At 74.9% G+C, this 57,671-nt stretch carries 44 protein-coding genes, 3 tRNA genes and 2 pseudogenes (2 of these 49 running past the window's edge); 23 read left to right on the forward strand and 26 right to left on the reverse strand.

Annotation, left to right across the window (positions count from 1 at the left end; all coding sequences use genetic code 11):
- The 10 genes from BJP59_RS05520 to BJP59_RS05565 form a co-directional block, all read right to left on the reverse strand.
- A protein-coding gene (locus BJP59_RS05520; RefSeq protein WP_194522427.1) for a PP2C family serine/threonine-protein phosphatase crosses the window boundary here: on the reverse strand, nucleotides 1-329 show its beginning. 970 nt of this gene lie to the left of the window's left edge; only the first 329 of its 1,299 coding nucleotides appear in the window; the start codon lies at nucleotides 327-329; the stop codon falls past the left edge of the window.
- Nucleotides 326-2,677, reverse strand: a complete 2,352-nt coding sequence (locus BJP59_RS05525) for a serine/threonine-protein kinase (RefSeq protein WP_194522428.1) — start codon at nucleotides 2,675-2,677, stop codon at nucleotides 326-328. The genes BJP59_RS05520 and BJP59_RS05525 overlap by 4 nt, the downstream gene beginning before the upstream one ends.
- The gene (locus BJP59_RS05530) at nucleotides 2,674-3,780 is read right to left on the reverse strand and encodes a hypothetical protein (RefSeq protein WP_076406680.1); all 1,107 of its coding nucleotides are present in this window, start codon (nucleotides 3,778-3,780) and stop codon (nucleotides 2,674-2,676) included. Before BJP59_RS05530 ends, BJP59_RS05525 begins: the two co-directional genes overlap by 4 nt.
- Nucleotides 3,777-4,817 carry a glutamate ABC transporter substrate-binding protein gene (locus tag BJP59_RS05535; protein WP_228485290.1) on the reverse strand — a complete coding sequence of 347 codons (1,041 nt, stop codon included), beginning with the start codon at nucleotides 4,815-4,817 and terminating at the stop codon, nucleotides 3,777-3,779. The genes BJP59_RS05530 and BJP59_RS05535 overlap by 4 nt, the downstream gene beginning before the upstream one ends.
- A complete protein-coding gene (locus tag BJP59_RS05540; RefSeq protein WP_194522429.1) occupies nucleotides 4,814-6,172 on the reverse strand; it encodes a hypothetical protein in 1,359 nt (452 codons plus the stop codon). Before BJP59_RS05540 ends, BJP59_RS05535 begins: the two co-directional genes overlap by 4 nt.
- Nucleotides 6,169-7,875 (reverse strand): AAA family ATPase, encoded by a 1,707-nt coding sequence (locus BJP59_RS05545; RefSeq protein ID WP_194522430.1) that lies wholly within the window; start codon nucleotides 7,873-7,875, stop codon nucleotides 6,169-6,171. The genes BJP59_RS05540 and BJP59_RS05545 overlap by 4 nt, the downstream gene beginning before the upstream one ends.
- Entirely contained in the window at nucleotides 7,872-8,438 is a 567-nt protein-coding gene (locus BJP59_RS05550; RefSeq protein ID WP_061268560.1) for a hypothetical protein, read from the reverse strand. Before BJP59_RS05550 ends, BJP59_RS05545 begins: the two co-directional genes overlap by 4 nt.
- A gap of 53 nt (nucleotides 8,439-8,491) precedes the next feature.
- Entirely contained in the window at nucleotides 8,492-9,709 is a 1,218-nt protein-coding gene (locus BJP59_RS05555) for a toxic anion resistance protein (protein WP_021482025.1), read from the reverse strand.
- A gap of 327 nt (nucleotides 9,710-10,036) precedes the next feature.
- On the reverse strand, nucleotides 10,037-10,762 hold the full coding sequence (locus BJP59_RS05560; RefSeq protein WP_194522431.1) for a hypothetical protein: 726 nt from the start codon (nucleotides 10,760-10,762) through the stop codon (nucleotides 10,037-10,039).
- Between the two features lie 145 nt (nucleotides 10,763-10,907).
- A tRNA-Arg gene (locus BJP59_RS05565) sits at nucleotides 10,908-10,983 on the reverse strand.
- A 132-nt stretch (nucleotides 10,984-11,115) separates the two neighbouring features.
- Here BJP59_RS05565 and BJP59_RS05570 point away from each other — a divergent pair.
- The 8 genes from BJP59_RS05570 to BJP59_RS05605 all read left to right on the forward strand — a co-directional run bounded on the left by BJP59_RS05570 (nucleotide 11,116) and on the right by BJP59_RS05605 (nucleotide 21,906).
- On the forward strand, nucleotides 11,116-12,798 hold the full coding sequence (locus BJP59_RS05570; protein WP_194522432.1) for a GTPase: 1,683 nt from the start codon (nucleotides 11,116-11,118) through the stop codon (nucleotides 12,796-12,798).
- Nucleotides 12,795-14,381, forward strand: coding sequence for an ABC transporter (locus tag BJP59_RS05575; RefSeq protein WP_194522433.1), 1,587 nt, complete (start codon nucleotides 12,795-12,797; stop codon nucleotides 14,379-14,381). Before BJP59_RS05570 ends, BJP59_RS05575 begins: the two co-directional genes overlap by 4 nt.
- 44 nt (nucleotides 14,382-14,425) lie before the next feature.
- Nucleotides 14,426-15,106 (forward strand): single-stranded DNA-binding protein, encoded by a 681-nt coding sequence (locus tag BJP59_RS05580; protein WP_194522434.1) that lies wholly within the window; start codon nucleotides 14,426-14,428, stop codon nucleotides 15,104-15,106.
- A gap of 135 nt (nucleotides 15,107-15,241) precedes the next feature.
- A complete protein-coding gene (gene ettA / locus BJP59_RS05585; protein WP_021483138.1) occupies nucleotides 15,242-16,924 on the forward strand; it encodes an energy-dependent translational throttle protein EttA in 1,683 nt (560 codons plus the stop codon).
- Between the two features lie 141 nt (nucleotides 16,925-17,065).
- Nucleotides 17,066-17,212 carry a hypothetical protein gene (locus BJP59_RS05590; RefSeq protein ID WP_157446645.1) on the forward strand — a complete coding sequence of 49 codons (147 nt, stop codon included), beginning with the start codon at nucleotides 17,066-17,068 and terminating at the stop codon, nucleotides 17,210-17,212.
- A 143-nt stretch (nucleotides 17,213-17,355) separates the two neighbouring features.
- The gene (locus BJP59_RS05595; RefSeq protein ID WP_194522435.1) at nucleotides 17,356-19,470 is read left to right on the forward strand and encodes a dynamin family protein; all 2,115 of its coding nucleotides are present in this window, start codon (nucleotides 17,356-17,358) and stop codon (nucleotides 19,468-19,470) included.
- Nucleotides 19,467-21,221, forward strand: coding sequence for a GTPase (locus BJP59_RS05600; RefSeq protein WP_194522436.1), 1,755 nt, complete (start codon nucleotides 19,467-19,469; stop codon nucleotides 21,219-21,221). The genes BJP59_RS05595 and BJP59_RS05600 overlap by 4 nt, the downstream gene beginning before the upstream one ends.
- 187 nt (nucleotides 21,222-21,408) lie before the next feature.
- Nucleotides 21,409-21,906 (forward strand): acyl-CoA thioesterase, encoded by a 498-nt coding sequence (locus BJP59_RS05605; RefSeq protein ID WP_194522437.1) that lies wholly within the window; start codon nucleotides 21,409-21,411, stop codon nucleotides 21,904-21,906.
- Between the two features lie 34 nt (nucleotides 21,907-21,940).
- Here the strand turns inward: BJP59_RS05605 and BJP59_RS05610 are convergent, their stop codons facing one another.
- From BJP59_RS05610 to ptsP, 5 genes and pseudogenes are all read right to left on the reverse strand, one after another.
- Entirely contained in the window at nucleotides 21,941-23,521 is a 1,581-nt protein-coding gene (locus BJP59_RS05610) for an SDR family oxidoreductase (protein ID WP_194522438.1), read from the reverse strand.
- Entirely contained in the window at nucleotides 23,518-24,507 is a 990-nt protein-coding gene (locus tag BJP59_RS05615) for a DNA topoisomerase IB (RefSeq protein ID WP_194522944.1), read from the reverse strand. The genes BJP59_RS05610 and BJP59_RS05615 overlap by 4 nt, the downstream gene beginning before the upstream one ends.
- 33 nt (nucleotides 24,508-24,540) lie before the next feature.
- Nucleotides 24,541-25,388: pseudogene (locus tag BJP59_RS05620) on the reverse strand (acyl-CoA thioesterase).
- A 142-nt stretch (nucleotides 25,389-25,530) separates the two neighbouring features.
- Nucleotides 25,531-25,962, reverse strand: a complete 432-nt coding sequence (locus BJP59_RS05625; RefSeq protein WP_194522945.1) for a globin — start codon at nucleotides 25,960-25,962, stop codon at nucleotides 25,531-25,533.
- Between the two features lie 117 nt (nucleotides 25,963-26,079).
- On the reverse strand, nucleotides 26,080-27,783 hold the full coding sequence (ptsP, locus tag BJP59_RS05630) for a phosphoenolpyruvate--protein phosphotransferase (protein WP_194522439.1): 1,704 nt from the start codon (nucleotides 27,781-27,783) through the stop codon (nucleotides 26,080-26,082).
- A 208-nt stretch (nucleotides 27,784-27,991) separates the two neighbouring features.
- Here ptsP and BJP59_RS05635 point away from each other — a divergent pair, with 208 nt between their 5' ends.
- Nucleotides 27,992-28,273 (forward strand): glucose PTS transporter subunit EIIB, encoded by a 282-nt coding sequence (locus BJP59_RS05635; protein WP_255181276.1) that lies wholly within the window; start codon nucleotides 27,992-27,994, stop codon nucleotides 28,271-28,273.
- A gap of 69 nt (nucleotides 28,274-28,342) precedes the next feature.
- On the opposite strand, the gene BJP59_RS05640 is transcribed toward BJP59_RS05635, so the two are convergent.
- A complete protein-coding gene (locus tag BJP59_RS05640; RefSeq protein WP_194522440.1) occupies nucleotides 28,343-29,485 on the reverse strand; it encodes a mechanosensitive ion channel family protein in 1,143 nt (380 codons plus the stop codon).
- A gap of 90 nt (nucleotides 29,486-29,575) precedes the next feature.
- Between BJP59_RS05640 and malQ the strand changes: the two genes are divergently transcribed.
- Nucleotides 29,576-31,753: a 4-alpha-glucanotransferase gene (gene malQ / locus BJP59_RS05645; RefSeq protein WP_076406704.1), complete on the forward strand. Its 2,178-nt coding sequence runs from the start codon at nucleotides 29,576-29,578 to the stop codon at nucleotides 31,751-31,753.
- Between the two features lie 169 nt (nucleotides 31,754-31,922).
- On the opposite strand, the gene pepN is transcribed toward malQ, so the two are convergent.
- The gene (pepN, locus tag BJP59_RS05650) at nucleotides 31,923-34,502 is read right to left on the reverse strand and encodes an aminopeptidase N (protein ID WP_194522441.1); all 2,580 of its coding nucleotides are present in this window, start codon (nucleotides 34,500-34,502) and stop codon (nucleotides 31,923-31,925) included.
- Nucleotides 34,503-34,709: 207 nt separating this feature from the next.
- On the opposite strand from pepN, the gene BJP59_RS05655 reads away from it, so the two are divergent.
- Nucleotides 34,710-35,354, forward strand: a complete 645-nt coding sequence (locus BJP59_RS05655; RefSeq protein ID WP_228485291.1) for a mycothiol-dependent nitroreductase Rv2466c family protein — start codon at nucleotides 34,710-34,712, stop codon at nucleotides 35,352-35,354.
- A gap of 108 nt (nucleotides 35,355-35,462) precedes the next feature.
- On the opposite strand, the gene BJP59_RS05660 is transcribed toward BJP59_RS05655, so the two are convergent.
- Nucleotides 35,463-35,807, reverse strand: a complete 345-nt coding sequence (locus BJP59_RS05660; RefSeq protein ID WP_076406707.1) for a hypothetical protein — start codon at nucleotides 35,805-35,807, stop codon at nucleotides 35,463-35,465.
- On the opposite strand from BJP59_RS05660, the gene BJP59_RS05665 reads away from it, so the two are divergent.
- The gene (locus tag BJP59_RS05665) at nucleotides 35,794-36,735 is read left to right on the forward strand and encodes a hypothetical protein (protein ID WP_194522442.1); all 942 of its coding nucleotides are present in this window, start codon (nucleotides 35,794-35,796) and stop codon (nucleotides 36,733-36,735) included. The two genes, BJP59_RS05660 and BJP59_RS05665, sit on opposite strands and share 14 nt — an antisense overlap.
- Before the next feature lie 69 nt (nucleotides 36,736-36,804).
- Here the strand turns inward: BJP59_RS05665 and BJP59_RS05670 are convergent, their stop codons facing one another.
- Entirely contained in the window at nucleotides 36,805-38,859 is a 2,055-nt protein-coding gene (locus BJP59_RS05670) for a M13 family metallopeptidase (protein ID WP_194522443.1), read from the reverse strand.
- 60 nt (nucleotides 38,860-38,919) lie between these two features.
- Between BJP59_RS05670 and BJP59_RS05675 the strand changes: the two genes are divergently transcribed.
- Both BJP59_RS05675 and BJP59_RS05680 read left to right on the forward strand, forming a co-directional pair.
- A complete protein-coding gene (locus BJP59_RS05675; protein ID WP_021482425.1) occupies nucleotides 38,920-39,381 on the forward strand; it encodes a ribose-5-phosphate isomerase in 462 nt (153 codons plus the stop codon).
- Nucleotide 39,382: 1 nt separating this feature from the next.
- Entirely contained in the window at nucleotides 39,383-40,393 is a 1,011-nt protein-coding gene (locus BJP59_RS05680; protein ID WP_194522444.1) for an Fpg/Nei family DNA glycosylase, read from the forward strand.
- A 37-nt stretch (nucleotides 40,394-40,430) separates the two neighbouring features.
- On the opposite strand, the gene BJP59_RS05685 is transcribed toward BJP59_RS05680, so the two are convergent.
- Nucleotides 40,431-41,771, reverse strand: coding sequence for a GNAT family N-acetyltransferase (locus tag BJP59_RS05685; protein WP_194522445.1), 1,341 nt, complete (start codon nucleotides 41,769-41,771; stop codon nucleotides 40,431-40,433).
- Nucleotides 41,772-41,838: 67 nt separating this feature from the next.
- Here BJP59_RS05685 and BJP59_RS05690 point away from each other — a divergent pair, with 67 nt between their 5' ends.
- Nucleotides 41,839-42,228: an MGMT family protein gene (locus tag BJP59_RS05690; protein WP_194522446.1), complete on the forward strand. Its 390-nt coding sequence runs from the start codon at nucleotides 41,839-41,841 to the stop codon at nucleotides 42,226-42,228.
- A gap of 22 nt (nucleotides 42,229-42,250) precedes the next feature.
- On the opposite strand, the gene BJP59_RS05695 is transcribed toward BJP59_RS05690, so the two are convergent.
- The 4 genes from BJP59_RS05695 to BJP59_RS05710 all read right to left on the reverse strand — a co-directional run bounded on the left by BJP59_RS05695 (nucleotide 42,251) and on the right by BJP59_RS05710 (nucleotide 45,567).
- Nucleotides 42,251-43,300 carry an LLM class F420-dependent oxidoreductase gene (locus tag BJP59_RS05695; protein WP_194522447.1) on the reverse strand — a complete coding sequence of 350 codons (1,050 nt, stop codon included), beginning with the start codon at nucleotides 43,298-43,300 and terminating at the stop codon, nucleotides 42,251-42,253.
- A gap of 178 nt (nucleotides 43,301-43,478) precedes the next feature.
- Nucleotides 43,479-44,108, reverse strand: a complete 630-nt coding sequence (gene epsC, locus BJP59_RS05700; protein WP_228485292.1) for a serine O-acetyltransferase EpsC — start codon at nucleotides 44,106-44,108, stop codon at nucleotides 43,479-43,481.
- Nucleotide 44,109: 1 nt separating this feature from the next.
- On the reverse strand, nucleotides 44,110-45,045 hold the full coding sequence (gene cysK, locus BJP59_RS05705) for a cysteine synthase A (RefSeq protein ID WP_194522448.1): 936 nt from the start codon (nucleotides 45,043-45,045) through the stop codon (nucleotides 44,110-44,112).
- A 451-nt stretch (nucleotides 45,046-45,496) separates the two neighbouring features.
- Nucleotides 45,497-45,567: transfer RNA gene (locus BJP59_RS05710), tRNA-Gly, on the reverse strand.
- Nucleotides 45,568-45,755: 188 nt separating this feature from the next.
- Here BJP59_RS05710 and BJP59_RS05715 point away from each other — a divergent pair.
- The 6 genes and pseudogenes from BJP59_RS05715 (at nucleotide 45,756) to clpX (ending at nucleotide 51,566) form a co-directional block, all read left to right on the forward strand.
- A tRNA-Pro gene (locus BJP59_RS05715) sits at nucleotides 45,756-45,829 on the forward strand.
- 83 nt (nucleotides 45,830-45,912) lie between these two features.
- A complete protein-coding gene (locus BJP59_RS05720) occupies nucleotides 45,913-46,929 on the forward strand; it encodes a DMT family transporter (RefSeq protein WP_194522449.1) in 1,017 nt (338 codons plus the stop codon).
- Between the two features lie 95 nt (nucleotides 46,930-47,024).
- Nucleotides 47,025-48,433 (forward strand): annotated as a pseudogene (gene tig / locus BJP59_RS05725) (trigger factor).
- 242 nt (nucleotides 48,434-48,675) lie between these two features.
- Nucleotides 48,676-49,323 (forward strand): ATP-dependent Clp protease proteolytic subunit, encoded by a 648-nt coding sequence (locus BJP59_RS05730; RefSeq protein WP_044144211.1) that lies wholly within the window; start codon nucleotides 48,676-48,678, stop codon nucleotides 49,321-49,323.
- Between the two features lie 37 nt (nucleotides 49,324-49,360).
- A complete protein-coding gene (locus BJP59_RS05735; protein WP_021482022.1) occupies nucleotides 49,361-50,077 on the forward strand; it encodes an ATP-dependent Clp protease proteolytic subunit in 717 nt (238 codons plus the stop codon).
- Between the two features lie 202 nt (nucleotides 50,078-50,279).
- Nucleotides 50,280-51,566, forward strand: coding sequence for an ATP-dependent Clp protease ATP-binding subunit ClpX (gene clpX / locus BJP59_RS05740; RefSeq protein WP_194522450.1), 1,287 nt, complete (start codon nucleotides 50,280-50,282; stop codon nucleotides 51,564-51,566).
- Between the two features lie 113 nt (nucleotides 51,567-51,679).
- Here the strand turns inward: clpX and BJP59_RS05745 are convergent, their stop codons facing one another.
- Nucleotides 51,680-53,497 carry an AMP-dependent synthetase/ligase gene (locus tag BJP59_RS05745; protein ID WP_144722792.1) on the reverse strand — a complete coding sequence of 606 codons (1,818 nt, stop codon included), beginning with the start codon at nucleotides 53,495-53,497 and terminating at the stop codon, nucleotides 51,680-51,682.
- A gap of 107 nt (nucleotides 53,498-53,604) precedes the next feature.
- Between BJP59_RS05745 and BJP59_RS05750 the strand changes: the two genes are divergently transcribed.
- Nucleotides 53,605-53,955, forward strand: a complete 351-nt coding sequence (locus BJP59_RS05750) for a chorismate mutase (protein WP_043654759.1) — start codon at nucleotides 53,605-53,607, stop codon at nucleotides 53,953-53,955.
- Between the two features lie 185 nt (nucleotides 53,956-54,140).
- Nucleotides 54,141-55,340, forward strand: coding sequence for a baeRF2 domain-containing protein (locus BJP59_RS05755; protein ID WP_021482740.1), 1,200 nt, complete (start codon nucleotides 54,141-54,143; stop codon nucleotides 55,338-55,340).
- A 75-nt stretch (nucleotides 55,341-55,415) separates the two neighbouring features.
- Here BJP59_RS05755 and valS read toward each other — a convergent pair whose 3' ends face one another.
- On the reverse strand, nucleotides 55,416-57,671 hold the 3' portion of the coding sequence (gene valS / locus BJP59_RS05760) for a valine--tRNA ligase (protein WP_194522451.1). Its footprint extends 552 nt past the window's final position; only the last 2,256 of its 2,808 coding nucleotides appear in the window; its start codon lies beyond the right edge, outside the window — the gene reads right to left on this strand; the stop codon is at nucleotides 55,416-55,418.

A 57,671-nucleotide genomic window follows, 5' to 3' on the forward strand; every position in this document is an offset into this window, starting at 1 on the left:
GTGCCGTCGCCGTCGGTCTCGGCGGAGGCCTCGCCCGACGGCTCGGTGGTCCCGGCGGCGGTCCCGTCGTCGGACCCGGGCCCGCCGTCCCCGGTCCCGGCTGCTGCGGGGTCCGTCGCGGCGTCGGTCGTGAGGTCCGCGGCAGCTCCGGTCCCGGCGTCCGAGCCCGTCGCGGTCGGGAGCGGGGCGAGCGGGGTGCCGCACGCCTCGCAGAACCGGGCGCCCTCGGGCGACGGTTCCCCGCACGCCGGGCAGGCGAGCACGCCGCTCGGCTCCGCGACCGTGCCGCCGGGCACCGGTGCGGGCGCGGGCGCGGGGGAGTCGCTCATCGGATCGTCCACCGGCGCACCTCGTTCGCGCGGTCCACGAGCGTGATGCGCTCGTCCCGCGAGTCGGTGAGCGACGCGAGCTCGCGGTATGCGCCCTCGAGCGCGTCGCGCAGCGCGGGCTCGTCGGCGGGCACGCCCGCGATGCGCGTGGTCGGCTCCGGGCCGGAGGTGGTCACGGTGTCGAGCGCGGAGCGTAGGACGCCCACCGCGAGCTCGGCCCGCTCGCGCGGCGCGATCGCGACGGTCGAGACGCTCGCCATGGCGTCGGCGAGCGCGGGCAGCCCGCGGCCCGAGGCGGCGAGCAGGTGCGCGCGGAGCGTGCGGGACTCGACGTACGACCCGCGCGTCGGGCCGACGAGGTCGAGCGCGTGCAGCGCGCCGTCGAGGTCGCCGCGCGCCTCGCGCACGCGCATGAGCCCGAACGCGGCCGGCGCGGTGTAGTTCGCGTCGGTGCGCGCGCAGATCACGTAGAGCGACTCGGCGATGTCGGGCTCGCCGCTCAGCTCGCAGGCCGCGGCGAGCGCGAGCTTGGGCGCGAGCTCGCCCGGCACCTGCCCGTACACGGCGTTGAACGACGCGCGCGCCGCGACCGGGTCGCCCTGCGCGAGCTCGCCGAGGCCCCCGATCCACGCGGCGCGCCACTCCCACGGGTCGTCCGCGAGGATGGTCGCGATCGTGTCGCGCAGCACGTCGAACCGCTCCGCCTCGATCGCGGCGCGCGCCCGGGCGAGGCGCACCTCGACCGTGTCCTCGGGCGCGTCGGCGAGCGCGGCGAGGCGCGCGTCCGGGTCCACGACGTTGACCCCGGCGAGCCAGCTCGCCATGGGGTCGTGGTCGTCGCGCCGCAGCGTCGGCAGCTCGTCCCAGGCGAGCGGGCGGGACGCGACGTCCGCGACCGGCGCCTCGAACAGGACCGAGGCCGCCGAGTGCAGCGCCGGGTTGCCCGGGCCGGCGTCCGCCGCCACGACCTCGCGCAGGACGCCGAGGAGCTGGGTGCGCATCTCGTCCGCGGTCGCGAACCGGTCGGCCGGGTCGAGCGCGCACGCCTTGGCGAGCAGGCGGTAGAACGAGTCGTACTGCTGGAACACCGGGGTGTCCGCGACGGGCGGGAGGGACGCGACGTACGTCGTCGTGTTCCCGCGGAAGTCGAGGACGAGCGTCGCGAGGGTGCGGCCGATCGTGTAGATGTCGGACGCGACCGACGGCCCGACCTCCGCGACCTCGGGCGCCTGGTAGCCGACGGTGCCGAAGATCGCGGAGGTGAGGTCGTCGGTGCGGCGCACGCCGCCGAGGTCGATGAGCTTCACGCCGTCGCCCTGCTGGATGACGTTCTCCGGCTTGAAGTCGCAGAACAGCAGGTTGTGGTCGTGCAGGTACGCGAACGCGGGCAGGATCGCCAGCACGTACGCGAGGGCCTGGTCCACGGGCATCGGGTCGATGACCCCGTTGTTGTCCTCGCGGCGCTGCTGGAGGATCTCCTTGAGCGACTCGCCGCCGACGTACTCCATGACGGTGTAGCCGGCGCCGTCGTGCATGGCGAAGTTGTAGATCTCGACGATGAGCGGGTGCTCGACCTCCGCGAGGAACTGGCGCTCCGAGATCGCCGCCGCGTAGGCGTCGGGGTCGCCGGAGTTGAGCAGGCCCTTGAGCACGACCCACCGGCCGGACACGTTCTGGTCGCGCGCGAGGTAGATCCAGCCGAGGCCGCCGTGCGCGAGGCAGCCCACGACCTCGTACTGGCCGCCCACGAGGTCGCCGGGCTTCAGCTGCGGGGTGAAGTCGAAGCGGTTGCCGCAGTGGGGGCAGAACCCGGAGGTGCGGCCGGGCTGGCCGTCGCGCCCGCGGCCGACCTTCTCGCCGCACGCGGGGCAGAAGCGCTTGCGCTCGGCGACCTCGGGCACGGCCATGACGGACTGCAGCGGGTCCCGGACGGGCACCGACGGGACCGTCGTGAGGCCCGCGCCGAGGCCACGCCCGCGCAGGCGCGTCGAGGAGGTCCCGACGCGACGGGTCGCCTTGGAGCCGGTCGCGGCGGTGCGCGCGGAGCCGAGGGCGGTCGACGCGAGGCGGCTCGAGCTCGTGCGGCCGGTGCGCGTGGAGCGCTCGGCGTCGGGGTCGCCCGCCCCGGCGGTGCCCGGGCGGCCCTCCACGAACCCGGTGCCGAGCATGGCGGACGGCGAGGCGGCGGCCGCGCTCCCGGGCGCGGGCACGCCGGTGGTGCCGCTCGCGGCGGGCGTCGGCGTGGTGCCGGAGCCGCCCGCGGGCGCGCCGCAGACGTTGCAGTAGCCGTCCTCGATGGTGCCCGGGCAGCCGGGCTCCGAGCACGGGACGGTCGCGGTGGTCGTCACGACGACGCTCCTTCCGGGGTGGGCAGGTCGCGGGTGAGGAACTGGTACTGCTCGACGAGGAACCGCGCGAGCGTCACGTCGCACGGCGTCGTCTCGACGGCCTCGCGCGCCTCGGCGAGGCCCGAGCGCACCGTGGGGGACGCCGAGCGGCCGTTGGCGTCGGCCCGCGCGGCGAGCCGCTCCAGGCTGTACCGCAGCTCGGCGCGGGCGCGCAGGGGACGGGTGTAGGCGTCCTCGACGGTCTCGACGGCGCGGGCCACGGTCGCGAGCCGGGCCGCGTAGGCGTCGAGCTCGAACCGCGAGTCGGGCACGGGGCCGAGGCGCGAGACGTCCGGGACGGCGAGCCGCGGCGGGTGCGCGATCTCGCGGCGGCAGCGCGCGACGAGCTCGCGCAGGGCGGGCTCGCGCGCCTCGAGCGCGGCGCGCTGCTCCTCGGTGCGGGCGCGGTCGCGGCGCAGCTCGCGACGCTGCGCGGACGCGACGATGAGGTCGCGCTCGGCGCGCGCGACCTCGGTCTCGAGCTCCGCGAGCGGGCCCGACACGTCGGCGCCGCGCGCGGCCTGCGCGACGAGGTGGTCGAGGCGCCCGCGGAGGGTCTCGACGCGCCCGCGCGCGTCGGCGTCCGAGCCCGCGAGGTCCTCGCAGCGCACGAGCTCGGCGCGCACGCCGCGCAGCCGCGCGACCTGGTCGGCCGTGTGCGGGTCGAAGGACAGGCGCGTGCGCAGCTGCACGACGAGCGCGTCGCACAGCTTGACCGCCTCGACGAGCGAGACGAGCGCGGCGCCCGAGCCCGAGTCGAGCCGGCCCCACAGGAGCTGGGAGATCTTCTCTCGCGCGACGGCGTCGGCCCGGCCCGAGTCCCACACGGGCCGGATCTCGTCGGCGCGCGAGCGGATCGCCTGCCACAGCGACAGGGCGAGCACGAGGTCGGCGGTGTAGGCGTCGGGCGTCGCGGCGGCCTGCGCGGCGGCGTCGAGCCGGTCGAGCTCGGTGCGGCGCTCGTCGAGCCAGGTCTCGAGCGCGCCGAGGTACGCCAGGAGGTCGGCGGCGGGGATCGCCTCGCCGAGCCGTCCCGGCGCCTCGGGTGCGGGGGAGCGCGTCACGGCGTGCGGCCGTACACCGCGGTCGGCGGGGTCGGGGCCGGGCCGAGGCCGCCGAGCCACTCGCCGTAGATCGCGGCCCAGCGCCCGTCGGCCTTCATCTGCTCCAGCACGCCGTTGACGAACCGCACCATGTCGACGTTCTGCGCCGGGACGCCGATGCCGTAGGGCTCGTCGCTGATCGCCTCGCCGACGACCTTCGCGTACGGGTCCTGGGCCGCGAAGCCCGCGAGGATCGTGTCGTCACCGGTGATCGCGTCGACCTTGCCCTGCTGGAACAGCACGAGGCACTGCGTGTGCGTGGTCGCGGGGACGGGCTCGATGCCGGAGAACTGCTCGAGGCGCGTGAGCGTCGTCGTGCCCTCGGGCGCGCACACGCGCTGACCCTCGAGGTCCGCGATCCCGTTCGCGGTCGAGTCGCGCGTGACGAGCACCTTCTGCCCCGCGTGGTAGTACTCCGCGGAGAACGCGATGGACTCCCAGCGCTCGCAGTTGATGGTGAACGCGCGCGCGACGAGGTCGACCTCGCCGTTCTCGAGCACCTCGAGCCGCTGCCCCGAGGTGATGACGCGGAACTGCAGCCGGTCGGGGTCGCCGAAGATCGCGCGCGACACCTCGTGCAGCACGTCGATGTCGAAGCCCTCGATCTGGCCGGACAGCGGGTTGCGCGCGCCCATGAGCAGCGTGTCCGCCGAGACGCCGACGACGAGCGTGCCGCGGTCGCGGATCGCGGCCATGGTGCTGCCGCCGGGCAGGGCGTCCGGGCCGGGCAGCGCGCCCTCGGGCGCGTACGAGGCGAGCGGGTCGGCGCACTCGGCCGGTGCGGCGGGCGCCGCGGGGGACTCCGTGGCCGACTCGTCCTGCGGGGTGGTCGTCAGGCGCAGGTCCTCCGCGCCGGACGGCCCGGAGCACGCGCCGAGCGTCAGCAGCGCGACGAGCGCCGAGGCCAGCCCGGTCGTGACGACGCCGGCGCGGCGCGCGCGCGTGCCGGTGCGGCGGGTCCCGGCGGGCCGGGCGTGGGGGGCGGGCGTCGTGGTCACCGGTACTCCTCCAGTCGTGCCGTCACGCCGCGCCACGCGAGCAGCGCCGCGACGAGCCCTGCCGCGAGCAGCAGCCAGCCCGCGACGGTGGCCGTGGTCGCCGCGCTGTCGAGGCGGTCGCTCGTCGCGGCGGCGTGGGTCTCGATGTCGTCGCGCGCCGCGGCCGAGAACGCGTCGAACGCGGCGTTGGGGCTCTCGGGGTCGGTCGCGGTCGCGAGGGCGACCGCGTCGTCCCACTGGCCCGCGTCGTCGAGCGCGCGGATCTCGGCGTGCCGCGCGACCCAGGCGTCGAGCGCCTGCGCCGTCGTCCCGTCGAGGTTGCCCTCGGCCGCCGCGGTGTCGAGGCGTGCCGCCGCGTCGTCCGTGGCCGCGACGAACGATTCCTCGTACGTCTGGCCCGACCCGCGCTTGATGAGCGTGAACGCCTCCATGGACTTCGCGTCGTTCGCGAGCGAGTACGCCTGCGACGCGGCGAGCGTCGCGGCGTACGGGCCGGTCCGCACGTCGTGCGCGCGGGCGCTCGCCTGGGACAGCAGGACCGTCGAGACGACGCCGACGACGAGCAGCACGGCCGTGGCGACGGTGAGCCCCACGTTGAGCACGCGGTGCGTGCGCCGCGCGAGCCAGACCTGGCTCGCGAGGAGCACGGCGAGGCCCAGCAGGCCGGCCGCGAGCACCCACAGCGCGTTGCGCACGCCCGAGAAGTCCGCGGCGACGCGGTCGGCGTCGTCGAGCACGACCTCGTCGAGCGCGGGGAGCATCTGCTCGCGCAGGATCGTCGAGGCCTGGTCGAGGTACGCGGACCCGACGGGGAAGCCCTGCCGGTTGGTGGCGCGCGCCTGCTCGACGAGGCCCGTGTAGACCGTGAGGTCGGCGGCCACCTGGCCCAGCAGCGCGGCGTCCGCCTCGTTGCTGCCCGAGAGCGTGGCGAGGCGGTTCGCGGCCTGGTCGACGAGCTCGTCGTACCGCGCGCGCTGGTCGGCGGGCTCGAGGCCCCCGACGAGGAACGCCCCGGTCGCGGTCGCGTCCGCGGCGACGAGTGCGTTGCGGACCTCCTGGACCCCCACGAGCTGGGCCGCGTCCTCGCTCGCCGCGGCGAGCGCGCGCGACTGGAGGCTGCCGGCCTGGAACCCGAGGACGCCGAGCGCGAGCGCGGCGAGCACGCACAGCGCCATGACGAGGCGCAGCTTGCCGGGCGTCCGTCGCAGCGCGCCGCGCGCGCGGGACACGGCGGCGCCCTGCGACCCCTGCGGGACGACGGCGCCCCCGCCCGGGGCGGTCAGGGCACCGCCCGGCGCGGGTCCGCCGGCCGGGACGATCTGCTGGCCCGCCGGGCGGACCGGGGTGGTCGTCATGCGTTCTCCTCGGCGCTGGAGCGTGCGGTGTCGGGTGCGTCGTCCGTGTCGTCGGTGCCGTCGGTGCCGTCGGTGGTCTCGGTGCTCTCGGGGGCAGGGGACTCGGCCGGCGCGTCCTCGGGTGCGGGCGGCTCGAGCGTCGCGAGGAGCGCGGGCGCGCCCTCGCCGTCCACGAGGTCGACGGGCAGGAGCAGGCGCAGCTCGTCGATCGTCGGGGCGTCGACGTCCTTGAGCCGCCACGCGTGGCGCGCGATCGCGGCGTCGAGCACGTTGCGGGCCCAGCGCGCGTTGCCGAACCCCTCGGTGCGCGGCTGCGCCGCGGCGAGCCGGGCGAAGACGTCGAGCGCCTCGGGGGTCGGCTCGAAGTCCGCCCGGGAGGCCATGCTCGCGAAGATGTCGCGCAGCTCGGCGTCGGCGTAGTCCTCGAACGTGATGGTCGTGGAGAACCGCGACTCGAGGCCGGGGTTCGTCGCGAGGAAGTCGGCCATCGGGCCGGGGTAGCCCGCGACGATGACCACGAGCTCGTCGCGGTGGTCCTCCATGTCCTTGACGAGGGTGTTGATCGCCTCGGCGCCGTACTGGTCCTCCGCGAGCCCGTAGGCCTCGTCGACGAACAGGACGCCGCCGAGCGCGGTCGCGACGACCTCCGACGTCTTCACGGCCGTCTGCCCGAGGTAGCCCGCGACGAGCTCCGAGCGGTCGACCTCGACGAGGTGGCCCTTCTCGAGCAGCCCGAGCGCGCGGTAGATGCCCGCGACGAGCCGCGCGACCGTCGTCTTGCCCGTGCCCGGGTTGCCGAGGAACACGAGGTGCCGTGTGAGCGTGGGGCGGGTCAGGCCCGCCTCGGTGCGCAGCTTCTCGACGCGCAGCAGCTCGGTCTGGCGGTGGATCTCGTCCTTGACGCGCGTGAGGCCCGTGAGCGCGTCGAGCTCGGCGAGCAGCTCCTCGATCGAGCGCGCGGGCTCCTCCTCGACCGCCGCCTCCGGGGCGGTCTCCATGGCCGTCTCCGCGCTCCCGGCGGTCGCGTCCGCCGTCGTGCCCGACGCCGGGGCGTGCGTCGTGCCGGACGGCGCGGCTCCGCCCCCGGTCCCGCGCGCGCCGAGCGCGTCGAGGATCGACGCGACGGACGGGATCTCGGGGGCCGGGCGGCGCAGCGCGTCGAGCGAGCCCTGCGCGGCGAGCAGGTCGCCGAGGTCGAACGGGTCCGCGCCGCCCGTCGTACGGGGCGCGGTGAGCGGGCCGCCCGCGGCGGGCGTCGGGCCTGCTGGCGCGTGGGTCGCAGCAGGGGCGGACACCGGGCCGGCTCCGGCCTGCTGGACCGCGGCGGTCGAGGCGGCGGCCCCGGCGACGTGCGGGCCGGGGGAGCCGAGGCGCGCAGCCGCGCGGGCGACGTCGGCGAGCGCCTGCCCGTACGCGGTCGCGTGCTTCGAGCGCGCTGCCCCGAGGGCGGCGAGGACGTCGGTCGGGGACGTGCGCCAGCGCCGGGCGCTCGACGCCGCGGTGAAGAACGCGCCCGTGGCCGCCGGGTCGTGGCCTAGCGCGGCGAGCCAGGCCGCCGGGGCGCCGGGGGAGGACTCGGCGACGGCCGCGGCGAGGCGCGCGCCCTCGTCGCGGGCGGCCTCCTCGTCGACGCCCGCGGCACGCGCGGCGGCGTCCAGCGCGTCGAGCGCCGCCGCGAGGGTCGGGGTGTCCGGGGTGGTCACGGTGCCTCCAGTCGTCCGGGCTCCGACGGCGGGCCCGGCTGCGGCGTGCCCCGGCCCGCGCCGGGGTCGAGCGCGATCGACGAGTCGCGGAACTTCTCCGCGAGGAACGCGCCGTGCGCGACGAGGGCCGCGGCGTCGGCCCGGGAGACGGCGTCGGAGATCTTGTCGAGCGTCACGCCGAGCAGGTCGAGCTGGTCGCACAGCAGCATGAGCGACGTCTTGCCCTGCGCGACGACCCGCCGGTCGGCGAAGTCGCGCGGCAGGCGCAGGTACGCGCCGACGGCCTCGGGCAGGTAGCTCGTCGCCGTCGCGACGACCGTGTGCGCCTGCTGCGACCCGCCGCCGAGGCGGTCGAGGCGCGGGACCATCTCCTCGACCGTGCCGGTGATGCGGTGCACGCGCGCCGTCACGGCGGGCGGCACGCGCCCCTCGATCTGCTGCTCGACCCGCTCGACCGACGCCAGGATGTCGGTCGACGTGGGCGGGGCCGGCAGCTCGTGCTCGGGCTCGGGCGCGGAGGACCGGCCGCCGAGGCGGCCGATCACGTCGGAGAACCAGCCCATCTAGCTCGGGGTCCGATCTGTGGTGCGGGGAGGGGTGGTCGGGGGACGGCGCGTCACAGCCGGCCGATGTCGAGCGAGCCGCTGCCCGCCTGCGACTGGTCGGAGCGGCGCGCGCGGTCCAGGTACTCGTTCGCCTTCGTCGTCTCGGTCTCCAGGACGCCGATCGTCTGCGCCATGGAGTCGAGCGCCTGCGTCTTGAACGTCGAGATCGAGTCGAGCGTCGCGTAGATGTTCGCGAACGCCTGCTGGAGCTGCGGGAGGCCGACGGTCGCGCTCGCGGCCTGCTGCTGGATGCTGGCCGACTGGTCCGCCAGCATCTTCGAGGTCGACGCGATCATGTTCGACGTCGTCGTGTTGAGCGCCGTGATCTGGTCGAGCACGAGCTTCTGGTTCGCGAGCGCCTGCGCCACGATGACGGCGGTGCGCAGCGCCGAGATCGTCGTCGTCGTCGCGCGGTCGACGCCCTTGATGAGCTCGAGGTTGTTCTTCATGATGATGTCCATCGCGAGGTAGCCCTGGATGGACACCGCGAGCTGCGTGAGCAGGTCCTGGTGCTTCTGGCGCACGTAGAACAGCACGTCCTCGCGCAGCGCCTGGGCCCGCTCCGGGTCGCTCGCCTCGATCTCCGCGATCTTCGTGGACAGCTCGGTGTCGAGGCGCTCGGCGATGAAGATGTACTGGTTGAGCCGCGCCATCGTGTCCCAGAGGTTCTGCTTCTCCAGGTTGAGCGCCGCGTTGTCCTTGCGGAGCTCGTCCTGACCGTTGTAGAGCGACTGGACGATCGCGTTGAGCTGCTTCTGCGAGCTCTCGTAGCGGCGGAAGTAGTCCTGGAGCTTCCCGCCGAACGGGATGAGGCCCAGGAACTTCTTGCCGACGCTCGCCTCGCTCGGGTCGAGGTCCTCCACGGTGCGGCGCAGCTCGAGCAGCGACTTGCTCACCTTCGAGCTGTCGGACACGCCGCCCTCGCGCAGCTCCTTGACCGGCATCTCCAGCATGCGATTGGAGACGTCGGCCGCGGCGCGGATGTCCTTGTCGCCCATCTTGCGGACGTCGTCCGCCTTCGCGCCGAACTCGGGGGAGCGGGTGTCCGTGGTCAGGAGCTGGTCGAGGTAGGACGACACCTTCGACTCGAGACCCGGGATGGCCGCCTCGTCGATGCGCGGCGCGAGCGCCGGTGCCTGGGTCGCCGCGACGGGCTTGACGGGCTCCGGGGCGCTGAGCGTGAGCGTCTCCGTCGGGGCGGGGGGCTGGAGCGGTGCTGCCTCGGTCATGTCGGTCCTTCGCTCGTGCGTGCCGTCGGACGCCGTCGGTGGCGGGTGGAGGACGCCCTCGCGGGCTCCCCCTCGACCCGGGCGAACCGGGTGGAACCGGCCTGCGCCGGTCGGGCGAGTATATCTACGACCGGTGGCCGGATCTTTACCCTTTCCGGGGATCGGGAGGGTGAGAACTCCCCATGTCAGACCAACGTCCGGGCCGCCGGCGAGTTCCGCCGTCGGCTCGCGCGGGCACGGTCCGGGGACGCCCGGCTGTGCCGGACGTGAGCGGGACTCGGACGGCTGACGAGGCCTGGTCGCGGCCTACCTGCGCCCGTCGGTCGCTCAGGGCCGGCGATCTGGTCCTTGCGCTCCGTCGACGGCACGAGGCTCCCGCTCCTGCCGGTCGGACGTGAAGGCCTCGATCACGAGCTCCGCCCCGCGCACGTTCTCCTCGGGCACGTGCTCGTCGTAGAACCAGGTGCGGCCCTCACCGTCGGGGGTGAGCGCGACGGTCACCGCCTCCGCGAACGCCTCCCGCGCTGGACGGAGGGTCGGCCGCTCGCGGTCGAGCTCGACGACGACGAGGTCCCGGAGGTCGTCCTCCGAGAGGCCCAGCAGCGCGTCGAGCACGTGCCCGAGCTCGTGCCGCACCGTGGTGCGGACGTGCTGCTCGAGGAGCTCCCCATCGACGGCGTCGCCGTCGTCACCGTAGGCGGCGACGTCCTCGACGAGCCAGACCCGCGGCGCCTCCCCGGGCCGCACGATCGCGTCGGCGAAGCCCCACCACCCGACGCCGCCCGGGACGAACCGCCACCGCACGTCGCACACCGGCAGCCCGCGCGCCCCGAGCCGCTCGATCTCCTCCCACGCGATCGCGTTGACGACTCCCGGGACGTCGTCGGGCACGCACGACGTCCCGGGCGTCACGGGGGAGTAGGCGGCGAAGCGCGGGGACGGGGCGGTCGCGGGCAGGTCGGCGCTCGCGGTCGAGCCGACGAGCGTGGCCGGGACGGCCAGGAGGAGGGCAGCGCAGAGCGCGCGACGGCGAGCGTGCCCCCAGCGACTCACGTACCGGAGAGAGGGACGTGCGCCGGTCCTGATACCCGGGTGAGGAAGAGAGCTGCCTCGGGCGGTACGAGCGTGTGGGGACCGTCGCGCCGCAGGCGCTTCCAGGCTCGCCCGGGCGTGACGCGCGTCGCGCGGGGGTCGCGCGTGGTGCCCCGAGCAGGACTCGAACCTGCAACCTACGGATTAGAAGGCCGTTGCTCTATCCATTGAGCTATCGAGGCGCGCGCCCATCGTAGTGGGAGCCGGGCGTGCTCGGGAGGTGGGGCCGCGGTGGTGGAGCCGCAGGTCGGGTGGTCGTGCGTCGTCCGGCGCGTGCGTTTGGCGGGGCCCTCGACAGCGGTCACTATGAACCAGTGAGAACCCCAGACGCCGCCACGAGCGACGCGAGCGCCACCTCGGCCGGCCGGTCGCCGGGCTCGTGGCGCCCCGCTCAGGCGACCGAGGAGCTCGGTGTCACGGTCTTCGACGTCGCGCGCGACCTGCGCCGCGACGTGGCGGACGTGCGCCTCCCGCTCGCGATCGACGGCGCGACCGAGGCCGACGCCTCGCGCCGCCGTCTGCTGACCCAGCTCGACGAGCACCTGCTGCCGCGGCTGCGGGAGCTGTCGTCGCCCGCGATCGTGGTCATCGCGGGGTCGACGGGGGCGGGCAAGTCGACGCTGTACAACTCGCTGCTCGGCGAGGAGGTGTCGCAGGCCGGGGTGCTTCGGCCCACGACGCGCGAGCCGGTGCTCGCGTTCAACCCGCTCGACGCGGACGTCATCGTCGAGGGCCCGGTGACCCGCGTGGCGCGTGTGATCGACCACGACGGCGTGCCGCGCGGCACGGGCCTGCTCGACGCCCCGGACCTCGACTCGCTGCTGTCGGAGAACCGCGACACGGCCAGCCTGCTCCTCGAGGCGGCGGACCTGTGGCTGTTCGTCACGACGGCGTCGCGCTACGGCGACGCGCTGCCGTGGCAGGCGCTGTCGCGCGCGAAGGAGCGCGGCGCGAGCGTCGCGATGGTCCTCAACCGCGTTCCGCGCGAGACGCTCACGACGATCCGCGGCGACCTGCTCCAGCGGCTGCGCGACCACGGCATGGACGGCGTGCCGCTGTTCGTCGTGCCCGACGTCGGCCCGCACGAGGGTCTGCTCGACCGCTCGGTCGTCGCGCCGGTCGCGCGCTGGCTGACGATGCTCGCGGGCCCGGACCGCTCCCGCGCGGTGATCGTGCGCACGCTCAAGGGGTCGCTCGCGGCCCTGCCCGACTGGGTCACCGGCGTCTCGGACGCGGTGGAGGAGCAGGTCGAGGCCGCGGCGGACCTGCGCTCCGCCGTCGAGCGGGCGCTGCCGCCGGTGCAGGACGCCGTGCGCCGCACCGCGCTGGACGGCGCCGTCGCGCACGGGTCGCTCGAGGCGCGCTGGGCCCAGGTGACGGGTGCCGGGCGCGTCGACCGCGTCAAGGTGCGGGGCGGCGTCGTGCGGTCGTCGCGCCGCCGGGGCCGCGCGCGCGACCTGGTGCTCGCCCCGCTGCTCGACGAGACGCGCGACGCGGCGCGCCGCACGCTCGCCGCAGACGGGGTGCTCGCGTACGAGGCGCTGCGGGCGGCGCTCGACGGCGACCGCCCGCTGCCCGGCGGGGCCGACGTCCTGCCCGCCGAGGACGCCGCCGCCGCGCGCCGGGAGGCGTCGGCGACGACCCAGGTGCAGCAGTGGGCGACGCGCGCCGAGCACGTGGTGGCCGCGCTCGGGGCGCCGTCGGCGTCGGAGGCGGGCCGTGCCGCGGTGAAGGCGTTCGGGGAGACGGGCGTCGCGGCGCTGCTCCTCGCCGGCGCGGCAGGGAACGACGACGCCGCCCGGCTCGTGCGGACCGTGCTCGCCGACGAGGGCGACGAGGCGGTCGCCGCGCTGCGCGACGACCTCGCCGACCGGGCCGCGACCATGGTCGAGCGGGAGGCGGAGCCCGTCCTCACGACGCTCGCCGACCCCGCGCTCGCCGCGGACGCCGCCGTCGGCCTGCGCCTACGACTCGCCGAGCTGAGGAGGCTCATGTGACGTCCCACGACGCCCAGCTGCGCGCCCGGGTCGACGACCTCGCGCGCGCGGTGGACCTCGCGGGCGACCGCCTCGACCCCGCCGTCGCGGCACAGGTGCGCGACGCGATCGGCGGCGTGCGCGAACGTCTCGCGCTCGGCGTCGACCACACCGTCGTCGCGCTCGCGGGCGGCACCGGGTCGGGCAAGTCGAGCCTCTTCAACCGGGTGTCGCGCCTCGACTTCGCGGACGTCGGGGTCAAGCGGCCCACGACGGCCCGGGTCACGGCGTGCTCGTGGAGCGACGCCGCGACGGCGCTGCTCGACTGGCTCGACGTCGACCCCGAGCGTCGTATCACGCGCGACGGCGAGCTCGACGCCGAGGACGAGTCGGCGCTCGGCGGCCTCGTCCTGCTCGACCTCCCGGACCACGACTCGATCGAGCCCGCCCACCGCGCCGTCGTGGACCGGGTGCTGCCGCTCGTCGACCTGCTCGTGTGGGTCGTCGATCCGCAGAAGTACGCCGACGACGCGCTGCACTCGGGCTACCTGCAGAAGTCGACGGGGCTCGAGGGCTCCATGGTCGTCGCGCTCAACCAGATCGACACCGTCCCCGAGGCGCGCCGCGCGTCGCTCGTCGAGGACATGGACCGCCTCCTGCAGGAGGACGGGCTCGACGGCGTCTACGTCACCACCGTCTCCGCGCGCACCGGCGAGGGCCTGGACGAGCTGCGGTCGCTGCTCGAGCAGGCGGTCGCGCGACGCAGCGTCGCCGCGAGCCGCGTCGCGGGCGAGCTCGACCGCGCCGGGGCGCTCCTCCTGGAGCAGCTCCCGGGCGACGTCCCGTGGACGATGAGCACGGCCGTCGAGGAGGAGGTCGACGCGCTCGCCGACGCGACGGGCCTCGCCGCGGTCGCGGGCCAGGTCGGCGCGGCCGTGCGCAACGGGTACGGGCGGCCCGAGTTCTCGCCGCCGCAGCCCGACGCCGTCGCCCTGTCGCGCTCGCGCTGGCTCGCGCGCGCCGGGCGCTCGCTGCGGTCCGGCTGGCAGAAGGCCCTCGACGAGGCCGTCGCGCCGTCTCCGCGCGTCGCCGAGGCGACGCGGTCCGCGCTCGCGAAGATCCCCCTCGACACGCGCGGGCCGTCGTCCTCGCGCCCCACGCGGCGCGCGGCCTGGTCGGCGCTCGCGGTCGGGGTCGTGGCGGGGGTCCTGGCGGTGCTCGGGTCGCTGCGCGTGCTCGACCTCGGGCGCACGCTCGTCACGGTGTGCGCGGTCGTGGCGGCGGTCGCCGTCCTGGGCGCCGTGGTCGCGTTCCTCGTCGCGCTCCAGGTGCGGCGCACGCTCGCCCGACGCCGGGAGCAGCAGGTCCTCGCCTCCGGGCGGGGCGCGATCGAGCGCGTCGTGCAGGACGCGATGGGCCGGCCCACCCAGGAGCTCCTCGACCTGCACCGGCAGGTGCGCGAGCTGGCGCAGTCCGCGCGGGACAAGACCCCCGCCGCACCGCTCACCGGGGCGCTACGGCTACCCCCAGGCATGGACGGCGCAGGCTCGTCCACAGGCGAGGGCCCGACGCCGGACGCCCCCGCCGCTCCCACCGCACCCTGAGGCGGTGGCCGGGACCAGCCCGGCCGTCGACCTCAGGAGGAACCATGCCCGGTGACGTCACGGTCACGCTGTCCGGCTTCGTCGCGACCACGCCCACGCTGTTCCGCTCGCAGTCGGGCAACGACTTCACGAGCTTCCGGATCGCCCAGACCCGGCGCTACCTCGACCGCGAGCGTGGCGAGTGGGTCGACGGGCGCACGCTGTGGTTCACGGTCAAGGCGTGGAAGAACACCGCGCGCAACGTCGCGCTCTCGCTCCACAAGGGCGACCCGGTCGTCGTCACGGGCCGGCTCTCGCTCGACGAGTGGGACGGCCCGGACGGCCCGCGCACGAGCCTCGTCGTCGAGGCGACGGCGCTCGGCCCGGACCTCACGCTCGGCGAGGCGCGGTTCACGCGCACGGTGCACCGCCGCGACGACGACGCCACGCGCCGCACCGAGGGTGGCCCCGCCGACGTGGCCGACGGCGACCCGCCCGCCCCGGCCGGCACGCTCGACCCGACCGGCGGGCCTGACGCCGCAGGCGGGGGCGACGCGGGCGCGGGCTCGGGCGCCGGCGGCGGTGAGCTCGATCCGGGTGATCCCGTGCGCGAGGAGCCCCCGGCCGACGACCCCTGGGCGACGGCGGACGTCGCGGCGGCGCTGGGCGGGGAGCCCGACGCGTCGGGCGCCCGTGCGCCGCGTGCTCGCACCGCCCGGAAGGGGAGCGCGACGGCGGCCGCCTGAGCCGTGGGACGGGGCGGCGTCGTGACCTTCGACCGGTCGCGGCGCCGTCGGGCGCGTCCCGGCGGCCCGACCGCGTAGGCTGAGTGGTCGACGAATCCCGTACCTCTCCCGACCGAAACGGTGGAACGACAGGCTGTGGCTGAGTTCATCTACTCCATGTACAAGGCGCGCAAGGCGCACGGAGACAAGGTCATCCTCGACGACGTCTCCCTGAACTTCCTGCCCGGCGCCAAGATCGGCGTCGTGGGCCCCAACGGCGCCGGGAAGTCCACGATCCTCAAGATCATGGCCGGCCTGGACACGCCGTCGAACGGTGAGGCGCGGCTCTCCCCGGGGTACAGCGTCGGCATCCTGCTCCAGGAGCCGCCGCTCAACGAGGAGAAGACGGTGCTCGGCAACGTCCAGGAGGCCGTGGCCGACATCCTCGCCAAGAAGCAGCGCTTCGACGAGATCTCCGCGCTCATGGCGGAGCCCGACGCGGACTTCGACGCGCTCCTCGCCGAGATGGGCACGCTCCAGGAGGCGATCGACGCCGCCGACGCGTGGGATCTCGACTCGCAGCTCGAGCAGGCGATGGACGCGCTGCGCTGCCCGCCGCCGGACGCCGACGTGTCGGTGCTCTCCGGTGGTGAGCGACGCCGCGTCGCGCTGTGCAAGCTCCTGCTCGAGAAGCCGGACCTGCTGCTGCTCGACGAGCCCACGAACCACCTGGACGCCGAGTCCGTGCTCTGGCTCGAGCAGCACCTCGCGACGTACCCGGGCGCGATCCTCGCCGTCACGCACGACCGCTACTTCCTCGACCACGTCGCGGAGTGGATCTGCGAGGTCGACCGCGGGCGCCTCTACCCGTACGAGGGCAACTACTCGACGTACCTGGAGAAGAAGCAGGAGCGTCTGCAGGTCCAGGGCAAGAAGGACGCCAAGCTCGCCAAGCGCCTGAAGGACGAGCTCGAGTGGGTCCGCTCGAACGCGAAGGGCCGCCAGACCAAGTCGAAGGCGCGTCTCGCCCGCTACGAGGAGATGGCTGCTGAGGCCGAGCGCACGAGGAAGCTCGACTTCGAGGAGATCCAGATCCCGCCGGGCCCGCGCCTGGGCAACCTGGTCCTCGAGGCGTCGAACCTCCAGAAGGGCTTCGACGGCCGCCAGCTCATCGACGGCCTCAGCTTCACGCTGCCGCGCAACGGCATCGTCGGCGTCATCGGCCCGAACGGCGTCGGCAAGACGACGCTGTTCAAGACGATCGTCGGGCTCGAGCCGCTGGACGGCGGCGAGCTCAAGGTCGGCGAGACCGTGTCGATCTCCTACGTCGACCAGTCGCGCGGCGGCATCGACCCGAAGAAGACGCTGTGGGAGGTCGTGTCCGACGGCCTCGACTTCATCAAGGTCGGCAACGTCGAGATCCCGTCGCGCGCGTACGTCGCGTCGTTCGGGTTCAAGGGCCCGGACCAGCAGAAGCCCGCGGGCGTCCTGTCCGGTGGTGAGCGCAACCGCCTCAACCTCGCGCTGACGCTCAAGCAGGGCGGCAACCTCCTGCTGCTCGACGAGCCGACGAACGACCTCGACGTCGAGACCCTGGGCTCGCTCGAGAACGCGCTGCTCGAGTTCCCCGGCTGCGCCGTCGTGGTGTCCCACGACCGGTGGTTCCTCGACCGCGTGGCGACCCACATCCTCGCGTACGAGGGCACCGAGGAGAACCCGGCGAGCTGGTACTGGTTCGAGGGCAACTTCGCCTCCTACGAGGAGAACAAGGTGGAGCGTCTCGGCGCGGAGGCGGCCCGTCCGCACCGCGTGACGTACCGCAAGCTCACGCGCGACTGACCACCGTCGTCGCACGGCTCGGCCACGACGCCGGGCGGGACCCGTTCCCGCCCGGCGTCGGCGCGTCCGGGCCCGTCCTGGCCGCCGCCCGAGGAGGTGCTGGGGCGTCACCCTCTGCCGCGCGACGTCGAGCCCGACGCCGTGACCTCCTACCTCGCCGCGCTGACCGGCTACTTCCTCAAGTCCTCGCTCGACCCGGCGCCGCCGGGCATCCCGCACCTGCGCGCGTTCCAGCGGGCGCAGGCCGAGGTCGGGGTCGCGTGGCTCCGGCACCGCCTGGGGGAGTGACCCTCCGCGAGACCGGCTCGTGCGGTCGCGGTCGACCCTCGCAGGGGCGGTCTCGACCCTTGCGCGTCGATGTCGGGGGGTGCGGGGACGGTCCTCTCGTGTCCCATCGGGCCTGGCCAGCGGCATTCCGGCAGACTGACGGGATGACGGCCAGCGGTGACTCCGGAGACGACGCGGTCCGTCCGGACGCGCCGACCCCCGACGGCACGCGCCCCGACGGCACGCGCCCCGACGGCACGCGCCCCGACGGACCGCGCGCCGGCGGGGTCGCGGCGAGCGCCTCGGCGACCACGGGGCTCGTCGAAGCGCTGGAGATCCTGCGGGGGCGGCTCGCCGCCACGCGGCTCCCGCTCGACCTGCCCGGCGCGGCGCTCGCGCGCGAGGACCTCGGCCTCGCGGTCCACCAGCTCGACGACTACCTGCTGCCCCGGCTGCGCTCGCACGCGGCGCCGCTGCTCGTCGTCGTCGGCGGGTCGACCGGAGCGGGGAAGTCGACGCTCGTGAACTCGCTCCTCGGCGAGCACGTCTCGGCACCCGGCGTGCTGCGCCCGACGACACGGGCTCCCGTCCTCGTCCACCACCCGCTCGACGAGCGCTGGTTCTCGACCGACCGCGTGCTGCCCGGGCTCGCGCGCGTGAGCGAGCACGGCACCCGGTCCGCCGCCCCCGGCACCCCGACCGGCACCCAGACCGGTCCCGGTACCGGGACCAGGCCCGGCGAGCCCGCCACGCCGCCCGACCCGACGCGCACGCTGCGCCTCGTGGCGAGCGACGCGCTGCCGCAGGGCCTCGCGCTCGTGGACGCGCCCGACGTCGACTCCGTGGAGACGGCGAACCGCGAGCTCGCCGCGCAGCTCCTCGCCGCGGCCGACCTGTGGCTGTTCGTCACGACGGCCGCCCGCTACGCCGACGCCGTCCCGTGGGACCTCCTGCACCGTGCCGCCGAGCGCCGCGCGCAGGTGGCGATGGTCCTCGACCGGGTCGACCCGGGCACCGAGGCCGTGGCGGACGACCTGCGCCGGATGATGGACGAGAACGGCCTCGACGCCGCGACGCTCTTCGTCGTGGGGGAGTCCGAGCTCGTCGACGGCTTCCTCCCCGAGCGGGCGGTCGCCGCGGTGGCGTCGTGGCTGTCCGCGCTCGGGGCGGACGGCGACGAGCGGGACCGCGTCGCGACCGCGACGCGCGACGGGGTCGTGGACGACCTCGTGCGCCGGTCGGTCCTCGTGGCGGGTGCGGCCGACGCGCAGGCGGCGTCGGACGCGCGCCTGCGCGGCGTCGTCGAGCGCGCGTACGACGAGGCGGCGACGACCGTGGACGCGGCGACGAGCGACGGGGCGCTGCTGCGCGGCGAGGTGCTCGCGCGCTGGCAGGACTTCGTGGGCACGAGCGAGCTGTTCCGCTCCGTCGAGCAGGGCGTCGGCCGGGTCCGCGACGCGCTCGCGGCGTTCTTCCGCGGGCGTCCGGCGCAGGCGCCGCAGGTCGAGCAGGCGATCGCGCACGGCCTGGAGGCGGTGGTCCTGGACGCGACGGACGTCGCGGCCGAGCGCGCCTACGGCGGGTGGCGCGCGGACCCCGCGGGGTCGGCCCTGCTCGACGGCCTCGACCTCGCGCGGTCGTCCGCGGGCGTGCGGGCGCGCGTCGCGGAGGAGATCCGGGGCTGGCAGTCCGACGTGCTCGACCTCGTGCGCGAGCAGGGCGCGGGCAAGCGCGGCGCCGCGCGGGCGTTGTCCTTCGGCATCAACGGGCTGGGGCTGAGCCTCATGGTCGTCGTGTTCGCCTCGACCGGCGGTCTGACGGGCGCCGAGGTCGGGATCGCGGGCGGGACGGCGATCCTCGCGCAGAAGCTCCTGGAGGCCGTGTTCGGCGACGACGCCGTACGGCGTCTGACGCGGACCGCGCGCGAGCGGCTCGCGGAGCGGGTGCGCGTGGTGCTCGACGACGAGGCCCTGCGCTACACCGCGCAGCTCGACGCGCTCGGGACGGCCGACGCCGACGAGACCGCCCGCTCGGTCCTCGAGGCGGCGCGCGCGGTCGAGGCCGCGGCGCGGGTCGAGCGGTCCGCACGCCCTGCCGTCGCGGCCGGTGCGGACGGCGGCCGGACCGCCGTGGGCCGGCACGCCGCGCGCCTCCTGCGCGGCGCGGGGTGGACCCCGCCGCCTCCGGACGAGCCCGCGGTCGCGCCGGGGGACGAGGCGGCCGAGCCGGCCCGGCGACCCGGGTTCTGGCGCCGCCTGCTGGGGGGTGAGCAGGCATGACGATCGACCTCGCGGCGCGCACGACCGCGCTGGAGACCGCCGTGCGCGCGGGGGAGGGGCGCGTCGACGCCGACCTGCTCGCCGACGCGCGGACCGTCGTCGCCCGCGCGCGCGAGCGGGCCGGGCTCTCGGCCGACCACACCGTCGTCGCGCTCGCGGGCGCGACCGGCTCCGGCAAGTCGTCGGTGTTCAACGCGCTCGCGGGCACCGAGCTCGCGACGGTCGGGGTGCAGCGGCCCACGACGTCCCACCCGCTCGCCGCGGTGTGGGGCGCGTCGGGACCCGCCGCGGGCCCGGCGGGACCGGCCGCCCTCCTCGACTGGCTCGAGGTGCGGCGGCGGCACGAGATGGGCACCCCGCTCACGTCCGGCGACCCGGGCGACGCGCGCGCGGGCGGCGGCCTGCGCGCGCTCCTGCGCGGGCGCCGCGCGGGTGAGCTGACGAGCGGCCTCGTGCTGCTCGACCTGCCCGACCACGACTCGGTCGTCGTCGAGCACCGCGTGCGCGCGGAACGCCTCGTCGAGCGGGCAGACCTGCTCGTGTGGGTCGTCGACCCGCAGAAGTACGCGGACGCCGCGCTGCACGAGCGCTACCTGCGTCCGCTCGCGGGGCACGGGTCGGTCGTCGTCCTCGTGCTCAACCAGGTGGACCGGCTCACGCCCGCCGACGCCGACGCCTGCCTCGCCGACCTGCGCCGGCTCGCGGCCGAGGACGGGCTCGCCGACGCGCGCGTGCTCGGTGTCTCGGCCCGCACCGGCCAGGGCCTGGACGAGCTGCGGGGGCTGCTCGCGGACGCCGCGGCCCGGCGTCGCGCGTCGAACGACCGGCTCGCGGCCGACGTGCGCGCGGTCGCGCGCCGCGTCGCCGCGGCGTGCGGGGAGCCCGTCCCGGAGCGCGCGGCGCGCCGCGCACGCGACGGCCTCGTCGACGCCCTGGAGGCCGCGGCGGGCGTCCCGACGGTCGTCGCCGCCGTGCGCGGCTCGGCCGTGCGGGACGCGCGCGCCGCGACGGGCTGGCCCGTGACGCGCTGGGTCGGCCGGTTCCGGCCCGACCCGCTGCGCCGCATCGGGCTGCGCACCGGCCCTGCGCCGGGCTCGGCGCGCGCGCGGGCGGCGAAGGAGCTGGGCACGGCCGAGACCGCGAGCCGGCCCGAGCTCGCACGGACCTCGCTCCCGGCGGTCGGCGCCGCGCTGCGGGCCGGCGCCCAGACGGCGGTGCGCGACTACGCGGCCGAGGCCACCGCGGGCGTGCCGGACGACTGGGCGCTCGCCGTGCGCCGTCGGGCGGCCGAGGGTGCGGCGGACCTCGCCGACGCGCTCGACCAGGCCGTCGCGGGGACCGAGCTCGAGGCGGCCCGCCGTCCGGTGTGGTGGCGCGTCGTCGGCGCGTTCCAGTGGCTCGTGCTCGCGGCGCTCGTCGTGGGCCTGCTGTGGCTCGCCGCGCTGTGGGGGTTCACGTACCTGCGCCTGCCCGAGCCGCCGACGCCGGTCCTCACGCTCGGCGGCCCGGGCGCCCCGGAGCTGCCGTGGCCGACGCTGCTCGCGCTCGGCGGGATCGTCGTGGGTGTGCTCGTCGCGCTCGTGTCCCGCGCCGCGGCCGCGGTGGGCGGACGACGGCGGGCGGCGCGCGCCCGACGGCGGCTGCGCGACGCCGTCGGCCAGGTGGCCGACCGACTCGTGCGGCTCCCCGTGGGCGAGGAGCTCTCCGCGCTCGCGAGCTGCCGCGCCGCGGCCCTCGTCGCCGCGTCCTGACCGTCCGACCTCCAGTCGCCGAGCACGAGGTTGCTGTCGTCCTGGGCGCCAGGACGACGGCAACCTCGTGCTCGGCGCGGAGGAGCCTCGTGGTCGGCGGGCCGGTGGAGAATGGACCCGGTCCGGTGACCGGGGCACCTGTCCCGCCGGTCGCGCCGGGCCGCACCGTCGAGCGAGAGGACCCTCCATGACCCGTCTGCACGTCCCCGTCTCCCTGCGGTGGTCGGACCTCGACGCGTACGCGCACGTCAACAACGTCGAGATGTTCCGCCTGCTGGAGGACGCCCGCATCACCGCGTTCTGGACCCACCCGGACGCGGGCGAGGACGCCTGGCCGACGGCCGTCCTGGAGACCGGCCCGCACGCGACGAGCCACACGCTCGTCGCCCGGCAGGAGATCGAGTACCTGCGCCCGCTCGGCTTCACGCGCACGCCCGTCCGCGTCGAGCTGTGGATCGGGCACCTCGGCGGGGCCAGCCTCGAGGTCTGCTACGAGGTGCACGACGGCGCCGCGCGCTTCGAGCGCACCGGCCCCACCTCGGGCGGCGCCCCGTACGCGAAGGCCGCGACGACGATCGTCGTGGTCGACGCCGCGACGGGCTCGCCCCGACGCATCAGCGACGCCGAGCGCGCGGCGTGGGAGCCGTTCGTCGAGGAGCCGGTGACGTTCCGCCGGCGCCGCTGAGCCCTCGGAGCGGCGGCGTGCGTCGCCGCTCCGGTCAGCCCGCCTCTCGGTCGTCCCGCGGCCGGTCCGCGGAGGGGCGACCGCTGCGCGCGGCGCGCTCGGCGGCCTCGGCGACGTTGCGCTGCATCCCGCCGAACACCACGCCGTGGAACGGCTTGACGGCCCACCAGTAGAGCTGGCCCGCGAGCCCGTGCGGGTGGAACAGCGCGCGCTGCGCGAAGTAGGTCCGGCCCGGCCCGCTGGCGTCCTCCGGCGAGGGCCCCGGGGCATCGGGGTCCGTCGCGTCGGGGAGCTCGGCCGCCGCCTCGTCGACGCGCAGCTCGAGCCACGCGAGGCCCGGGAGCCGCATCTCGGCGCGCAGCAGGAGCCGACGCCCGGGCTCGATCGCCTCGACGCGCCACCAGTCGAGCTCGTCGTCGACGCGGAGGTAGCGCTCGTCGCGCCGGCCGCGGCGCAGGCCCGGCCCGCCGACGACCCGGTCCATGAGGCCGCGCACGCGCCACGCGAGCGACCACGAGTACCAGCCGCCCTGCCCGCCGATCTCCTCGATCACGCGCCAGAGCACCTCGCGCGGCGCGTCCACGACGGTGCGGCGCTCGTCCACGTAGAGCGAGCCGCCCGCCCAGTCGGGGTCGCTCGGCAGCGGGTCCGACGGCGCCCCGGGCACCGACGCGGACGACCAGCGCGTCGTGACCTCGCCGTCGTGGATGCGCTCGAGCGCGAGCTCGACGGCCCGGTCGAACCCGATGAGCCCTTCGGGCGGGTCGGGCACGTACTGCGCGATGTCGTGCTCGTGGCACACGACCTCGTGCTGGAGCGACTCGACGAGGGGTCGGGCGATGCCGCTCGGCACGGGCGTGACGAGCCCGACCCAGTGCGACGACAGCCGGGGCGTGAGCACCGGCACGCTGACGATGCGCCGCCGGGGGAGGTTCGCCACGCGCGCGTACCGCTGCATCATGTCGCGGTAGGTGAGCACGTCGGGGCCGCCGATGTCGAAGCCGCGCGACACGTCGTCGGGCATCGAGGCCGAGCCGACGAGGTAGCGCAGCACGTCGCGAACCGCGATCGGCTGGATGCGGTTGTCGACCCACTTCGGGGTCGTCATGGCCGGGAGCCGCTCGGTGAGGTAGCGCATCATCTCGAACGACGCGGAGCCCGAGCCGAGGATGACCGCGGCGCGCAGGACGGTCGTCGGGACGCCCGACGCGAGCAGGATCTCCCCGACCTCCTTGCGCGACGCGAGGTGCGGCGACAGCTCGCCCTCCGGCACGTCGGGGAACAGCCCGCCGAGGTAGACGATGCGCCCCACGCCGGCCTCGCGCGCCGCGCGCGCGAACGTCAGCGCGGTGCGCCGGTCGCGGACCTCGAACGTGCGCCCGGTGCCGAGCGAGTGCACGAGGTAGTACGCCACGTCGGCGCCCTCGAGCGCCGCCCGGATCTGGTCCAGGTCGCTCGCGTCCGCCTCGACGAGCTCGACGTCGTCCGCCCACTCGCGGCCCGCGAGCCGCTCGGGGTGGCGGGCGAGCGCACGGACCTCGAAGCCGGCGCGGAGCAGCTCGGGCACGAGCCGCCCGCCGACGTACCCGGTGACCCCGGTGACCGCGGCCCTCATCCGAGGAGCTCCAGGACCTCGCGCTCGGCGCGCGTCTGCGAGCGCGTCGACCCGATGGTCTCGCCCCGCTCCCACAGGTCGAACAGCCGCGGGTCGATGTACGACGAGCGCGCCACGGCGGGCGTGTTCCCGAGCTCCTCCGCGACGTCCTTGACGATCCCCGTGACGACCCGGCGCCGGGCGCGCTCGGACGCGGGCGCCGTGCCGGCGTCGGCCAGGGCGCGCGCCGCGAGCACCGTCGCGTGCCACGTGCGGAAGTCCTTGGGCGTCGCGTCGTCGCCCAGGCGCTCCTTGATGCCGGCCTGGACGTCGGCGCTCGTGACGTCGTGCCACACCGCGCTGCCGGTCGCGTCCACGTCGCGCCACGCGAGCAGCTCGACGCCGCCCCGGCGCCGCTTGAGCGTCGTCACGAGCTCGGCGACCACCGGGTCGTCGACGATCACGTCACGCACCTGGCCCGACTTCGCCGGGTAGTGGAAGTGCACGCTCCCGTCGCGGCGGACGCGCGCGTGCTCCTTGCGGATCGTGGCGAGGCCGTAGCTGTTGTTCTGCTTCGCGTAGATCTCGCCGCCCGCCCGGAAGTACGCGAGGTCGAGCAGCCGGAACGCGAGCGCCAGCACCTTGTCGCGCGGCATGCCGGGGAGCTCGAGCTCGCGCGCGACCCGGCGCCGGGCGGCGGGCAGGCGACGGCCGACGTCGAGCACGTGGTCGTGCTTGCGGCGGGCCCGCCGCACCTGCCACTGCTCGTGGTAGAGGTACTGGCCGCGCCCGGCGACGTCCCGGCCGAACGCCTGGATGTGCCCGTCGGGGTACCGGCAGATCCAGACGTCGGACCACGCGGGCGGGACGGCGAGGCGCTCGCACCGCGCGACCTCCTCCTCGTCGGCCAGGGGCAGGCCCTCGACGTCGAGGAACACCCACGCGTCGCCCTTCGGGCGGCGGGTGTACCCCGGCGAGGTCACGGTCACGCGGCGCAGTCGCACCAGGACAGTGTCGGGCCGACGCGCGTCCGTCGCCCGTCAGAGCGCGGGGAGGCGGACCATGCCCTCCTGGGCGATCGACGCGACGAGGGTGCCGTCCTGCGCGAACACCCGCGCGGCGCCGAGCCCGCGTCCGCCCTGGGCGCTCGGGGCGGACTGCACGTAGAGCAGCCACTCGTCCACGCGCACGTCGCGGTGCCACCACATCGCGTGGTCGAGGCTCGCGATCGACATGTCGGGCGTGACCCAGCTCGTGCCCGCCTGGCGCAGGATCGGCTCGAGCATGACCTGGTCGCACGCGTACGCCATGAGCGCACGGTGCAGCAGCTGGTCTTCGCCGACGTCGCCGCGCGCCCGCGTCCACACCATCTGGTGGTCCTTGGGCTCGTGGTCCGGGTGCAGGTAGAGCGACCCGCCCACGTGCCGCAGCTCGAACGCCGAGTGGTGCGACCAGAACCGCGCGATGGGGTGGTCGATGCCGCCGAGCACGTCGAGCGCGGACGGCACCTCCTCGGGGGCGGGGCGGCGGGCATCTCGGACGCGTGCTCGATGCCGCCCTGCTCCTCCTGGAACGAGGAGATCATCGACAGGATCGGCTTGCCGTGCTGGATCGCGTGCGTCCGGCGGGCGCTGAACGAGCGCCCGTCGCGCAGCCGCTCGACCGCGAAGTCGATGGGCACGTCGAGGCCGCCGGGTCGCAGGAAGTACCCGTGCAGGGAGTGGGGGAGCCGGCCCTCGGGGACCGTGCGGCCCGCGGCGAGGACCGCCTGCGCGAGCACCTGCCCGCCGTAGACGCGGCCCGTCGGCTGGTGCACGGAGACCCCGCGGAAGTGCTCCGGGTCGGCGGCCGACCCGTCGCCGTCGCCGACCCGCTCGAGGCGCAGCACGTCGAGGAGGTGGTGCAGCGGGTTCGGGACCTGCTCGCGCGGGGCGGCGTCCGACGTCGGGCCGGGGGAGGCCGAGGAGGTCGACGGCGGGGTGGGCTCGGGGGTCACGGGTGGGGGCTCCTTCGCTCGGGCGGCGGGTCGGTCAGTCCTCGAAGGTGTTGAGGAGGGAGTGCGCCGCGCGCTCCAGATAGTCCCACAGCGTCGCCTCCTGGATCGGCGGCAGGTCCAGGGTGTCGACGGCGGCGCGCATGTGCGCGAGCCAGCGGTCGCGCGCGTCGGGGTTGACCTTGAAGGGCGCGTGCCGCATGCGCAGGCGCGGGTGGCCGCGCTGCTCGCTGTACGTCGTCGGGCCGCCCCAGTACTGCTCGAGGAACGCGGTGAGCCGCCAGCGTGCCGGACCGAGGTCCTCCTCGGGGTACATGGGCCGCATGACCGGGTCGTCCGCGACGCCCTCGTAGAACGCGTCGACGAGACGCACGAACGTCTCGTGCCCGCCGACCTCGTCGTAGAACGTGCGGCTCGGGCGGACCGGCGCGGTCGCGCCCGGGGGGCCGGCCGGCGCGCCGTTCGACAGTCCGGCGACGGGCAGCGTCGGGCGGGGGGTGGGCTCGGTCGTCACCGGCCCATCATCGCACCGGCGGCGCCGCGCTCCCGAGCCCGGAGCCGCCGCCCGGGGCGGTCCGGGCGCACGTCACAGCCCGAGCTCGGCGAGCACCGGCAGGTTCTCGCGCACGACGGCGCGCGCCTCGGCCGCGCTCTCCGCCTCGACCGCGAGGCGCGCGAGCCGTCGGCACTCGTCGACGTCGACCTCGCGCAGGAGCGCCGCGACGTCGGGGATGGCGCGCGCCGTCATGGACAGCGACGACACCCCGAGCCCGACGAGCACGACGGCGAGCACCGGCTGGGACGCCGCCTCGCCGCACACGCCCACGGGCCGGCCCTGCTGGGCCCCGCCCGCGCACGTCGCCTCGACGAGCCGGAGCACGGCGGGCTGCCACGGGTCGCTCAGCTCCGCGAGCGACCCGAGGAGCCGGTCCGCGGCCATCGTGTACTGCGTGAGGTCGTTGGTGCCGATCGACGCGAACGCCGCGCGCGCGAGGATCGGCCCGGAGAGCAGGGCGGCGCTCGGGACCTCGACCATGACGCCCGCCACGTCGAGGCCGTGCGCGCGGCAGCGCTCGACGAACCACTCGGTCTCCCCGACGGTCGAGACCATGGGCGCCATGACCCACACCTCGGCCTCCTCGGCCGCGGCGGCCTGCGCGATCGCGTCGAGCTGTTGCTCGAGCAGCTCCGGCCAGCGCGCGGCGGTGCGCAGCCCGCGCACGCCGAGCGCCGGGTTCTCCTCGTCGTCGACGGTGAGGAAGTGCAGCGGCTTGTCCGCGCCGGAGTCGAGGGTGCGGATCACGACCTTGCGCCCGCCGAACTCGTGGAAGACGGTGCGGTAGGCGGCGACCTGCTCCGCGACGGTCGGCGGCTGCTCGCGGTCGAGGAAGCAGAACTCGGAGCGGAACAGCCCGACGCCCTCCGCGCCGGACGCGGCCGCCGCCGCGGCGCCCGCCGGGTCGCCGACGTTCGCGAGGAGCTGCACGCGGTGCCCGTCGCGCGTGCGGCCCGTGCCGTCGAACGTGCGCACCTGCTGCGAGCGGGCCCGCGCCGCGGCCACCTGCTCGGGCGACGGGTGCACGACGACCGTCCCGGCCGCGCCGTCGACCAGGACGACGTCCTCCGGGGCGAGCGCGGCGCTCGCCCCCGTGGCCGCGACGACCGCGGGGATGCCCTTGGCGTTCGCGACGATCGCGGTGTGCGACGTCGGCCCGGCGCCGTCGGTGACGATCGCCAGCACGCGCGCGGGGTCGAGCGCGGCCGTGGCCGACGGCGCGAGGTCGTACGCGACGAGGACGAACGGCTCGGTGTGCTCGGGCACGCCGGGCGCGGGGCGGTCGGTGAGGGCCGCGACGAGCCGGTCGCGGACGTCCGCGACGTCGCGGGCGCGCTCGGCGAAGTACCCGCCGAGCTCGGTGAACTGCCGCACGACCTCCTCCGCGGCCTCCCACACCGCGCGCTCGGGCACGAGGTGCTCGTCGAGCACGCGGCGCCGCGCGTCGGCCGCGAGCGTGGGGTCGGCCGCCATCGCCGCCGTCGCCTCGAGGACGTCGCGCGCGTCGCCGTCGGCGGCGTCCGCGGCGCGCTGGAGGTCGCCCGCGACCTGCTCCGCCGCGGCGTCGACGCGCCGCGCCTGTGCCTCGTGGTCCTCGCGCGGGCCCATGCGCAGCCCGGGCGCCGGCTCGTCGATGGCCTCCGGCATGAGCACCACCGGCCCGACGACCGTGCCGGGGCACACGCCGATGCCCGTGATGACCTGCCGTGCCTCGTCCTCGGTTCCGCCCGTCACGACCCTCGCTCCTCGTCCGCCTCGGGCGTGCGACCCGGGTGCCCGGGCCGGTGCGCACGCGTGCCCGTCACGGTCCGACCGCCAGGCCGCCGTGCACGTCCCTGTTGCGGGGGCGTTGCGGGGCCGCGTCGATCCGGTGACAACCTCGCCAGGAGACTAGGCTGTTCCCAGGTGCTCGGCACCCCGACACCCCGGATCCCCCGCGCGGATCCCCACCCGCGACTCGCCTCAGGAGACACTTTCGATGAGCACCCCCTCGGACCAGAAGGCACAGAACATCCTCGACGCCCTCGGGGGTCAGGGCAACGTGGTCGACCTCGAGCCGTGCATCACGCGCCTGCGCGTCGAGGTCACGGACCCGCAGCTCGTCGACGAGGCGCGCCTCAAGGCGACGGGCGCGTTCGGCGTCGTGCGCTCGGGCCGCGTCGTCCAGGTCATCGTCGGCCCGGAGGCCGACAACCTCGCCGCGGAGCTCGACGGCCTGCGCTGAGTCCCCACCGGGTCCCTCCGCACGGAGGGACCGGCGCCGTCGTGGTCGTGCCCGACGGCGCCGCGCGGCTCAGGACGCCGGGCCGCCCGCCGCGTCCTGCACCACGGTCGCCGCGGCGGCGCCGCGCCTGTCGCGGGCCGCCTGCGCGGACCGGTCGCCCGTGTCGTCGGGCCGGTCGTCGGGCCCTGCGCCGGACCGCGCGTCGGTTCGGTCGTCGGGCAGCGACGGGGAGTGGTCGAGGACGACCACCTGCTGCGCTCCGGCGAGCGGGATGCGCGCGTCGGACAGCGCCTGCCGGACGCGCGACCGCAGCGCCCGCGCCACCTCCCACTGCATCGCGGCCTGGGTCTTCACCTGCACCTTGAGCTGCAGCGCCTCGGCCGTCATGGCCTCGATGCCCGTGACCTCGGGCGGCTCGAGGAAGTACGTGCCGAGCACCGGGTCGCTCCCGACGTCCTCCGCGGCCGCGAGCAGCGCCGCGCGCACGGCCTCGACGTCGGCCCAGTACGCGACGCGCACGTCCACCACCGCGCGACCCCACTCCTGGGTCTTGTTGCCCGTCCGCAGGATCTCGCCGTTGCGGACGAACCACAGCGTGCCGTTGCCGTCGCGGACCTTCGTCACGCGCAGCGCGACCTCCTCGACGGTGCCCGTGACCTCGCCGAAGTCGACCGTGTCCCCGACGCCGTACTGGTCCTCGAGGAGCATGAACGTGCCCGAGAGGAAGTCCTTCACGAGGCTCTGCGCGCCGAAGCCCAGCGCGACGCCCGCGATGCCGGCCGACGCGAGGAACGGCGCGATGTTCACGCCGAGCTCGGTGAGCACCATGAGCACGATCGTCGCGCCGATGACGATGTTCGCGGTCGAGCGCAGCACCGAGCCCACGGTCCGCGCCCGCTGGGCCCGGCGGGCGCTCGCGAGCGGGTTCGCGCGCAGCAGCACGCTGCCGACCTCGGAGCCGCCGAGGCCCTTGAGCCGCTTGCCGCGGAGCGTGGGCGTGCCCTCGGCGATGTGCTCGGAGACGCGGCGGATGAGCCGGCGCACGACCGCGAGGACGAGCGCCCCGATCACGACGATGAGCAGCACGCGCAGCGGGAGGCCGACGAACCACTCGAACCAGTCGTCGGGATTGCTCGGGTCGAAGCCGTTGCTCAGCTCTTCCGGGACCTCCGCGGGCACGCGCACGGCAGGAGCGAGAAGGGGGAGGGACATGCGGGCAGGGTACCCGGGGCACATGAGAGCGCCCCGGGCACGCCGGGCGATCGTCCTGCTCGCAAGGCCCTGGTCTGGCAGGATGCAGGCGTGAGCGAACCCCCGCAGACGGACCTGCCCGAGCCGTTGGTGCAGCTGGCCGACGCCCACGGCGTCGCGTCCGACTTCTGGGACTTCGACGGGACGCGCCGCCAGGTCCGGGCCTCGACCCTCGTCGCCGTGCTGGAGGCCCTCGGCGTCCCCGCGTCGTCCCCGGAGAAGGTCGCCGTCAGCCTCGAGCACTCGCGCGACGACGCGTGGCGGCAGATGCTGCCCCCGACCGTCGTCGTGCGGCAGGGTGACGCCGTGCCGGTCCCCGTGCACGTGCAGGACGGCGCTGCCGTCGACGTGTGGGTCGAGCTCGAGGCGGAGCAGGGCCGCTCCGGCGTCGCCGGGCACCACGCCGCGCGCGCCCCCCGGGAGCGCCGCGACCTCGGCCAGCTCGACGTGTTCGTCGAGCCGCGCACCGTCGACGGCCGGCGCGTCGGCCGCGCGACGTTCGAGATCCCGGCCGACCTGCCCCTCGGGTGGCACGACCTGCACGCCGAGAGCGACGGCGCCCACGCGCGCGCGACGCTCGTCGTGACGCCGCAGCGGCTCGAGCTGCCCGTCGCCGTCGCGGAGCGGCGCGCGTGGGGCTTCATGGCCCAGCTGTACTCGGTGCGCTCGCGCGCGTCGTGGGGCGTCGGCGACCTGGCCGACCTCGCCGACCTCGCCTGGCTCGCCGCGCACGAGGCCGGCGCGGACTTCGTCCTCGTCAACCCGCTGCACGCCGCCGAGCCGCGCACGCCGATGACGCCCTCGCCTTACCTCCCGACGAGCCGCCGCTTCGTCAACCCGCTGTACATCAGGGTCGAGGACATCCGCGAGACGGGGTACCTGTCCGCGGCCGACCGCTCGCTCGTCGAGTGGGCGTTCGACCCGGTGCGCGACCTCGACACCGACCCCGGTCCCATCGACCGCGACGCCGCGTGGGAGGCCAAGAAGGCGGCGCTGGAGGTCGTGTTCACCGCGCCCCGGTCCACCGCCCGCCAGGCGTCGCTCGACGCGTTCCGCGCCGAGCAGGGCAAGGGGCTCGAGGACTTCGCCACGTGGTGCGCGCTCGCCGACCACTACGGCGACCGGGACTGGCCGCCCGGCGCGTCCGACCCGAACGGCCCGACCGTCGCGGCGCTGCGCGAGCAGCTCGCCGACCGCGTCGAGTTCTACTGCTGGCTCCAGTGGGTCGCCGACGAGCAGCTCCGCGTCGCGCAGCGCACCGCGCGCGAGGCGGGGATGTCGGTGGGGATCATGCACGACCTCGCGGTCGGGGTGCACCCCGAGGGCGCCGACGTCTGGTCGCACCGTGGCGTGCTCGCCACCGGGGTGTCCGTCGGCGCGCCGCCGGACATGTACAACCAGCAGGGGCAGAACTGGTCCCAGCCCCCGTGGCACCCGCGCGCGCTCGCGCGGGCCGGGTACGCTCCGTACCGCGACATGCTGCGCACCGTCCTGCGGCACGCGGGCGCGATCCGGATCGACCACGTCATCGGCCTGTTCCGGCTGTGGTGGATCCCGGGCGGCGCGCGCGCCGACGCGGGCGCGTACGTCCGCTACGACCACGAGGCCCTCGTCGGCATCCTGTGCCTCGAAGCGCACCGCGCGGGCGCGATGGTCATCGGCGAGGACCTCGGCGTGTTCGAGCCCTGGGTGCGTGACTACCTCGCGGACCGCGGCGTCCTCGGCACGTCCGTCCTGTGGTTCGAGAAGACCGACGACGGCCGTCCGCTGCCCCCGGAGGACTACCGGCGCCTCGCGCTCGCGACCGTCACGACGCACGACCTGCCGCCCACGGCCGGGTACCTCGCGGGCGAGCACGTCGAGCTGCGGGACCGTCTGGGCGTGCTCACGGAGGACGTCGCCGACGTGCGGCGGGCCGCGCGCGCCGAGCGGGACGCGATGATCGCGTTCCTGCGCGAGCGCTCGCTCGTGGGCGAGGACCCGTCCGAGCGCGAGCTCGTCGAGGCCCTGCACCGCCTCGTCCGCAGCACCCCGGCCGTGCTGCTCGGCGTCTCGCTGGCCGACGCCGTGGGGGAGCGCCGCTCGCAGAACCAGCCGGGCACGGACCAGGAGTACCCGAACTGGAAGGTGCCGCTCGGCGACTCGTCGGGCAACCTCGTCCTGCTCGAGGACCTGTTCGACTCCGCACGCCTGCGCTCGCTCGCGAAGGCGATGAACGACTCCCTCTGACCGCTGAGCAGGCCGTTCTGGTCCGTCCTGCTCGCCGCACGCGCCGGGATCGCCTGCTCGCCGCGCCGGTACCGCCTGGTCGCGGACCCGCGCGGGACGACGAGCGCCGGGCCGCCCCGTCGTGCGGAGCGACCCGGCGCGCGGTCGTGAGGGGTGCTGACCCGAGGGGTCAGGCGTCGGCGGCCTGGGCCGCGAGGGCGCGCTCGACGCCGGCGAGGTTCTCCACCACGAGCCGGCGCAGCGCCGGGGCGGCGTCGGCGTTGGCGTCGAGCCACTCCTGCGTCGCGTCGCGCAGCACCGTGCTCGCGAGCGGGGCCGGGTAGAGGCCCGTGACGAGCGCCTCGGCGATGTGGTACGACCGCTGGTCCCACAGGGGGAGCAGCGCGTCGAAGTACGCGCCGACGAGCGGGGCGAGCGACTCGGGGTCGTTGACGTGCTGGAACCCGAGCGTGGTGGCGCGGACGATCGCGTTGGGGGCGTCGTCCGAGCCGACGAGGCGGTCGAACGCGGCGCGCTTCGCCGCGGCGGTGGGCACCGTCGCGCGGGCCCGCGCGGCGGACTGCTGACCCGTCGCGGTCGAGTCGGCGTCGAGCGTCGCCTCGATCTCGGCGTCGTCCGCGAGGTCGAGCAGGACGAGCCCCTCGAGGATCTCCCAGCGCAGGTCGGTGTCGATCTCGAGCCCGTCGAGGGCAGCGGAGCCGTCGAGCAGCGACCGCAGAGCCTCCCCGTGCGCGGGCGTCGACGCGAGGTGCGCGAAGAACTTCACGAGCTGGAACTGCAGGTCGGAGCCGGGGGCCGCGTCCTGCGCGAGCGACCACAGCACGTCGCCGACGTGCGCGAGCGTCTCCTCGCGGCGCTCCGGGGCCACGTACGTCTTCGCGGCGAGCGCGAGCTGGTTGAGCGTCGTGCGGATCGTCGTCGACTCGGTCTCGTGGGCGATGTTGCCCAGCACGAGGCGCACGTAGTCGCTCGCCGGCGTCTCGCCGTCGCGCGTCGCGTCCCACGCGGAGCCCCAGACGAGCGAGCGGGCCAGCGGGTCGGCGAGGTCCGCGAGGTGCTCGGTCGCGACCTGGAGCGACGCGGGGTCGAGGCGGATCTTCGCGTACGCGAGGTCGTCGTCGTTGAGCAGGACGAGCTGCGGGCGGTCGAGGCCGAGCAGCTCGGGGATCTCGGTCCGCGGGCCGGCGACGTCGACCTCCGTGCGGTGCACGCGGGTCAGCACGCCGTCGACGAGATCGTAGAAGCCGATCCCGAGCCGGTGCGGGCGCAGCGTCGGGTGGTCGGCCGCCGCCGTCTGCACCACGGAGAACGTGGTGAAGCGGCCGTGGGCGTCGAGGTCGAACTCGGGCCGCAGGGTGTTCACGCCCGCGGTCTCGAGCCACAGCGCGGACCACTCGGTGAGGTCGCGGCCGCTCGTGGCCTCGAGCTCGACGAGCAGGTCGCGAAGCTCGGTGTTGCCCCACGCGTGCTTGCGGAAGTACGCCGCGACGCCGGCGAGGAACTGCTCCTTGCCGACCCACGCGACGAGCTGCTTGAGCACCGACGCGCCCTTGGCGTAGGTGATGCCGTCGAAGTTGACGAACACGTCCTCGAGGTCGTTGATCGTCGCGACGATGGGGTGCGTGGAGGGCAGCTGGTCCTGGCGGTAGGCCCAGGACTTCTCCATCGCGGCGAACGTCGTCCACGCCTCGCGCCACTCGGTCGCCTCGGCGGTCGCGAGCGTCGACGCGTACTCCGCGAACGACTCGTTGAGCCACAGGTCGTTCCACCACTTCATGGTCACGAGGTCGCCGAACCACATGTGCGCGAGCTCGTGGAGGATCGTCACGACGCGACGCTCCTTGACCGCGTCGGTGACCTTGGACCGGAAGACGTACGTCTCGGTGAACGTCACGCACCCGGCGTTCTCCATCGCGCCCATGTTGTACTCGGGCACGAAGAGCTGGTCGTACTTGTCGAACGGGTACGGGTGCTCGAACGCGGACTCGAAGAACGCGAAGCCCTCGCGCGTCTTGTCGAACACGTAGTCGGCGTCCATGTGGTCGGCGAGCGACGCGCGGCAGAAGACCCCGAGCGGGATCGTGCGGCCGTCGGACGACGTGAGCTCGCTGCGCTCCACGACGTACGGCCCTGCGACGAGCGCGGTGATGTAGGACGAGATGCGCGGCGTCGGCTCGAACGTCCAGCGTGCGACCTCGACGTCGCCGGCGCCCGTGCCGGTCGGGTCGGCCTTCGTGCCGAGCGCCTCGGGCGCGGGCGTCGGCTGGTTGCTCACGACCTCCCACGCCGCGGGCGCGGTGACCGTGAACGCGAACGTCGCCTTGAGGTCGGGCTGCTCGAAGACGGCGAACACGCGCCGCGAGTCCGGGACCTCGAACTGCGTGTAGAGGTAGACCTCGCCGTCGACCGGGTCGACGAACCGGTGCAGGCCCTCGCCCGTGTTGGTGTACGCGCAGTCGGCGACGACGCGCAGCTCGTTGTCCGCTGCGAGGCCGTCGAGCGCGATGCGCGAGTCGGCGAACACCTGCGCCGGGTCGAGCGCACGGCCGTTGAGCACGACCTCGCGCACGGTCGGCGCGACGAGGTCGACGAACGTGCTCGCGCCCTGGGTCGCGGTGAACCGCACCACGGTCGTCGACGCGAACGTCGTCGCCCCCGTCGTGAGGTCGAGGTCGACCTCGTAGGACTGGACGTCGACGATCGCCGCGCGCTCGCTCGCCTCGGCGCGGGTGAGGTTCTCTCCGGGCACTGCATCTCCTCGGTCTCGTGGTCGGGCCGGTCGGCCTCGACGGCGGCCTGTGGGCCACGGACGATCATCCCACGCGTGCCCGCGCCCGCTCCCGGGAATACGCTGCGGTCGCGCGGTGTCGGAACGGGGTGGGGACGCCGTCGGCCCGGCCGCCGCGCCCCGGCGACCCGGACCCCGGGCGCGCCCGACGACGAAGGAGACCGCCCCGTGACGCTCACCGCGACGACCGACCCCACCGCGACCGAGGACGACCTGCGCGTCGCCGACTTCTGGTTCGACCCCGTGTGCCCGTGGGCGTGGATGACGAGCCGCTGGATCGGCGAGGTCGAGCAGGTGCGCGACGTCACCGTCCGCTGGCACGTGATGAGCCTCGCGGTGCTCAACGAGGGCCGGGACCTGCCGGAGGAGTACCGCGAGCTCATGGCCAAGGCGTGGGGCCCGGTGCGCGTGGTCACCGCCGCGCGCGTCGAGCACGGCGAGGACGTCGTCAAGCCCCTCTACGACGCGATCGGGACGCGCCTGCACCCGGGCGGCCGCACGGACTACGACGCGGTGCTGCTCGAGGCGCTCGCGGAGGTGGGCCTGCCCGCGTCGCTCGCCGACGCCGCGGGCTCCGACGCCTACGACGAGCAGCTGCGCGCGTCGCACGCCGAGGGCATCGGCCGCGTCGGTGAGGACGTCGGGACGCCCGTCGTCGCGTTCGGCGGGACGGCGTTCTTCGGCCCCGTGGTGACGCCCGCGCCGAAGGGCGAGGCCGCCGGGCGGCTGTGGGACGGGTGCGTCCTGGTCGCGAGCACGCCGGGCTTCTTCGAGCTCAAGCGCACGCGCACCCAGGGTCCGGTCTTCGACTGAGGTCGGGCGCGGCGCCGCCGTCGTGCGGACGTCGTGCAGACCCCGGGGGCGAGGGCGTCGCGGGGCTCCCGGGGTTCGACCGGTGCGGGTGGCTCGTGCCATGCTTCGTCAGTTCGCGGGCGGTTCCAGGAGCGCCCGCCGCCCGGTCGCGCCGGGCGAGACCGCCGAGGAAGCCCGCGAGGAGCCGAGCATGTCCCCGAACGCACCCGTGCCACCGCCGCCGCCGCCCCCCGGCGGCGTCCCGGGGGCCGCGGTCGGTCGTGACGACGCCCAGCCGACCACGGCGTTCGCCCCCGTGCCCGCGCACGCGACCTCGGGGCCGCCCTCGTTCGCCCCGACGAGCGGCCCGACGGCCCAGGCGCCGCGCGCGACGCCCGCGGACGGCCAGCCGACCGTCGTCGCGTCGGCGGCGTCCTTCCAGGCGACGACGGTCCAGCACGTGACGCCGATCACCCAGCTCCCGACGGCCGCGCAGCCCGCGGTCCCGGCGCCCTCGCCGTCACCGGTGCCGCCGCAGCGCGTGCGCTACGCGACCGAGCAGAACGGGTTCGGCGTCGCGGCCCCGGTGGGGACGGCCGCGGGCCGCCCCGGCTACGCGCCGGGCGACATGGCGGCCGGTCACGCCGCGGCCGGTCCGTACGCGGGCGGGACCGCGGCGTACGAGCCGACCGCCCAGCCCGCCTACGCGGCCGCCACGCCGCCCGCGCAGCAGCCCGCCTACCACCCGCCGGCCTCGGCGGCCCCGGCCGCCGCCCCGCGCGCCTCGTCGGGAGGGACGGGCGCCCCGTCCGGCCCGTCGACCGGCCGGCGCGACGGGCGCAGCGGGGACGGCGGCGGTCGCGGCTCGAACCGGCTGGGCGCGGGGTGGATCGCGTTCATCGTCGTCGACGCGCTGCTCGTCCTCGGGGCGATCGTCTTCGCGATCTCGCTGCTCGGCGGGGGCGACGAGGAACCGCTCGGCGGGGCGTCGACGTCCCCGGCGGCGACCGCCACGGACGGCGCCGAGGAGCCGGCGCCGGCCGAGCCCACGGTGTCCGAGACGTTCGCGTCGGAGTCGCGGAACATCACGTGCGAGGTGACCGACGTCAGCGCGACGTGCGTGATCGCCCAGCTCGGCACGCAGCCCGCCCCGGTCGACGGGTGCGACGGCACGGTCGGCTACAAGGTCGTCCTGGACGCCGACGGCAGCGTCGACCAGCCGTGCGTGCCCGCGGCCGAGCAGCCGCAGCCCGCGCCGGGGGACACCGCGATCCTCGACTACGGCACCTCCAAGACGGTCGGCCCATTCACGTGCGACAGCGCCGAGACCGGCATGACGTGCCGCGACGACGCCACGGGCAAGGGCTTCACGATCGCGCGCGCGGGCATCCGGACGCTCTGACCGGCCCGACCACCACGCAGGAGGGCCCGCGGCGGGACGACCCGCCGCGGGCCCTTCGTGCGTCCGGGGTCACCAGATGCGCACGCGCTCCTCGGGAGCGAGGTAGAGCGCGTCGCCCGGCTGCACGTCGTAGGCGCCGTAGAACTCGTCCACGTTGCGCACGACCCCGTTGCAGCGGAACTCGTTGGGCGAGTGCGGGTCCGTCGCGATGCGGCGCACGACCTCCGCGTCCCGGCCCTTCGACTGCCACACCTGGGCCCAGCCGAGGAACACGCGCTCGATGCCCGTGAGCCCGTCGACGACGGGCGCCTCCTCCAGCGGACGGCCGAGCGCGAGGCGGTAGGCCTTGAGCGCGATCGACAGGCCACCCAGGTCGCCGATGTTCTCGCCGATGGTCAGCGCGCCGTTGACGTGCGGGCCGTCCTCGCCGAGCTGGGCGGGGCGGTACGCGTCGTACTGGGCGACGAGCGCCGTCGTGCGCTTCTCGAACTCCTCGCGGTCGCGCGCCGTCCACCAGTCCTCGAGGCGGCCCGCGCCGTCGTACTTGGAGCCCTGGTCGTCGAAGCCGTGACCGATCTCGTGGCCGATGACCGCGCCGATGCCGCCGTAGTTCACGGCGTCGTCGGCCTCGGGGTCGAAGAACGGGGGCTGCAGGATCGCGGCGGGGAAGACGATCTCGTTCATGCCCGGGTTGTAGTAGGCGTTGACCGTCTGCGGCGTCATGAACCACTCGTCGCGGTCGAGCGGGCGCCCGATCTTGCCGAGCTCGCGGTCCTGCTCGAACGCGTGGGCGCGGCGCACGTTGCCCACGAGGTCGTGCGCGTCGACGACGAGCGCCGAGTAGTCGCGCCACCGCACGGGGTAGCCGATCTTCGGCGTGAAGGCGTCGAGCTTGGCGAGCGCCTTCTCCTTCGTCTCGTCCGTCATCCAGTCGAGCGTCGTGATCGACTCGCGGTAGGCGGCCACGAGGGTGGCGACGAGCTCCTCCATGCGCGCCTTGTGCGCGGGCGGGAAGTGCCGCGCGACGTACTGCGCGCCGACGGCCTCGCCGAGCGCGCCCTCGACGACGGAGACGGCGCGCTTCCAGCGCTCGCGCACCTCCTGCGCGCCCGACAGGGTGCGCCCGTAGAAGTCGAAGTTCGCCTCGACGAGGTCGTCGGAGAGGTACGGCGCCCGGGCGGTGACGAGGTGGTACACCATCCACAGCTTCCAGTCCTCGAGCGGCTCGCTCGCCCAGAGCTCGGCGAACCCGGCCGCGAAGTCCGGCTCGCGGACCACGACGTCGTCGAGCGAGCCCTGCGGCGCGCCGAGCGCGAGGACCCACGCGCGCCAGTCGAACCCGGGCGCCTCCTCGACGAGCGCGGCGAGCGTCCGCGGGTTGTACGTGAGGTCGGCGTCGCGGTCGCGCACGACGTCCCAGTGCTTCGCGGCGAGCCTCGTCTCGAGCGCCACGATCCGCTCGGCGGCGTCCTCGGGCGACGCGCCCCACGTCTCGGACGTGACGCCCGCGAGCGCGAGCATGCGCGCGACGTGCGGCACGTACTTCTCGCGCACGGGCGCGTACTGGTCCTCGCGGTAGTACGCCTCGTCCGGCAGGCCGAGCCCGGACTGGTAGAGGTAGGCGACGTAGCGCTCGGGGTCCTTCGCGTCGTTGTCGACCCAGAAGCCGACGGCGCCCGCGCCGCCCGTGCGCTGGAGGGCGCCGAGCGCCCCGGTGAGCTCGGCCTGCGTCGTGGCGGACGCGATGAGCGCGAGGTCGGGCTGCAGCGGCGTGGTGCCGAGCGCCTCGATCCGCTCGGTGTCCATGAAGCTCGCGTAGAGGGCCCCGACCTTCGCCGCGTCCGGCCCGACGTCCGCGCCGCCCGCCGCGACCTGCTCCCCGAGGTCCGTGATGATCTCGCGGACGTGCACCTCGGCCTGGTCGTAGAGCGCCCGGAACGCGCCGTCCATCGCGCGGTCGGCGGGGATCTCGTGCGTCGCGAGCCAGCGGCCGTTGACGTGGCGGTACAGGTCGTCCTGCGGGCGGACCGCGGGGTCCAGCGCGTCGAGGTCGATGCCGGAGCGCGCCGCGTCGGCCGGGCCGGACGAGGACGGAGGCGTGGACGTCGGGGAGGTCTGTGTCATGCGTCTCAGGCTACGGCCTCACCCCGGCGGCGAGGGGGCCCGCTGGGGCATGATGAGCCCATGCGCGTTCACATCGCCGCGGACCACGCCGGCTACGAGCTCAAGACCCATCTCGTCGAGCACCTGGGGGCGGCGGGTCACGACGTCGTCGACCACGGTGCCCACACCTACGACGCGCAGGACGACTACCCGTCGTTCTGCTTCGCGGCGGGCGAGGCGGTGGCGGCGGAGCCCGGCTCGCTGGGCGTCGTCATCGGCGGCTCGGGCAACGGCGAGCAGATCGCGGCGAACAAGGTCGTCGGCGTGCGCGCGGCGCTCGCCTGGAACCTGGAGACCGCGCGCCTCGGGCGCCAGCACAACGACGCGAACGTGGTCGCGGTGGGCGCGCGCCAGCACTCGGTGGACGAGGCGGTCGCGCTCGTCGACGCGTTCCTCGCGGAGCCGTTCAGCGGCGACCCGCGCCACCAGCGCCGCATCGACCAGCTCGCGGCGTACGAGGCGGCGCGCGGCACCTCGGCCTGACGTGCCCGAGGGCCACACCGTCCACCGCCTGGCGCGCGCCTTCGGCGAGCTGTTCACGGGCGAGCCGCTCGCGGTGAGCAGCCCGCAGGGTCGGTTCGCCGCGGGAGCCGCCCTGCTCGACGGCCGCGTGCTCGTCGCGAGCGAGGCGTGGGGCAAGCAGATGTTCCTCGGCTTCGCCGGGCCGGGCGGCGCGTCCGACGACGTCCGCTGGCTCCGCGTGCACCTCGGCCTCTACGGGGCGTGGACGTTCGCGGGCGACGGCAGCACCGCCGTCGTGCACGCGATCGGCGCGCCCCGACGCCGGATCGGCGAGCGCGAGACCGTCCCGGCGGCCCCGGGTGGTACGCCGTCGCAGGGGCCCGACGACGCATGGTCGCCCCCGCCGCCGCGCGGCGCCGTGCGCGTCCGGCTCGTCGGCGCGCACGCGGTCGCGGACCTCACGGGCCCGACGGCGTGCGAGGTCGTCACGGACGACGAGAAGCGTGCGGTCGAGGACCGGCTCGGGCCGGACCCGATCCGCGACCCGGGCCCGGGCGAGCCCGACCCGCGCGACGCGTTCGTCGCCGCGGTGCGGCGCTCGCGCAGCCCCGTCGGGCTGCTCCTCATGAACCAGGACGTCGTCGCGGGCGTGGGGAACATCTACCGCGCGGAGGCCCTGTTCCGGGCCGGGCTCGATCCGATGCGCCCCGGTCGCGACGTGCCCGCGGAGGACCTGCGGACGTTGTGGGACGACCTCGTCGTGCTCATGCGCGACGGCGCGCGCACGGGCGCGATCGTCACGACGCGCCCCGAGCACCGCGACGACGGCGCGGGCGAGGCCCCCGACGAGGCGGGGACGGGACGACGGCGCGTGCGGCAGAACACGGACGCCGCGCCGGGCGCCGTGCCCGCGGACGAGGCGTTCTACGTGTACCACCGCGACGGGATGCCGTGCCGAGTGTGCGGCACGCCGGTGCTCCTCAAGGAGCTCGCGGGGCGCAACCTCTTCTGGTGCGGCGTCTGCCAGACGTGACGGCGGGCGCACCCGGGACCCGGGTGCGCCCGACCGGTCAGAACACCCAGCTGCACACCGGGGCGACGGGCCAGCCGAGGGCCGCGCTCGTGCGCGCCAGCGCGCCGGGGGAGTGCTCGGTGACGAGACCTGCCGCGCCGAGGGCCGCGAGCGACGTCCCGCCCAGGTAGGCCGCGCCGAGCTCGCGCACGTCGAGGGAGACGTCCGCCGCGTCGTCGGTCCGCTCGGCCGTCGCCGGGCCGAAGGCCTCCGCCCGCAGCCGCCAGCGCCCCGCGTTGTCGGGCAGGCGCTCGTCGGTCACGTGCAGCACGACGTCGACGTCCGCCGCGTACCGGCGCGCGGCGAGCGCGCCGGGCACGTCCACGACCCGCACCCAGAGGTTGTCCGCGAGGCGAGGCGACGCGGAGCGCGGGTCCACGAGCAGGCTCGTGACGACGTCGTCCACCGGCAGCATGAAGGGCGTCACCTCGTGCGTGAGGTCGAGGTCGGTGAGCACGCCCCACAGCGCGCGGGCGGCCGCGGCGTCGAGCGCGACGACCTCGCCCGTGCTCACCGGGCCGCGCGGGCCCGTCGCCTCCCAGGAGAGCTTGCGGTGGAAGCGCGCGTACCCGCGCGGCTCGCCGTCGAGCTCGACGATCGCGATGCGCGTGGGCTCGCGGTCCTTGCGCCAGACCTTGGCGTCGTCCCAGAACGTCGCCTGGAGCTCGGGGGTCTCGCGCGTCGCCCACCCCGGACGGTTGATGCCCGCGCCCTGGCCCGTCGGGTCGGCGCCCGCGCGCTCGTGGATCGTCGCGACGAGCTCGCCGTGCCGCGCGCGGTCCGCGCGCTCGATCCGGACGGTGTGCCGCTCCGCGCCCGGGACGTCGCGCAGCGCGACGCCGCGCGGGACGGTGAGGCGCACGTCGTCGGCCGCCTTGCCGTACCCGAACCGGCCGTAGATCGCGGCCTCCGCCGCGAAGAGCGCCGAGACCGGCTCGCCCCGCTCGCGGCACCGGGCGAGGTGCGTGTCGATCATCGCGCTGAGGATGCCGCGCCGCCGGTGCGCGGGGTGGACGCCCACCCAGGTGAGGCCCGCGACCGGCGCGGTCGCGCCGGGGACCGGGAAGCGCGCGAACGGGTACGACGCGTGCATCCCCACGAGCTCGCGCCGCACGGGGCGCGCGCCGTCGACGGGCGGCGTGTCCGCGTCCTCGCGCTCGACCGTGACGCCGAGCGCGCGCTCCCACGTGAGCGGGAACGGGAGGTCGACGAGCTCGTCGACCTCGACCGGAGAGGGGAACGTGGTGGTGTCGAGGTCGAGCACGTCGCGCAGGTCGGCGGACGTGAGGGGGACGAGCTCGTAGCCGTCGGGGAGGCGTGCGGGTCGGTGGTCGCTCATGCCCCCGATCCTCCTGTCCCGGGCCGTGCTCGCGCCAGGACATTCGCGACGGCTAGGGTCGGGCGCCATGGCACGACGCACCCCCGGACGCGGCGACGACGACCGCGCCGATCCTCGCGCCCTCGCGCAGGAGTACGCGACCGCGGTGCTCGACCTCGTGCGGCGCGTCCCGCCCGGGCGGGCCATGACCTACGGGCTCGTCGCGGAGATCGTCGCGGAGTCGCTGGGGCGGGGCGGCCCGCGCCAGGTCGGGCAGGTGCTCGCCGGGTCGTCCGGGGTGGACGACGACGGCGCCCCCGTGCCGTGGTGGCGGATCGTCAACGCGGCGGGGTCGCCGCCCGCGCACCACCTCGACGCGGCGCTCGCGGAGCTCCGCGCCGAGGGGTGCCCGCTGTCGCGCGACGGGCGTCGCGTGGACCTGCGCCGGGCCGTGTGGTTCCCCGGCGCCGACGGCTGACCACCGCGGACGGCGGGGCCGGTCAGCCCGGGGTCGGGGCCGCGAGGAGCGGGGCGAGCGTCTGCACGGCCGTCGCGTCGCCCTGGACGAGGAGCGTCGTCACCGCCGTCTCGCGCCATGCCGCGAGGTCGCGCGCGATCTTCTCGGGCGGGCCGACGAGCGCGACGTCCTCGACCATCGCCGTCGGGACGGCGGCGGCCGCGAGGTCCTTGCGTCCCGCGAGGTAGTGCGCCTGGATCTCGTCGCACGCCTCGGCGTACCCGAGGCGGTCGAGCGCGTCGCGGTGGAAGTTCGCCCCCTTGGCGCCCATCCCGCCGACGTACAGCGCGAGGAACGGGCGCACCTGGTCCGCGGCCTGCTCGACGTGCTCGCGCACGACGACGGGGACGGTGGCGCTCACCTCGAACGCGGCCTCGGGCGAGCGCTCGGGCGCGCGGCGCGCGAAGCCGTCCGCGAGGAGCTCGCGGAACGTCGCGTCCATGCGCGGCGAGTAGAACAGCGGGAGCCAGCCGTCCGCGATCTCGGCGGCGAGCGCGATGTTCTTCGGCCCCTCGGCCGCCAGGTGGATCGGGAGGTCGGCGCGCAGCGGGTGGACGGTCGAGCGCAGGGGCTTGCCCAGCCCCGTCCCGACGCCGTCGGGCAGGGGGAGGGGGTAGTGCGGGCCGGACGACGTCACGGGCGCCTCCCGGCGCAGGACGTCGCGCACGACCTGCACGTACTCGCGGGTCCGTGCGAGCGGCCTCGCGTACGGCTGGCCGTACCAGCCCTCGACCACCTGCGGCCCGGAGACGCCGAGGCCGAGGACGAACCGGCCGCCCGAGAGGTGGTCCATCGTCAGCGCGGCCATCGCCGTCGCGGTCGGGGTGCGCGCGGAGACCTGCGCGACGGCGGTCCCGAGGCGGATGCGGGTCGTGCGCGAGCCCCACCACGCCAGCGGCGTGAACGCGTCGGAGCCGTAGGCCTCCGCGGTCCAGACGGAGTCGACGCCGAGGCGGTCGGCCGCGACGACCGCGTCCTGGATGCCGTCGGGGGGACCGGCGGACCAGTAGCCGGTGTGGATGCCGAGGCGCATGCGCGCTCCTCCTCGTCGAGGGTCGTGGTGCCGGGACCGGCGGCCACGGACGGGCGGCTGCGGCCGGCGGTGAGCGGGCGGTACCCGAGGGCGCACCGGGCAGGGGGTATCCGGTACGCACGGTCTCAGGTACCGCCCACGACCACACTAGCCGATCCGGGCGCGCCGTCGCGGCCCCTCAGATGACGTACTCGATGAGGAGCGACGGGTCCTCGACGGCCTCGCGCGCGGCGGGCGTGCCCGTCGGCATCCGGACGGTGGCCGGCACGCCGACGGCGACCGCGCCCGCGGGCACGTCCTTGACGACGACGGCGTTGGCCCCGACCTGGACGTCGTCGCCGACCCACACCGGCCCGAGGATCTTCGCCCCGGCGCCGACGACGACCCGGTCGCCGAGCGTGGGGTGCCGCTTGCCCCGCTTCATCGAGCGCCCGCCGAGCGTCGACGTGTGGAACAGCACGACGTCGTCGCCGACCACGGCCGTCTCGCCCACGACGACGCCCATCCCGTGGTCGATGAACAGCCGTCGGCCGATGCGCGCACCGGGGTGGATCTCCACGCCGGTGAGCGCGCGCGCCGCCTGCGACACGAGCCGCGCCGGCAGGCGCAGCAGCGGCTCGCGCCACATGCGGTGCGCGAGCCGGTAGGCCCACACGGCGTGCACGCCGGGGTACGCGAGAGCGACCTCGAGGCGGCTGCGCGCGGCGGGGTCCCGCCGTCGGGCCGCCTCGAGGTCCTCGCCGAGCACGCGCACGAACCGGCGCAGCCGGTGGCCGGCCGTCCGTGCGCGGGGGTAGGGGTCGGTCACGTCAGTCCAGCAGGTCGGCGTAGAGGACGGAGGACAGGTAGCGCTCGCCGAACGACGGGATGATCGTCACGATGAGCTTGCCCGCGTTCTCGGGACGCGCGGCGAGCTGCAGCGCGGCGGCGATCGCGGCGCCCGAGGAGATCCCGACGAGCAGGCCCTCCTCCTTGGCGGCGCGGCGTGCGTACTCGACGGCGGTCTCGGCGTTGACGTCGATGACCTCGTCGTAGACCGAGGTGTCGAGGATCTCCGGCACGAAGTTCGCGCCGATGCCCTGGATCTTGTGCGGGCCGGGCTGGCCGCCGTTGAGGATGGCCGACTCCTCGGGCTCGACGGCGACGATCTGCACGCCGGGCTTGCGCTCCTTGAGCACCTGGCCGACGCCCGTGATGGTGCCGCCCGTGCCGATGCCCGCGACGACGATGTCGACCGCGCCGTCGGTGTCGGCCCAGATCTCCTCGGCCGTCGTGCGGCGGTGGATCTCCGGGTTCGCCTCGTTCGCGAACTGGCGGGCGAGGATCGCGCCCTCGCGCTCGGCGACGATCTCGTCCGCGCGGCTGACCGCGCCCTTCATGCCCTCGGAGCCCGGCGTGAGGATGAGCTCGGCACCGAACGCGCGCAGCAGCGCGCGGCGCTCCTTCGACATCGTCTCCGGCATGGTCAGCACGACGTCGTACCCGCGCGCCGCACCCACCATCGCGAGCGCGATGCCGGTGTTGCCGGACGTCGCCTCGACGATCGTCCCGCCCGGCTTCAGCTCGCCGGTCGCCTCGGCGGCGTCGATGATCGCGACGCCGATGCGGTCCTTGACCGAGTTGGCGGGGTTGTAGAACTCGAGCTTGCCCACCACGGTGGCGCCGAGCCCCTCGGTGAGCTTGTTGAGCCGGACCAGCGGGGTGTTGCCGACGAGCTGCGTGACGTCGTCGTAGATGCGTGCCATGTCTTCCTCTTCTGTCGACGGCTCGGGGTGAGCCGGGTGGGGGTACCGATGGGGAGCGGGGCGCGCCCGGTGGCCGGGGTCCAGCGTCTCGCGGGGGCGGCGCGGGCGCGCGCGGGCGACGGACGGGCTCGGGCGGGACGAGGGGCGTGCGCGGGCGTGCCGGGGCACGCGGGGACGGCCGTCGTCAGCGGCAGCCGAGACAGCGACAACAGGAGGTGCGCGGCGCGGCGCGGTGCAGCGATGCAGGACGCGCGGTCGTCGCGGTCATTCCTCGCTCCTCCTGGTCGGTCGCGCCGGGGGGTCGCCCGGAGCTCCGAGCGGGCCGACGGCGCGCGTGCCCCGAGGCTATCGGTCCGCGGCGCGGGCCTGCAACGCCGTCCGCGGCGCCCGGGAACGACGTCGGGCGCCTCGCCGGGGAGGCGGGGCGCCCGTGGGGTCGTGGGACGAACGGAGCGGGCGACGGGAATCGAACCCGCGTAGCCAGTTTGGAAGACTGGGGCTCTACCATTGAGCTACGCCCGCGCGGGCCTCGGCTCGCTCGACGGTCGGCCTGTGCAGCCGCCCGGGACGGCGTGCCACCGACCTGCGGCCGCCACCCTAGCAAACGTCGGCGGGCCGCCCGTGCCACGGCGTTCCCCACGCGGCGGCCCGTCGGTCGCGCGCCGTCCCGCCAGTACACTTGCCCCTGGTCCGCCCGCCGTGGCGGACGACGGGGTGTGGCGCAGGTTGGTAGCGCGTCCGCTTTGGGAGCGGAAGGTCGCAGGTTCAAATCCTGTCACCCCGACCTTCGCGCGGCGCCCTGCGGGGCGTCGCGGGACGTCGTCGACGTCCGGACCGCCGTGGCGGTCCCGTCCCGGGAGGTGCCCGTTGACCCCGTCCTCCGCGACCGCCGGTCCGGCAGCCCGCGTGACCCTCGCCGCGCTCGTCGCCGCGGGCAGCGGTGCGGTCCTCTCGCTCCAGGGACGCCTCAACGGCGACCTCGGGGCGGCGGGCACGGGGCCCGTCCTCGCCGCGTGGCTCTCCTACGTGGGCACCCTCCTCGCGACCGTGCTCGTGGTGGTCGCCCGCCGCCGCGTCCGGTCCACGCTCGCCGTCGTGCGCTCGTCCGCCTCGTGGTGGTGGTTCGCCGTCGGGCTGTGCAGCGTGCCGATCGTCGTCGCGATGGCCGCCGGGATCCCCCTCGTCGGGGTAGCGGTCGCGTCCGTCTGCTCCGTCGCCGGCCAGACCGTCGCCGGGCTCGCGCTCGACGCGCGGGGCGTCGGGCTGCCCGCGCCGCTGCGGCTCACACCGCGTCGTGCGGGCGCCGGCCTCGCGGCGCTCGCCGGTCTGGGCATCGCGGTGCTCGGGAGCAGCGCGGGCGGTCCCGGGTGGGCGGTCGTCGCGGCCGGTGCGGCGCTCTTCGTGGGCGGCGCGGTGCTGTGCGGGCAGCAGGCGGGCAACGGCCGCGTCACGCAGCTCACGGGCGACCCGGTCGTGGCGACCCTCACCTCGGTCACGGGCGGGCTCGCGGGGATCACGCTCGTGTGCGCGCTCGGCGTCCCGTTCGGCGTGCTCGACGGCGTCGTGCTGCCCCCGCAGTGGTGGCTCTACCTGGGCGGGCCGCTCGGGACGGTCGTCACCGTCGCGGCCGCGTTCGCCGTGCGCCACCTCGGCACGTTCGTCCTCACGCTGACCGTCGTCGGGGGCCAGATGGTCATGGCGGTCCTGCTCGACGTGCTCGGCGTGGTGGGGCTGCGCTGGCCGACCGTCGTCGCGACCGCGGTCGTCGCGCTCGCGGTGCTGCTCGTCGTGCCCCGGCCGGGACCACGGCCCGGATCGGGGTCAGGTTCGAGGTCGGGATCGAGGTCGGGATCGAGGTCGGGTCCGCGCGTCGGGCGCGCTTGACCGCTCGCGTACGATGGGACGGTTGCCCGTACGCCCGCGTGCGGTGCCGTCCCCGGCCGCCCGCGGCCCGCCCCGATCAGTTGGAGATCATCGAAGTGAAGAGCGCCGTCGAGACCCTGGACCCCACCAAGGTCAAGCTGACCGTCGAGGTGGAGTACGACGAGCTCAAGCCGAGCATCGACCACGCCTACAAGCACATCGCGGAGCAGGTGAACATCCCCGGCTTCCGCAAGGGCAAGGTCCCGCCCCGCGTCATCGACCAGCGCGTCGGCTGGGGCGCCGTGATCGAGCACGCCGTCAACGACGCGCTCTCCGGCTTCTACCGCCAGGCCGCGAGCGAGGAGAACCTGCGCCCCTCGGCCAGCCCGAGGTCGAGGTCACCGAGATCCCGGCGAAGGCCGGCGAGGGCCAGCTGGTCTTCACCGCCGAGGTCGAGGTCCGCCCCGAGATCACGCTGCCCGCGCTCGACTCGCTCGCCATCACCGTCGAGCCCGCCGAGGTCACGGACGAGGACGTCACCGAGCGCCTCGACGCGCTGCGCGAGCGCTTCGGCACCCTCGTCGGCGTCGACCGCCCCGCGGCCGAGGGCGACTTCGTCGTGCTCGACCTGAAGGCCGAGATCGACGGCGAGGAGGTCGACTCCGTCTCCGGCGTGAGCTACCAGATCGGCTCGGGCAACATGCTCGAGGGCCTGGACGAGGCGCTCACCGGCCTCTCGGCCGACGAGACGACCACGTTCAACGCGCCGCTGGCCGGCGGCGAGCACGAGGGCAAGGAGGCCGCGGTCACCGTCACCGCCACCTCCGTGAAGCAGCGCGACCTCCCCGAGGCCGACGACGACTTCGCCCAGCTCGCCTCCGAGTTCGACACGCTCGAGGAGCTCACGGCGGACCTGCGCGAGCAGGTCGCGAGCATCAAGACGTCGAACCAGGCCGTCGCCGCGCGCGACGAGCTGCTCAAGGCGCTCAACGACGCCGTCGAGATCCCCGTCCCCGCGGGCGCCGTCGAGGCCGAGGTGCACCGCCACCTCGAGTCCGAGGGCCGTCTGGAGGACGACACGCACCGCGCCGAGGTCACGGTCGAGGCGACCGACGCCCTGCGCAACCAGATCCTGCTCGACACCCTCGCCGAGCAGCTCGAGATCAAGGTCGCGCAGAACGAGCTCCTCGAGTACCTCGTGAGCGCCTCGCGCCAGTACGGGATGGACCCGAACCAGTTCATCCAGTCGCTCGACCAGGGCGGGCAGATCCCCGCGATGGTCGGCGAGGTCGCGCGCTCCAAGTCGCTCGCCGTCGCGCTGCGCCAGATCGAGGTCAAGGACACCGCCGGCAACGTCGTCGACCTGACCGAGTTCATCGGCTCGGACGACGAGGACGCCGCCGCGGACGAGTCCCTCGAGGACGTCGCGGGCGAGCCGGTCGAGGAGGCGCTCGTGGACGACTCGGCCGCCCCCGCCGCCGACGCGCCGGTCGAGGACGACGAGAAGGACGCGACGAAGGCCTGACGCGTCGCCGGCCCCCGGCCGGACGGTCCCCACGACGGCCCGCACCCTCCGCGCGAGGGTGCGGGCCGTCGTCGTCGGGGAGGGGCGTGGTACCTGGTGCGCCGTCAGCGAAAACGCGGCCTGCCGGGACGAACGGCGGGCACGGACCGCGTTAGGGTCACTGCAGCACGGCTGGACCGGGACGCCGTCCCGGCCGGCCAGGGCAGCGCAGGCGGGGGCGACCCGCGGGAGCGACGAAGGAGATGGATGTGAACGAGCTGTACCTGCCGTCCGACGCGACGGCCCCGGTGAACCGCGCCGAGGGTCCGGGCCTCGGACTCAACGACTCCATCTACAACCGGCTCCTCAAGGAGCGCATCATCTGGCTCGGCTCGGAGGTGCGCGACGAGAACGCGAACGCCATCTGCGCCCAGATGATGCTGCTCGCCGCGGAGGACCCGGACAAGGACATCTGGCTCTACATCAACTCGCCCGGCGGCTCGATCACGGCCGGCATGGCGATCTACGACACGATGCAGTACATCCAGCCCGACGTCGCGACGATCGCCATGGGCATGGCGGCGTCGATGGGGCAGTTCCTGCTGTCGTCCGGCACCAAGGGCAAGCGGTACGCGACGCCGCACGCGCGCGTCATGATGCACCAGCCGTCCGGCGGCATCGGCGGAACGGCGACCGACGTGCGCATCAACGCGCAGCTGATCATGCACATGAAGCAGGTGCTCTCCGAGCTGACGGCCGAGCAGACCGGCAAGCCGCTCGAGCAGATCCTCAAGGACAACGACCGGGACAGCTGGTTCACCGCGCAGGAGGCGCTGGAGTACGGCTTCATCGACCACGTCGTCACCAACGCGTCGTCCGTGACCGGCGGCGGCGGCACCACGGGTTCCTGACCCCGCACCGGACACCAGACTTCACCGAGGAGAACCCGTGAGCTTCAGCGCCGAGTCCCAGTACCTGTCCACCGCCCAGCGCCTCGCCGGCCCCGCGGCCCGCCCCGGCGGCATCGCCCTGCCGGGCGGTGCGCCGTCCGCCCGCTACGTGCTCCCGCAGTTCGAGGAGCGCACCGCCTACGGCTTCAAGCGCCAGGACCCCTACACCAAGCTGTTCGAGGACCGCATCATCTTCCTGGGCGTCCAGGTCGACGACGCGTCGGCGGACGACGTCATGGCCCAGCTCCTCGTGCTCGAGAGCCAGGACCCGGACCGCGACGTCATCCTCTACATCAACTCGCCGGGCGGGTCGTTCACCGCGATGACCGCGCTCTACGACACGATGCAGTACATCAAGCCCCAGATCCAGACGGTCTGCCTCGGCCAGGCGGCCTCCGCCGCGGCCGTGCTCCTCGCTGCGGGCCAGCCGGGCAAGCGTCTCGCGCTGCCCAACGCGCGCGTGCTCATCCACCAGCCCGCGATGGAGGGTGGCGGCTACGCGCAGGCGTCCGACATCGAGATCCACGCGAACGAGCTCATCCGCATGCGCGAGTGGCTCGAGGACACCCTCGCGCTGCACTCGGGCAAGTCGGTCGAGCAGGTCCGCCAGGACATCGAGCGCGACAAGATCCTCACCGCCGAGCAGGCGAAGGAGTACGGCCTCGTGGACCAGGTCCTCGAGAGCCGCAAGGCCGTCGCGGTCAACAAGCCGTGACCCGGTCCGCCTGACCACGCGCCGCGCCGCCGTCCCCGCCGGGGTCGGCGGCGCGACACGTTGCGCCCCGTGCGGAGAGCCCACCTGACAACGGGGGCCCCGTGGTGTGGAATGGGGAGCAGGACCCGCTCGGCCGTGCCCGGGCCCCGCGCCGTCGAACCCGACGGGCGGAGGACCGGTCACCGGGACAAGGAGACGCGTAGTGGCTCGTATCTCAGACGGTGCCGACCTGCTGAAGTGCTCGTTCTGCGGCAAGTCGCAGAAGCAGGTCAAGAAGCTCATCGCGGGCCCCGGCGTGTACATCTGCGACGAGTGCATCGACCTCTGCAACGAGATCATCGAGGAGGAGCTCGCCGAGGCGACGGAGATCGGCCTCACGGAGCTGCCCAAGCCCAAGGAGATCTTCGAGTTCCTCGAGCAGTACGTCATCGGCCAGGACGCCGCGAAGCGGGCCCTGGCCGTCGCCGTCTACAACCACTACAAGCGCGTGCAGGCGGGCGAGCAGGCCAAGCCCTCGAACCCGGACGACGCGGACTACGTGGAGCTGGCGAAGTCGAACATCTTGTTGATCGGTCCGACGGGGACGGGCAAGACGTATCTGGCGCAGACGTTGGCGCGGATGTTGAACGTGCCTTTTGCGATCGCGGACGCGACGGCGCTCACCGAGGCGGGGTATGTCGGTGAGGACGTGGAGAACATTCTGCTGAAGCTGGTGCAGGCGGCGGACTTCGATGTGAAGAAGGCTGAGACGGGCATCATCTACATCGATGAGATCGACAAGGTGGCGCGCAAGGCGGAGAACCCCTCGATCACGCGGGACGTGTCGGGTGAGGGTGTGCAGCAGGCGTTGTTGAAGATCATCGAGGGCACGTCGGCGTCGGTGCCGCCGCAGGGTGGTCGTAAGCATCCGCACCAGGAGTTCATCCAGGTGGACACCTCGAACGTGCTGTTCATCGTGGCGGGGGCTTTTGCGGGGTTGGACGACATCGTGGCGGCGCGGGCGCGCAAGCGGGGTGTGGGGTTTGGTGCGCCGATCGAGACGGGTGCGGGGGAGGACCTGTTCGCGCAGGTGCGGCCCGAGGATCTGCACCGGTTCGGGTTGATCCCGGAGTTCATCGGGCGCCTTCCGGTGATCGCGTCGGTGGCGGCGTTGGATCGTGAGGCGTTGGTGCGGATCCTGACCCAGCCGCGGAATGCGTTGGTGAAGCAGTATCAGCGGATGTTCGCGATCGACGGGGTGGAGCTGGAGTTCACCGAGGGTGCGGTCGAGGCGGTCGCGGAGCAGGCGTTGTTGCGCGGGACGGGGGCGCGGGGGTTGCGCGCGATCATGGAGGAGGTGTTGCAGCAGGTGATGTTCGACGTGCCGTCGCGTGATGACGTGGAGCGGGTCGTGATCACGCGCGAGGTCGTGCTGGACAACGTCAATCCCACGATCGTGCCGCGCACCACGACCGCGCGCGCACGCACCCCGCGCGAGAAGTCCGCCTGACCCCGACGACCGTCGACCAGGCGATGTAGCTCGGCCGAGCAGGTGGTCCTGGTCCGTCCGGCACCCGGACGCACCAGGACCACCTGCTCGGCCCGTGCCGGTCCGGCGATGGGTCAGGCGTCGGCGCCGACCTTCGAGCCGTAGAGCGTGTCGATCGTGTCGGCGAAGTCGTCGATGACCAGGCGGCGCTTCACCTTGAGCGACGGCGTGAGGTAGCCGTTCTGCTCGGTGAAGTCCGTCGTGAGCACGGTGATCTTGCGGATCGACTCGGCCCGGGAGACGGCCTCGTTGGCGTGCGCGACGGCGCGGTCGAGCGCGGCGAGCACGTCGGCGTCGTGCGCGGCCGTCTCGACGTCCATCGGACGCAGGCCGTGCGTCGCGAGCCAGCCCGGCAGCATCTCGGCGTCGAGCGTGACGAGCGCGCCGATGAAGGGCCGCTGGTCGCCCACGACGACGACCTGGCTCACGAGCGGGTGCGCGCGCAGCCGGTCCTCGAGCACGGCCGGCGCGACGTTCTTGCCGCCGGCGGTCACGATGATCTCCTTCTTGCGGCCCGTGATGCGCAGGTAGCCGTCGTCGTCGAACGCGCCGAGGTCGCCGGTGCGGAACCAGCCGTCCTGGAGCGCCTCGGCGGTGAGGTCGGGCTGGTTGCGGTAGCCGCGGAAGATGTGGTCGCCCTTGACCAGGAGCTCGCCGTCCGCGTCGATGCGCAGCGACGTGCCGGGGAACGCGGGCCCGACCGTCCCGATCTTCGTCAGGCCGGGCAGGTTCACAGCCGTGGGAGCCGTGGTCTCGGTGAGGCCGTAGCCCTCGAGGATGCGCAGCCCGACCCCGCGGTAGAAGTGGCCGAGCCGCTCGCCGAGCGGCGCGCCGCCGGAGATGGAGTACGTGAGCCGGCCACCCATGGCGGCGCGCAGCGTCGAGTAGACGAGCCGGTCCGCGACGGCGTGCTGGAGGCGCAGCCCGAGCGCGGGGCCGCCCGGGGCGTCGAGCGCCCGGGACCAGGTGATGGCGACCTTGGCCGCCCAGTGGAAGATCTTGCGCTTGGCGCCGGTCCCGGTCTTCTGCTCGGCGGTGTTGTAGACCTTCTCGAACACGCGCGGCACGGCGAGCAGGAACGTCGGGTGGAACGAGCCGAGGTCCGCGACGAGGTTCTTCGTGTCCCAGGAGTGCGCGAGGACCGCGTTCGACGCGACGACGACGACCTGGATGAACCGGGCGAACACGTGCGCGAGCGGCAGGAAGAGCAGGGTGCGTGCGCCGTCGGCGTCGAGGATCTCGGCGAGGCCGGCCCGGCCGTTGAGGGCGAGGTGCACGAAGTTGCGGTGGGTGAGCTCGACGCCCTTGGGGCGCCCCGTCGACCCGGACGTGTAGATGACCGTCGCGAGGTCGTCGACGCGCTGCGCGGCCCGACGGCGCTCGACCTCCGCGGCCGGGACGTCGGCCCCGGCGGCGCGCAGTGCGTCGACGGCGCCGTCCTCGACGACGAGGACGTCCTCCAGGCCGGGCAGGCGGTCGCGCACGGTCGCGACCTCGGCCGCGTGGGCCGCCGTCTCGACGACGGCGAGCCGGACGCCCGCGTCCGACAGGATCCAGTGCACCTGCTCGGCGGACGACGTCTCGTAGACGGGGACGGGCACGGCACCCACGGCCCAGGCGGCGAAGTCGAGGAGGGTCCACTCGTAGCGGGTGCGGGACATGATCGCGACGTGGTCGCCGGGCTCGATGCCGCGTGCGAGGAGGCCGCGGGCGACCGCGACGACGTCGTCCTCGAACTCCTGCGCGGTGACGCGCTCCCACGGACCGTCGGCGGTGGTGCGGCGCTCGACGAGCGTCGCCCGGGGGTCGCGCGCGACACGGTCGGTGAGGAGGGTGCTGATGGTCGCCGTGGGGGAGACCTCGACGAGGCTCGGCGACGTGTGTTCCGTCATGAAACTCTCCGCTGAGTGGGACGGTAGGGAGGGACGGCGAGCCACTTTACTCCGTACTCCGAGTATCGAGTTCCTCGACGCCCGACGGGCACCCCTAGGATCGGTGGGTGACGAACGACCCCGGGCAGCCCGCCGTCCCCGACGAGATCCTCCGCCTGCGCGACAGCATCGACAACATCGACGCGGCGCTCATGCACCTGCTCGCGGAGCGGTTCAAGTTCACGCGCCGCGTGGGCGAGCTCAAGGCGCAGGGCGGGCTGCCGCCCGCGGACCCGGACCGGGACCGCCAGCAGATCGCCCGGCTCACGGGCATCGCGAGCTCGGCCGGTCTCGACCCGGAGTTCGCCGAGCAGTTCCGCGCGTTCATCGTCCACGAGGTCATCCGCCACCACGAGCGCATCGCCGCCGAGCACGCGGCCGCGGGCGAGGGGACCCCGGTCCTCGACACCTATTCCTGACGGCCCGGGAGCGGGCCGGGCGAGGGTCGAAAGGCCGACGCGAGGTGCCCCCCGGGCCCGACGCGCGGTGGCGACCCCCGTCGATCTGACGGACCCTGGTGGGGACCCAGGGCGGGCCCCGGGCGTCGGCACCGCCGCGTCGGGCGGCCCTCCCGCCACGCCGACGGACGTCATGAGGTGTTCGCATGAAGATCGATTGGCTCAAGCCCCTCCTCGGCCATCCTGGCCCCTTCGCGACGGTGTACATCGACGCGACGCGCGCCAACGAGGCCGGGGACCGCGAGGTCGAGAACCGCTGGAAGGGAGTGCGGCGACAGCTGCACCAGGAGGGCGCGCCGGACGCGGTCCTCGACGACCTCGAGGAGGTGGTGCTGCGGCCGACGCGGGTCGGGGGCACCCACGGGCGCGTGCTGATCGCCGACGACACGGGCGTGCTCGTCGACCGGGTCGTCAAGGACCCGCCGGCGCTCACGAAGGGCTCCTGGGGGCCCGTGCCCGCGCTGCTGCAGGCGGCCCGCGCGGCGGACGAGTCGGTCGACTACGTGCGCGTCGTCGTCGACCGGCAGGGCGCGGACCTCACGTGGTCCGTCGCAGGCGGCCACCTGCCCTACGCGGAGCCGGAGACGGTCGAGGGCGGCCACGACGTCATCAACAAGGTCCGCACGGGCGGGCTCTCGCACAAGCGCATCGAGTCCCGCGCGGAGGACTCCTGGGAGCGCAACGCCGAGGCGGTCGCCGCGGAGCTGGAGCGCCAGGCGGCCGAGTACCGGCCCGAGCTCGTGCTGCTCACCGGTGACGTGCGTGCCGTGCCGCTCGTGCGGGGCGCGCTCGGGCACGCGATCTCCGAGCTCGTGGTCGAGGTCCCGGGCGGCGGCCGGGGCGCGGGGATCAACGAGGCCTCGTTCGAGGCGAACGTGGCCGACGCGCTCGACAGCTACCGGGAGCGTCGCCGCGAGAAGGTCCTCGCCGAGTTCCGCCAAGAGCAGGGCCGTGAGTCCGGGGCGGTGACGTCCGTGGAGGACGTCGTCGCGGTGCTCGCGCGCGGCCAGGTCAAGGAGCTCGTGCTGGCCGACGAGTACGGGCAGGACGGCGCGCTCGACGGACGCTCGCTGTGGATCGGGCCCAGCCCGCTGCACATCGCGGCGACCCGCGAGGAGATCGAGTCGCTCGGCGTGACCGACGGCCTGGAGAAGCTGCCCGCCACGGTCGCGCTCGTGCGGGCCGCCGTCGGGCAGGACGCCGGGCTGACGTTCGCGCCCGAGGGCAGCGTCGAGCTCATCGAGGGCGTGGGCGCGACGCTCCGCTGGGCGGACGAGGGGACGCCGCGCGAGGTCGCGGCGACGATGTCCGGCGACGACTCGCGGCTGCGCGGCGAGATCATCTAGGCCCGCCGCCACCGACGACGACGCCCTCCCCGGCCGCGGCCGGGGAGGGCGTCGTCGTGCTGTCGTCGTGCGGGGTCAGCCCTTCTTGCGGGCCTCGGGCTCGCCGAGCTCCGAGGAGACGACGACGATCCCGCCCTGGACGGCCGGGTCGCCCTGGCCCTCGGCCGCCGCGACGAGGTCGAGCGTGCCGGTGACGCGCCCGCCGTTGCGGACGTCGACGACCGACGCCTCGACGCCGGGGAGCGACGCCGCCGGCACCGCGACCTGCGCCGCGAGGATCGGGGTGCGCATCGACACCTTCGCCTCCGACTTGACCTTGCGCAGCGCCGCGAGCGCGTGGCCCGCCGCGGTGAGGACGGCCGGGTCGGCGTCGCCCGCGGCCGAGCGCGCGACGTCGGGCGTGGGCCACGGCGCGCGGTGGATCGAGCCCTCCGAGGCGCGCCACCAGGACCACACCTCCTCCGTCGCGAACGGCACGAACGGGGCGAACAGGCGCAGGAGCGTGTCGAGCGCGATCGCGAGCGCGACGCGCGCGGACCGGGTCTCGGGGGAGACGTCGGAGGCCGCGGCCCCGGCGCCGTACGCGCGGTCCTTGACGAGCTCGAGGTAGTCGTCGCAGAACGTCCAGAAGAACGTCTCGGTGACCTCGAGCGCGCGCGTGTGGTCGTACGCCTCGAACGCCTCGGTCGCCTTCTCGACGACGGCCGCGAGGCCCGCGAGCATCGCGCGGTCGAGCGTCTCGGTGACGAGCGCCGGGTCGAGGACGATCTCGCCGGTCCCGGTCTCGGCGTCGACCCCGAACGACAGCGCGAACTTCGACGCATTGAGGATCTTGATCGCGAGGCGACGGCCGATCTTCATCTGCCCGACCTCGAACGCCGCGTCCGTGCCGAGGCGGGCCGACGCGGCCCAGTACCGCACGGCGTCCGACCCGTGCTCCTCGAGCAGGCCCATGGGCGTGACGACGTTGCCCTTGGACTTCGACATCTTCTTGCGGTCGGGGTCGAGGATCCAGCCGGAGATCGCGGCGTTCTTCCACGGCAGCGAGCCGAACTCGAGGTGCGAGCGCACGACCGTGGAGAAGAGCCACGTGCGGATGATGTCCTGGCCCTGCGGTCGCAGGTCCATGGGGAAGACGCGCTCGAACAGGTCGGGGTCGACCTCCCAGCCGCCCGCGATCTGCGGCGTGAGCGACGACGTCGCCCACGTGTCCATGATGTCGTTCTCGCCGACGAACCCGCCCGGCACGCCGCGCTGGTCCTCGGTGTACCCGGCCGGTACGTCGGACGACGGGTCGACGGGCAGCGCGTCCTCGGACGGGACGATCGGGTGGTCGTGGTCGATCTCGCCCGACTCGAGCACGGGGTACCACAGCGGGATCGCGACGCCGAAGAAGCGCTGGCGCGAGATGAGCCAGTCGCCGTTGAGGCCGCCGACCCAGTTCTCGTAGCGCACGCGCATGAAGTCGGGGTGGAACGCGAGCTCCTTGCCGCGGTTCAGCAGCTCCTGGCGCAGGTCGCGGGTCGTGCCGTCGGCCGTCGTCCAGTCGCGGCCGCCGTTGCGGATGTACCACTGGCGCGACGTGACGATCTCGAGGGGCTTGTCGCCCTTCTCGAAGAAGTTCGCCTTGCGCTGGGTCGGCACGGGCTCGCCGTCGAGGTCGCCCGCGTCGCGCAGCGCGTCGACGACGACCTGGCGCGCCGAGAACGTCGTCTTGCCCGCGAGCTCGGCGAACACGCCCTGGCCGGCGTGCGAGGTGATCCAGTCCGGCGTCTCGCGCACGATCCGGCCGTCGCGCGTGATGATCGAGCGCGTCGGGAGCTGCAGCTCGCGCCACCACTGCACGTCGGTGAGGTCGCCGAACGTGCAGCACATCGCGATCCCCGCGCCCTTGTCGCGCTCGGCGGCGGGGTGGGCGAGGACGGGCAGCTCGACGTCGAACAGCGGCGAGCGCACCGAGGTGCCGAACAGGTGCTGGTACCGCTCGTCGTCGGGGTGCGCGACGAGCGCCACGCACGCCGCGAGCAGCTCGGGGCGCGTGGTCTCGATGAGGACGGGTGCGCCGTCGTCCGGGGTGCCCGGCGCGACGCGGTGGAACGCGACCTTGTGGAAGTGGCCCGGGTAGTCGCGCGCCTCGAGCTCGGCCTGCGCGACGGCGGTCTGGAACGTCACGTCCCACAGCCCGGGGGCCTCGGCCTGGTACGCCTCGCCGCGCGCGAGGTTGCGCAGGAACGCGCGCTGCGCCGCGGTGCGGGACCGCGCGTCGATCGTCTGGTAGTGCTGCGCCCAGTCGACCGAGAGTCCGAGCCGGCGCCACAGCGCCTCGAACTG

This window comes from Cellulosimicrobium sp. JZ28, assembly GCF_015327065.1.
Taxonomy (GTDB): domain Bacteria; phylum Actinomycetota; class Actinomycetes; order Actinomycetales; family Cellulomonadaceae; genus Cellulosimicrobium; species Cellulosimicrobium funkei.

Bases quoted from the DNA above. Each gene is read 5' to 3' on its own strand.
- BJP59_RS05540 (WP_194522429.1), bottom strand. From the start codon at position 6,172: ATGACGACCACCCCGGTCCGCCCGGCGGGCCAGCAGATCGTCCCGGCC.
- BJP59_RS05550 (WP_061268560.1), bottom strand. From the start codon at position 8,438: ATGGGCTGGTTCTCCGACGTGATCGGCCGCCTCGGCGGCCGGTCCTCC.
- BJP59_RS05555 (WP_021482025.1), bottom strand. From the start codon at position 9,709: ATGACCGAGGCAGCACCGCTCCAGCCCCCCGCCCCGACGGAGACGCTC.
- BJP59_RS05580 (WP_194522434.1), top strand. From the start codon at position 14,426: ATGCCCGGTGACGTCACGGTCACGCTGTCCGGCTTCGTCGCGACCACG.
- BJP59_RS05595 (WP_194522435.1), top strand. From the start codon at position 17,356: ATGACGGCCAGCGGTGACTCCGGAGACGACGCGGTCCGTCCGGACGCG.
- BJP59_RS05600 (WP_194522436.1), top strand. From the start codon at position 19,467: ATGACGATCGACCTCGCGGCGCGCACGACCGCGCTGGAGACCGCCGTG.
- BJP59_RS05605 (WP_194522437.1), top strand. From the start codon at position 21,409: ATGACCCGTCTGCACGTCCCCGTCTCCCTGCGGTGGTCGGACCTCGAC.
- BJP59_RS05610 (WP_194522438.1), bottom strand. From the start codon at position 23,521: ATGAGGGCCGCGGTCACCGGGGTCACCGGGTACGTCGGCGGGCGGCTC.
- BJP59_RS05640 (WP_194522440.1), bottom strand. From the start codon at position 29,485: ATGTCCCTCCCCCTTCTCGCTCCTGCCGTGCGCGTGCCCGCGGAGGTC.
- BJP59_RS05670 (WP_194522443.1), bottom strand. From the start codon at position 38,859: ATGACACAGACCTCCCCGACGTCCACGCCTCCGTCCTCGTCCGGCCCG.
- BJP59_RS05675 (WP_021482425.1), top strand. From the start codon at position 38,920: ATGCGCGTTCACATCGCCGCGGACCACGCCGGCTACGAGCTCAAGACC.
- BJP59_RS05685 (WP_194522445.1), bottom strand. From the start codon at position 41,771: ATGAGCGACCACCGACCCGCACGCCTCCCCGACGGCTACGAGCTCGTC.
- BJP59_RS05690 (WP_194522446.1), top strand. From the start codon at position 41,839: ATGGCACGACGCACCCCCGGACGCGGCGACGACGACCGCGCCGATCCT.
- BJP59_RS05695 (WP_194522447.1), bottom strand. From the start codon at position 43,300: ATGCGCCTCGGCATCCACACCGGCTACTGGTCCGCCGGTCCCCCCGAC.
- cysK (WP_194522448.1), bottom strand. From the start codon at position 45,045: ATGGCACGCATCTACGACGACGTCACGCAGCTCGTCGGCAACACCCCG.
- BJP59_RS05730 (WP_044144211.1), top strand. From the start codon at position 48,676: ATGGATGTGAACGAGCTGTACCTGCCGTCCGACGCGACGGCCCCGGTG.
- BJP59_RS05745 (WP_144722792.1), bottom strand. From the start codon at position 53,497: ATGACGGAACACACGTCGCCGAGCCTCGTCGAGGTCTCCCCCACGGCG.
- BJP59_RS05755 (WP_021482740.1), top strand. From the start codon at position 54,141: ATGAAGATCGATTGGCTCAAGCCCCTCCTCGGCCATCCTGGCCCCTTC.